Here is a 57671-nt window from a genome sequence, read left to right as displayed (position 1 = left end):
GCGGACCAGCGCGGTGATGCGCTGGTGGGCGGCCTTGGCGTCCTTGCTGACCGTGCCGGTGAACGGGTGCGGCTTGTACAGCACGCGGACCGGCGGGTCGGCCGTGACCAGCCGGTTCACGATGTTCTCGCCGGCGAGCACGATCGAGGTGTTGCCGGGGTTGCCGTCCCAGCCCTCCCAGGTGGGCGCGTACAGGACCGTGGGGATACGGCCGTCCGGGACGCCCTGCCAGGTCTGGATGGGGGCGAGCTGCGGGCGGCCGACCTCGACGATGTCCTCGTCGCGGACACCGACGTCGGCGATGGCGTAGCGGTCGCGGCCGGCGCGGCCGGCGGTCCACACCTCGTCGTAGACCTTGCTGAACGGGTTGACGCTGGCGAGCTTGTCGCTGTCGCCGTGGCCGATGAAGACGTGCTTCATGGTGGGCACGCGCAGCAGGTGGATGTTCTTGCCGACGTTGGCGGCGTAGAGCGCGACCCGCACCGTGGACAGGTCCAGGTTCATCAGGTGCACCCCTCCGGGCACGCAGATGACGGGGACCGTGGTGGGCGCCAGGTTGTTCAGGATGACCCGCTCACGCAGGATGATCAGCGGCTTGGAGTCCAGGTTCTCCATGGTGTCCAGCCACATGTTGACCTGGTAGGCGGAGTCCTTGGACCCGGAGAAGTACAGGACGGTCTCCGGCTGGTACTCGCCCAGCCAGTCGTCGACGGCGGCCAGCACCCGCTCGGCCTTCGGCGGGATCTTCCGGCCGCGCACGTACGGCACGAGCGCCAGGACGTACAGGGAGCCGAGGACGACCGTGATGCCGATGCCGACGAAGCCGATCAGGGCCGACTTGACCTGTGCGGCGACCAGGATGCCGACGACCGCCGCGAGGTCGAGGTGCAGCATCTTCTCGGCGGAGCGGTGCAGCAGGCCGCGCGGCGGGGCGTCCGGGATGCGGATCCGGGACTTCAGGTCGATGTTGCGCGTGGCGACCGGCATGCGGCGGCGGTTGCGGATCAGCTGGACCAGCGCGCCGTGCGGGGCCTGCAGACCGTAGAAGGCGATGAAGCAGGCGATCGCCCCGTAGTAGATCAGGTTGTCCGCGAGGGACAGCCGGGCCAGCAGCAGGACGAGCAGCAGCTGCCGGATCAGGAAGCGGATCGACAGGCCCGCCCGGACCTTGCCGAGGCGGTTGATCAGGTAGCTGCCCTTGCGGTGCAGATAGTGGTCCGCCAGGTACGTCACGGCGGCCGCTGCCGCGAAGGCGGGGACGCTCGGGACGAGCGCGGCCAGCATGAGAGCGGGGAAGCCCGCCACCATGAGGACCGCCGCGGCCAGCTCGGCCGCGCTGCCCACCCGGGCGACGCGAATAGCGGTGGATATCACGGAGAAACCTGCTCTTGGGAGGGGTGTGCCGGTCTTGTTCTGAAATGCGGCTGGTCTGTGAATATTCGCGAGACTGTATGGATTCAGGCCCCTGCGAACACCCCTGTCGACGAAACCGTGAACAGAAGGGCGCAGAGGCCTGAATTACTGGAGTCTATTTGGCGCCAATTATTACACGCCGTCCTGCCGGTCCAGCACCGAGGCCAGCGCCTGCTCGAAGCCGGACGCCCGGGCGGCGCCGGCCGTCGGGTCCTGCTGGCGGACGTCGATGACGTGGCCGGTCAGCTCGGACAGCAGCACGTCGAGCGAGGTGCGAGCCACCGCCTCGGAGGACAGCAGGGAACCCGCCGGCTCCTGACCGAAGGCCTTGGTGCGCATCGGGGTGGCGGTGCGCTCGGGGTTGATGCAGTTGACGCGGACGCCGTCGCCGGCCCACTCGTCGGACAGGGCCTGGGTGAGGTTCACCATCGCGGCCTTGGTCGAGGAGTACAGGCTGTACTCGGCGCGGCCGCGGGTGTAGCTGCTGGAGGTGTAGAGCAGCAGCTGGCCCTTGGTCTCGGACAGGTACTTGTACGACGAACGGGCGATCTGCACCGGGGCCAGGTAGTTGACCTTCAGCGCCTCCTCGATGGTGGCGTTGTCGGTCTCGGCGAGCTTGCCGATGCGCAGCACTCCGGCGGTGTTCACCACGTAGTCGATGCGGCCGGTCTCGGCGTACGCCTTGGACAGCGCGTCGTCGACCTCCTCCGGGTTCTCCACGTGGGTGCCGGTGGTGGAGCGGCCGAGCGCGTAGACCGTGGCGCCGTAGGACTCGGCGAGTTCGGCGATGTCCTTGCCGATGCCGTAGGAGCCGCCGAAGACGACGACCGTCTTGCCGGTCAGCAGCTCGCGGTAGGCCTCCTCGGAGACCTGCTCGGGCGCGGCCGTGGAGGCGAGCTGGAAGAGCTTGTCGGCGATGAAGACGTCGACGGGCTGCGTGACCTTCATGTTGTACTCGTCACCCGCGACGACGTGGATCGGCACGTCGGGCAGGTACTTGAGCACCACGGAGCAGTCGTCGGTGGCCTGGAAGTTGGGGTCGCCGGCGGCGACCTCGTAGGCCCGCTTGATCGTGGACAGCTTGAAGGCCTGCGGGGTCTGGCCGCGGCGCAGCCGGGAGCGGTCCGGGATCTCGGTGATGAACTCGCCGTCCTCGCCGTGCGTGCGCGTGACGATGATGGTGTCCGCGGACGGGATGGCGACGTCGACCGCCTGGTAGCGCTCCAGCGCGGTGACGCAGTCGTCGATGACGCGCTGCGACAGCAGGGGGCGCACGGCGTCGTGGAAGAGGACGTTGACGTCCTCGCCCTCGGCCAGGCCCTCGCCCAGGGCGGAGATGGCGCGCTCGGTGGTCTCGTTCCGCGTGGAGCCGCCCTCGATGATCTTCGAGACCTTCTTGAATCCGGCCTTCGCGACAATCTTCTCGACATCGGGCACATAGCCCGGCGCCATCAGCACGATGATGTCGTCGATGGACTCGGCGTTCTCGAAGGTGGTCAGGGTGTGCTCGATGACTGCCTTGCCGGCGATCTTCAGCAGCTGCTTGGGGATCGACAGACCCACCCGCTGACCGGTGCCACCGGCCAGGATCACTGCGGTGGTACGGGGCTTGGCTATGTGCTGGGACACAGGTGACCTACCTTGGGGCGACAGGGAACTTGGAAATGGTCCCACTTGTGGTTACCGCAGTGCAAGGTGAGCGACCTCCGCCGCATATGTGCGCGCAACCTGCCATTCACCTCCCACTCCTGGTGATTGGTGAGACGGTTCCGTGGACGTGCGCGAAATGCGCTGTGAGTAACTCCACAGAAGCGCAGCGGCGTCGGAGCCGCTGGGGGCGGCGGTGGACCGGGACCTTCACGAGGTGCTGGGACGACGTCCGGTGCACGGTACGCGCTTTGACGGCCCCCCGCGCACCACACCCGCCCCCGGAGGCGGCGCGGACCAGGGCCGCCGTGTGCGGATCTTCACGTACGGGGACACGGGGCTGCACGCGTTCTTCATGAACCGGATCGCGAATAGGGCGCGCCCGCGGCTCATTGCCGGGGAATTCCCGGTCAAGATTCCGCAGCAATTCGGTCTCGGCGAGAACAATACGCGTCAGGCCCGGGTCGGGCTTCTCACACGGCTCGCCCGTCGCGTACGGCGAAGAGCCCGGGACTCCGAGGAGTCCCGGGCTCACGGACGGGTCGTGGGCCGGGTCAGACGACCTCGACGCCCGGGCGGCCCGCTTCGACCCGCAGGCGGGCCAGTGTGCTCGGCGTCGCCGTCGGCTGCCGCACGGTGTCGACCACCCGCACCTGCGCGTCGATGCCGGCCCGGCGGATGTCGAAGAGGTGGTAGCCGCGGTGCGCGTCGAGCAGCTTCCAGTGCGGGTTGTCGGGCCGCCGCGGGTCCCACTCCTTGCGGAAGGCCGCCTGGTCCTGGTCGCCGTTGCTGGAGATGGAGGTGCCGACGAACTCGGCGCCGACGACCGCGGAGTCCGGGTCGGCGTAGTCCTCCTTGAGGTCGCTGATCATCGTCAGGTGCCGGTCGCCGGAGAGCACGACCGGGTTGCGGACCTGCTTGAACTCCTTGAGGAACCGGTTGCGTTCGGCCTGGTAGCCGTCCCAGGCGTCGTAGAACCAGAGCTTGCCCTCGCCGACCTTGAGGTCCGTCTCGGCCATCATGATCTGGGAGGCGATGAGGTTCCAGCGGGCGGGCGAGTCCTGGAGCCCGTTCAGCAGCCACTGCTTCTGCCGCGCGCCCAGCATGGTCAGCGACGGGTCCTGGGCGCCTTCCTGGCTGGTGGCCTGGTCGCTGCGGTACTGCCGGGTGTCCAGGACGTTGAGGCGGGCCAGGCGGCCGAACTCCAGGCGGCGGTACATCCGGATGTGCGGCCCGTTCGGCACGGCGGTGGCACGGACCGGCATGTGCTCGTAGAACGCCTGGTAGGCCGCGGTCAGCCGGGCCACGAACGCGTCGTGCGGCTGCTTGTCCGGGTCCTGCGGGATCTCGCCGGCGAAGTCGTTGTCCACCTCGTGGTCGTCGAAGCTCACCACGAAGGGCGCGTTCGCGTGCATCGCCGCGAGGTCCGGGTCGGTGCGGTACTGGGCGTACCGGTTGCGGTACTGGACGAGGCTGAACGGCTCGCCGGTGCCCTCGTGCCGCCGCAGGGCCGTCGCCGAGGGCGTGGACTCGTAGATGTAGTCGCCGACGAACACCACGACGTCCGGGTCCTGGTCGAGCATGTCGGCGTACGGCGTGAAGTAGCCGTGCTGCCAGTTCTGGCAGGAGGCCAGCGCCATGCGCAGGGAGCCGCCGGCGCTGTAGGGGTGGGGGGCGGTGCGGGTGCGGCCGGCGGGCGAGAGCTGCCCGCTGGTGCGAAAGCGGTACCAGTAGGTGCGGTCCGCGCGCAGCCCGCGTACGTCCACGTGAACGCTGTGCCCGTACTCGGGGCGGGCCTGGGCGGTGCCCCGGCGGACGAGCTTTCTGAACCGGTGGTCCTCCGCGACCTGCCACTCCACCGGCACCACGCGGTCGGGCATCCCACCGCCGTTCAGCGGGTCCGGGGCGAGCCGAGTCCACAGCACGACGCCGTCCGGCAGCGGGTCCCCGGAGGCGACGCCGAGGCTGAACACCCCGTCGGGCAGCGGCGTCTCGGCCGCACGGGCGGCGGCAGGGACCCACAGCTGGGCGGAGGCCGCGGCACCGAGCGCCGCGGCACCTGCGGTCAGAAAGCGGCGTCGGTCGGGGGATACTGCTCCGGTCATCGGCTGACTCCCTTACCTCGCTGGCCACATGGACACGGGGAAGCTTCACGCTCGCGGGCGGTCCGCCCGCTGAACGCCGGGGTTCACGTACATGACAACTAAGCAGACAAAGGGAGACCCGCCGCCAGCGCTGGAACAAGCCTTTACCGGGGCGGGTCTGACGAGTGATCAGTAAGCGAAACCGGTGCCGAGCCGGGCGCCTGAGGCGGTCGTACCGAGGAGCGTGTTGCCGAAGGCCGTGGTGCCGTTGGGGCTCACGACGGTCGTGGGGCCGGACCTGAAGTACCACACGGACCCGGCGTTGCCGTTCTCCCCCGGCGCGCCGGCGGCCAGGTCGGCCAGGCCGTCGCCGTTCGCGTCCGCGAGGTGCACGGCCTTGCCGAACGCGTCGGCCGTCTCGGCGGCGCCCGGCACGTCGGGCGTGTTCTGCGTGACCACCTGGGCTCCGCTGCCGGTGAGCCCGTCCGCGGTGCCGCGCAGGACGACGACCGCGCCCGCGTCGGACACCGCGCCCAGGTCCTCGCCGGGCAGGCCGGTCACCACGTCCGGGTGACCGTCGCCGGTGACGTCGGCGATCTGGACATCCGTCCCGAAGCCGTCGCCCTTCTCGGCGGAGCCGGGCACGCCGGGGCTGTCCTGGTTGAGGTGCCGGGCCGTGGTGCCGTCGGCGCCGCCCGGGCCGCCCGGGAGCCAAGTGACCCGGCCGCCCCTGACGGCGGGGTTGTCGAGGTCGCTGTCGTACCCGTCGACGGCCCGGCCGACCACGATGTCGTCGAAGCCGTCCCGGTCGATGTCCCCGACGTCGAGGTTCTCGCCGCCCTGGAGCCGGTGGCCGTCACCGCCCAGCACGGTGGTGTACGGGGAGAGCCCCTGCTCGCCGCCCGGCCAGTACACGACGCGGCGGGCGTCGAACTCGTCGCCGTCGTTCTCGGTGGCGGCGACGTCGGCGATGCCGTCGCCGTTGATGTCACCGGTGGCCAGATCCAGGACGCGGCTGTCGAACTCGTCCCGCACGAGCTGCCCGCCGCGCTCCGTGGCGCCGTCCCGGGAGAACGGGCCGTTCAGAACACGCAGGTTGAACTGGTTCTCCACGGTCACCAGGTCCCCGGCACCGTCGCCGTTCACATCGCCGACGGTCAGGCGCCCCTGGCCGCCGAGCCCGTCGTACGCCTTCCCGGTGGCCAGGACGGCACTGCCGGACAGGCCCTTCGGGCCGCCCCACAGGACCTCGACGAGCCCGGACTCGGCGCCGCCGTCGGCGGTGTCCTCGCGGCCCACGCCGATCACCAGGTCCGCGTACCCGTCGCGGTCGAGGTCGGCGGTGGTGAGCGCGCTGCCGAAGGCGTCGTCCGTCTCGGGGCTGCCGGGCACACCGGCCGTGCTCTGGCTGAGGACCTGCCGCGTCGTGACGTTCAGCCCGTTCGCGGAGCCGTAGACGACGGCGACGTAGCCGGCGCCCTTCTTGCCGCCGACGGTCGCGCTCGGGGCGGCCACCGCGAGGTCGGGATAGCCGTCGCCGTTGAAGTCGTCGTGGAGCTTCGCCGCGGGGGACTCGGCGGCGGACCGGGCGGCGGGCTCGGCGTGCGCGATCGCCGGGGTGGTGACGGCCGCGACGACGGCGACGGCCGCCGCGACCGTTCGGCCGAGCCTGCGCTTGCTCATGGACTGGGGCACGTGAACTCCGGTGATCCGCTGGGCAGTTGCCACGCGGAGCGGAACAAGATCCGCTCCGCGCCGCCCAGTACGACTCACCGCACGGTGACTTGGTTGCCCCGAAGTCCGTTGCGCGTTTGCTTTCCGTTAACCCGGGACGCCCAGAAGGCTCAGGACGCTCAGAACGGCTCGAAGTCGTCGAACTCCCGCTGCGCCTCGTCCCGCTCGGCCTGCCGGTCCCTGCGGCGCTGCGCGGCCGGCCGCGCCTCGTCCAGCCGGTGGTCCTCACCGCGCCGGCCGAGCATCTCGGCTCCGGCCATCACGGACGGCTCCCAGTCGAAGACCACGGCGTTCTCCTCCGGGCCGATGGCGACGCCGTCACCGCTGCGGGCCCCCGCCTTCATCAGCTCTTCCTCGACCCCGAGCCGGTTGAGCCGGTCCGCGAGGTAGCCGACCGCCTCGTCGTTGTTGAAGTCGGTCTGCCGCACCCACCGCTCGGGCTTCTCGCCGCGCACCCGGAACAGCCCGTCGGCCTCGCGCGTCACCGTGAAGCCGGTGTCGTCCACGGCCTTGGGCCGGATGACGATCCGCGTGGCCTCTTCCTTCGGCTTCGCGGCCCGCGCCTTCGCGACGAGGTCCGCGAGCGCGTACGACAGCTCCTTCAGACCCGTGTGCGCCACGGCCGACACCTCGAAGACGCGGTACCCGCGGGCCTCCAGGTCGGGTCGCACCATGTCGGCCAGGTCCTTGCCGTCCGGTACGTCGATCTTGTTCAGGACGACGATCCGCGGACGCTTGTCCAGACCGCCGTACTGCCGCAGCTCCTCCTCGATGACGTCGAGGTCGGAGACCGGGTCGCGGTCCGACTCCAGCGTGGCGGTGTCCAGGACGTGCACGAGCACGCTGCACCGCTCCACGTGGCGCAGGAACTCCAGTCCCAGGCCCTTGCCCTGGCTGGCGCCGGGGATCAGCCCGGGCACGTCGGCGATCGTGTAGACCGTCGAACCGGCCGTGACGACACCGAGGTTCGGCACCAGCGTGGTGAAGGGGTAGTCGGCGATCTTCGGCTTGGCGGCGCTCAGCACCGAGATCAGGGACGACTTGCCCGCGCTCGGGTAGCCGACGAGCGCCACGTCGGCGACCGTCTTCAGCTCCAGGACGACGTCCCGGACGTCTCCCGGCTCGCCGAGCAGCGCGAAGCCGGGCGCCTTGCGCCGCGCGGAGGCCAGCGCCGCGTTGCCGAGCCCGCCCCGGCCGCCCTGCGCGGCCACGAAGGACGTGCCGTGCCCGACCAGGTCCGCGAGGACGTTGCCCGCCTTGTCCAGCACGACCGTGCCGTCCGGCACCGGCAGGACCAGGTCCTGCCCGTCCTTGCCGAAGCGGTTGCCGCCCTCGCCGGGCTTGCCGTTGGTGGCCTTGCGGTGCGGGGAGTGGTGGTAGTCGAGCAGCGTGGTGACGGACTGGTCGACGGTGAGGATCACGTCCCCGCCGCGGCCGCCGTTGCCGCCGTCCGGGCCGCCCAGCGGCTTGAACTTCTCACGGTGGACGGAGGCACAGCCGTGGCCTCCGTTACCCGCGGCGACATGCAGCTCGACGCGGTCCACGAAGGTGGTCATGGTAGGTGCCTCCAGAAGTACGTACGCGATGTACTTGTTCAACGAAACGTGCTTGTTCAACGAGATGTACTTGTTCAACAAGCGAAAGGCGGACCCGCCTTCCCGCAACGGGAAGTGAGGTCCGCCTCGCGAGAGTGTCCGATCAGGCGACCGGAACGATGTTCACAACCTTGCGGCCACGGTGGGTGCCGAACTGCACCGAACCGGCCTGCAGCGCGAACAGCGTGTCGTCGCCGCCACGGCCGACGCCCGCACCCGGGTGGAAGTGGGTGCCGCGCTGACGGACCAGGATCTCACCAGCGTTGACGACCTGACCGCCGAAGCGCTTCACGCCGAGCCGCTGGGCATTGGAGTCGCGACCGTTCCGAGTGGACGATGCGCCCTTCTTGTGTGCCATTTCTCCTCAGTCCCTTACTTCGCAGCCGTGGGGATCTCGGTGACCTTGATCGCCGTGTACTGCTGGCGGTGGCCCTGGCGACGGCGGTAACCGGTCTTGTTCTTGTAGCGCAGAATGTCGATCTTCTGCCCCTTGTGGTGGTCCACGACCTCGGCCTGGACCTTGATGCCGGCCAGCACCCACGGGTCGCTGGTCACGGCGTCGCCGTCGACAACGAGCAGGGTCGAGAGCTCGACCGTGTCGCCAACCTTGGCAGTGGAAATCTTGTCAACCTCAACGATGTCGCCGACAGCAACCTTGTGCTGGCGACCACCGCTGCGCACGATGGCGTACACGCGGAACTCACTCTCTCGCTCGGGAAACGGCACCCCCGCAGGCCAGCCGCCCGGCAGAGCGGGCGGCCTCTCCTGGGCGCCCGGCGCCCGGAGGATGAGGTTTACGGGGATGTGACGCGTCAGTCGACACGCCGACGGTCAAGGTTACGGGGCCGCGGCCGAAGGGGTCAAACCGAGCCGGGCCCGCCCCCTGTGCGACCGGTCACGCCGGTCGCGTCCCCCGGGGCGTGCGCGTGGATCACGCACGCCCCGGGGGACGTCGGGCCGGTCAGGCCTCGTCGGTGGAGGCCGTGACGGAGGACCCGGAGGACTGCTCCGCCGCGACGGTCTTCTTCGACGTGGTCTTCTTGGCGGCGGTCTTGGTGGTCTTCGCCGCCTTCTTGGCCGTCGTCTTCTTGGCCGCGGTCTTCTTCGCCGCCGTCTTCTTGGTGGCGGCCTTCTTCGCCGTGGCCTTCTTGGCCGTCTTGCGGGCCGTCTTCTTGGCCGGGGCGGGTTCCTCGGCCGTCTCGCCGGTCTCGCCCGCCTCGGCGGCCGGGGCGGCGGTCTGCGCCGCTTCCTCCGCCGGGGCCGACGGGACGACCACGACGGCCGCCTCCTCGGACGCGGTGGGCGCGGTGGACTTGCGCACGGCCCGACGCCGCGGACGGGCCGGGGCGGCGGGCTCGGCGGGCGCCTCGGCGGCCTCGGCCTGCTCGGCGGGCGCCTCGGCGGCCTCGGCCTGCTCGGCCGGCGCCTCCTCGGGCTTCGCCTCGGACACCGCGGCCTGCGGCTCGGGCGCCGCGGGCGCGGTCTCGGGCACCGTCACCACGGCCGCTTCCGCGCCCGTCGGCGAACCGGCCGGCGCGGTGACCTTGCGCGTCACCCGGCGACGGCCGCGACCCTTGGGCGCCGCCTCCTCGGCGGCCGGGGCCGCGTCGTCGGCGGCGGTCCGGGCCGAGGCCTCGACGACCGGGTCCTCGACGGCCGCGGGCTCGGCCTGCGCCTCAGCGGCCGTCTCCGGCTGCACCGGGCGGGCGGCCTCCTGCGCGGCCGTGACGTCCTGAGCCGTGGGAACCTCGGCCTCGACCTGCCCGGCCTTGTCCTCGGACTGCCCGGTCTTGTCCTCGACCTGCCCAGCCTTGCCCTTGGCCTGCTCGGACCTGTCCTTGCGCTGCTCGGCAGCCTCACCGCGCGGCGAACCCGCGGGAGCCGACGCCCGCCGGCTCGCCCGGCGCCGCGTCCGCCCACGGGTGGCCGCGGCCTCCGCCTCGGCGGCGCTGCTGTACAGCTCCTCGTCCGGCTCGAAGGCCGGCTCGGGCAGCGCGATCGGCTCGGCGACCTCGGCACCGACCTCGGCCTCGGTCTCGGCCTCCTGCTCGGCGGTCTCGACGGCGGCCTCGTGGACGTGCGGCTGATCGGCGGCACCGGCACGCGCGCGCTTCTTGCGCTTGCCGCCGCCCCCGGTGGAGGTCGGCTGCTCCATGTGCACGATGACACCGCGGCCGTTGCAGTGGACGCAGGTCTCGGAGAAGGACTCCAGCAGCCCCTGGCCCACCCGCTTGCGGGTCATCTGCACGAGCCCCAGCGAGGTCACCTCGGCCACCTGGTGCTTCGTACGGTCCCGGCCCAGGCATTCGAGCAGGCGCCGCAGCACCAGGTCCCGGTTGGACTCCAGCACCATGTCGATGAAGTCGATGACGATGATGCCGCCGAGGTCGCGCAGCCGCAGCTGGCGCACGATCTCCTCGGCCGCCTCCAGGTTGTTCCTGGTGACGGTCTCCTCCAGGTTGCCGCCCTGGCCGGTGAACTTGCCGGTGTTGACGTCGACGACGACCATCGCCTCGGTCCGGTCGATCACCAGCGAACCACCGCTGGGCAGCCAGACCTTGCGGTCCAGCGCCTTGGCGAGCTGCTCGTCGATCCGGTACGTGGCGAAGACGTCGACCTCGGAGGTCCACCTCTGCAGCCGCTCGGCGAGGTCCGGCGCCACGTGGGAAACGTACCCGTGGATCGTCGACCACGCCTCGTCGCCGCTGACGACGACCTTGGAGAAGTCCTCGTTGAAGATGTCGCGCACGACCCGGACGGTCATGTCCGGCTCGCCGTACAGCAGCGTCGGCGCGTTGCCGTTCTTGGCCTTCTTCTGGATGTCCTCCCACTGCTGCTGCAGCCGCTCGACGTCCCGGCGCAGCTCGTCCTCGCTCGCGCCCTCGGCGGCGGTGCGCACGATGACGCCCGCGTCCTCGGGGACGATCTTCTTGAGGATCGTCTTCAGCCGGGCCCGCTCGGTGTCGGGCAGCTTGCGGCTGATGCCGGTCATGGAGCCCTCGGGCACGTACACGAGGTAGCGGCCCGGCAGGGAGACCTGGCTGGTCAGACGGGCGCCCTTGTGCCCGATGGGGTCCTTCGTCACCTGGACGAGCACGGACTGCCCGGACTTCAGGGCGGACTCGATGCGCCGCGGCCCGTTGGCCATGCCGAGCGCCTCGAAGTTGACCTCACCGGCGTACAGCACCGCGTTGCGGCCCTTGCCGATGTCGATGAAGGCGGCCTCCATCGACGGCAGCACGTTCTGCACCTTGCCGAGGTAGACGTTGCCGACGTACGAGACCGCCTGCTCCTTGTTGACGTAGTGCTCGACGAGCACGTTGTCCTCGAGGACGCCGATCTGCGTACGGTCGCCGTTCTGCCGGACGACCATCACGCGCTCGACGGCCTCGCGCCGGGCGAGGAACTCGGCCTCGGTGATGATCGGCACACGGCGGCGGCCCTGCTCGCGGCCCTCGCGGCGGCGCTGCTTCTTGGCCTCCAGCCGGGTCGAGCCCTTGATGGACTGCACCTCGTCGGAGGGCTCGGCCTTCGGGCGGGGCTCGCGGACCTTGACGACCGTGCGCTCCGGGTCGTCGTCGGAGGGCTCGGCGTCGGCGGCGGTGTCACCGGCGCGGCGACGGCGGCGGCGGCGACGGCGGCTGCTGCTGGAGCCACCTCCGCCTGCCGACTCGTCACGGTCGTCGGCCTCGTCGGCCTCCTCCCGGTCCTCCTCGGTCTGCTCGGCGGTGTCCTCGGCGTCCTGCGCGGCGGAGACCTGCTCGGACTCGGCGTCCGCGGACTCGCCGGCCTCGGCGTCGGAGTCGGCGGACTCGCCACGCCGACGGCGGCGGCCACCCCGGCGACGGCGGCGGCGCGAGCCGGTCCCCTCGGACTCGTCCTGGTCGTCGAAGTCGGCCTGGTCCTCGGCGGAGTCCTCGGCCTCCTCGTCCGTGTCGTCGACGGCGGTCACGGCGGCGGGGGCCTCGGCGGCCTGGGCCTCGGGCTCCTCGCCGGCACCCCGGCGCCGGCGCCTGCGGCGCGCCCCGGACGGCTGCTCCTCGCGGACGTCCTCGGCCGGGGCGAACTCCTCGGGCTCCTCGGCACCGGCCGCCTCGGCGGCGGCAGCGGCGGCGGCCCGCTCCGGCGTCTGGAACTGGGGTTCGGTGAACACGGGCGCCTGGAACAGCGCGACGGCGGGCCGCGCCGGACGCGCCGACGGCTCACTCTCACCGGCAGCCGCACCGGCGCCGCGCTGGGGGCGCTGCGCGGACTGAGCGGGCTGCGCGGGCTCGGCGAAACCACCGGCGGCCCTGCGGGCGACCCGCCGACGCCGACGCGGTGCGGCTTCCTCGGCGGCCTCGGTGGGCTCGGCGGCACCGGCCTTCTCGGCGGCCTGAGCGGCGGGGGCGGCTTCGGCGGGGGCCTCGGCGGCAGCGGCCTCGGCGGGAGCGGCCTCGGCGGGAGCCGGAGACGCGGGCGCGGCCTCGGTGGCGCCGGCCTCGGCCGGGGTCTCGGTCACAGGGGCCTTCGCCTCCTCGGCGGTCCCTTCGGGCGCGTCCACAGGCGTCCCGGCGGGCGCGGACACCCGGCGCGAGGCACGGCGGCGGGTCCGGCGGGGAGCCGCGTCCTCGGAGGCGGCGGCTTCGGTGCTTTCGGCGGCGGCAGGCTCGGCGCCGCTCGGCGCGGTCTGTCCCGTCTCCGCCTCGGCCGGAGCCGCGGCGGGCGAGGTCACCGTACGCGTCGCACGACGCCGGGTACGCCGTGGAGCGGCATCCTCGGACACCGCGGCGGGGGCCTCGGCCTGTTCCGCTGCCTCGGGGGCGGCCGGAGCGGCGGTGGGCACCACGGTCTCGGCGGCTTCCGCGGCGGCCGGGGCACCGGCGGGCGCGGAGGCCCGGCGCACCACACGGCGCCGCTTGCGGCCGGCGGGCTCGGCCTGCTCGGCCACGGCCTCGGCCGGCTTCTCGTCCCCGGCGCTCGCGGCGGCCTCGGCGGTCACCTCTGCGGTGGTCTCCTCCGCGGCGGCTTCCTCGGCCTCGTCGGTCTCGACGAGGCCGGTCGCGAGCTCATCGGGCTCGGCGGCCGGTATGGCCGGCGCGACGGTCTCCACCGGCGCGTCGGACGAGGCACCGGCGGGCGGACCGGCCGGGCGGGACGCGGCACGGCGCCGCCGGCGGGGCGGCAGGGTGTCGCTGGGGGTGTTCTGTTCGGAGCCCTGTGAGGACCCTGTGGGTTCGGTCGGTTCGAGCATGCGGGCTTTTCTCCCGTCAGGCTCCCGGGCGCCGCGCCTGGTCCGGCGATGCCGGTGACGTCCGCGGCTCGCGCTGTGCGCGTTCGCCGCCGTCCGGGGCGCGGGCGCCGCACGGGAGCTCTCTGTGTCCTGTCTCGCCGGTTCCGTACGCCGAATGCGTACGGCCTGGCGAAAGTCTTCTGGTCGGTGCGCTGCCCGACCCAGGTGGCTCCCGAGTCCGAGGGCGGCGCTACGACGTCCGTCCCTACGCGGGACCTTCCTTACGCCGGCGCCGTCGCGGCGGCAGTCGATTCGGCCGTTGAGTGGGCCGGAGCTGCCTCGCGGTCGGGCGCGAGCGGGTCGGTCACCGTGCCGGTCTCTTCATCGAACAGCCCCTGCGCCAGCCTGGTCACCGCTGCGGGGACCGGCGGCGCCAGGTCGGCCACGGCGCGGAGACCGGACAGGACGTCGTCGGGTCGTACGGCAGGCGTCACGTGCCGAACAACCAGCCGCAGTATCGCACAGGGGTGGTCGGTCGGCCTATCAGCCTGCGAACTCTGCGTTTCTGCGAGGTCGCGGCTCTCCAGGCTCACGACGGCGGAGCGGGCGTCGAACGTGCGGACGCCGTTCTTGGCGAGGCGCTGGACCTCGACCGTCTCGGCCGCGTTGAAGGCGTCCACCGCTCGGCGGGCCTCCTCCTGCGACACGCCGTCCAGCCGCAGCTCCCAGACGGAAGCGGTCAGCCGGTCGGCGAGGCCCGAGGTGCGGGCCTCGACCGCCTCGACGATGTCGAGCCCGGCGGGCAGCGACTCGTCGAGAAGGGTCCTGAGCTGCTCCGGGTCGCGCGGCGCGGTGAGCGCGATCTCGAGGTACTCCGCCTCACTGCCCGTGCCGGTGGGTGCGGCATTGGCGTACGACACCTTCGGGTGCGGTGTGAAGCCCGCCGAGTAGGCCATCGGCACCTCGGCACGGCGCAACGCACGCTCGAAGGCGCGCTGGAAGTCACGGTGGCTGGTGAACCGGAGGCGGCCGCGCTTGGTGTAGCGCAGTCGGATGCGCTGCACCGCGGGTGCGGGCGGCGGGCCTTCGGGCTGTCGCTTGCCCAGTGTCGTTCAGTCCTTCGTGAGAGCGGTCGTACTGCTACCAAGAGTACGTGCCTCGCGGCCCGAAGGTTCCCTCCGGTCGAGCGGCTGGGGTCGCCGGGGCTCTCCGAAGAGCATCCGCCGGACGTCGGCACGAGCCTGCCGTACGGTCTCCCGGGCGGCGGCCAGGGCCTGCCGGTTGGCCCGTCCCACACTGCGGGCGGCCTCGGCAGCGGGCCGCAGGACGGTGTCCCGCACGACGTGTCCGACAGGCGTGAGCACGCTGCGGTACACCCACCGCACCGGTTCGACGAAGATCCACCGGAAGAGGGTGCCGAGGAACCGCCCGACGGCGAGCGAGATGTGCCCGGCGATCCGCCAGGCGTGGCCGAGGGCGTCCAGGATCTCCCGTCCGACGACGGCCAGGACGCGTCCGACCGGTGTGAGGACCCAGCGCCAGAGGGCGAGGGCGGGCAGGACGAGCAGGATCCGGGCGATCCAGTACAGGGCGATGCCGACACCGGTGACGATCATGCGCACCAGCCACACAAGCCCCTCGCCGCACCAGAGGATCGCGCGTCCGACGGGCGCGAGCACCCACGTGTACAGCCACACGGCGGGGACGACGACGAGGTACCGCACGAGCCACGCCACGACCGTGTACACGCCGACGCCGATCGCGGCGAGTACGGCGCCGAGCCCCTTCAGGCCCCACATCACAGCGTGCCCGACGGGCGTGAGCAGATGCGCGTACACCCAGCCGAAGGCGGCCCCCACACCCCGCGCGACCCAGGCGATCGCGTGCCCCACCGGTGTCAGCACGTACCGGTACAGCCAGACCAGCGGCACGACGACGAGGACGTTCCCGAGCCACCCCAGGGCCTTGCCCACCGGGACGACGACGTACCGCCACAATCCCACGAACGGCCAGACGAACACGGCCCGACCGAGCCACAGCAGCGCCCGCCCGAGCGGCCGGAACAGCACGTCGTTCAGGAACCGCCCGGCGACGACGAGCGCGTCCCACGCCATCCGCACGGGGACGACCAGCACGAGCACGACGATCCGCACCGGGATCCGGATCGCGACGGCGAGGCACCCCCCGGGCACCTCCGGCTCCCGCCGGACCGGCGGTCCGGCCGGCGGCTTGCGCAGGTCGACCCGCGGCTCGGCACCCTCGCGCGACGGTTTCTCCAGATCCATACCGTGGTAGACGCCTCAGCGGCCCGTCCGGATCCAGCCACCGCAGAATCCCCGCCCCCTCCACAGCGGCTCCCCCAGCACATATTCCGAACTGGGGGAACCTGGCCGGGCCGGCCCCCCGGGGGAGCGTCACCGAACCGGCCTCTACAGCGGGTCCCCCGGGGGACCCGCCTCTCACCTCTCGGTCCGCCGCAGGTTCGGCGCGCTGCCGACGGGCCACGGCCGAGCCGGGGACAGCACTGAGCCCCCCTCCGCAGCGGAGGGGGGCTCAGCCGACGTCACCTCAGTGCGCGTGCCCGCTCGGCGCGGGCGCCGCGTTCTTGACGGTCAGGGGCAGGAGTTTCTTGCCCGTCGGGCCGATCTGGATGTGCGTGTCCATCTGCGGGCACACCCCGCAGTCGAAGCACGGCGTCCACCGGCAGTCCTCGACCTCGGTCTCGTCGAGGGCGTCCTGCCAGTCCTCCCAGAGCCAGTCCTTGTCCAGGCCCGAGTCGAGGTGGTCCCAGGGGAGGACCTCCTCGTAGGTGCGCTCGCGGGTGGTGTACCAGTCGACGTCCACGCCGAACGGCTCCAGCGCCTTGTCCGCGCAGGCCATCCAGCGGTCGTACGAGAAGTGCTCGCGCCAGCCGTCGAAGCGGCCGCCGTCGTCGTAGACCGCGCGGATGACCGCGCCGATGCGGCGGTCGCCCCGGGAGAGCAGGCCCTCGACGATGCCGGGCTTGCCGTCGTGGTAGCGGAAGCCGATGGAGCGGCCGTACTTCTTGTCGCCGCGGATCTTGTCGCGGAGCTTGGCCAGGCGGGCGTCGGTCTCCTCGGCGGAGAGCTGCGGTGCCCACTGGAAGGGCGTGTGCGGCTTGGGGACGAAGCCGCCGATCGAGACCGTGCAGCGGATGTCGTTGGACTTCGACACCTCGCGGCCCTTGGCGATGACCTTCGTCGCCATGTCGGCGATCTGCAGGACGTCGTCGTCGGTCTCGGTGGGCAGGCCGCACATGAAGTACAGCTTCACCTGGCGCCAGCCGTTGCCGTACGCCGTCGCGACCGTGCGGATCAGGTCCTCTTCCGAGACCATCTTGTTGATGACCTTGCGGATGCGCTCCGAGCCGCCCTCAGGGGCGAAGGTGAGGCCGGAGCGGCGGCCGTTGCGGGTCAGCTCGTTGGCCAGGTCGATGTTGAAGGCGTCCACGCGGGTCGACGGCAGCGACAGGCCGATCTTGTCGTCCTCGTAGCGGTCCGCGAGGCCCTTGGCGATGTCGCCGATCTCGCTGTGGTCCGCGGAGGACAGCGACAGCAGGCCGACCTCCTCGAAGCCGGTCGCCTTCAGGCCCTGCTCGACCATGTCGCCGATGCCCGTGATGGAGCGCTCGCGGACCGGGCGGGTGATCATGCCGGCCTGGCAGAAGCGGCAGCCGCGCGTGCAGCCGCGGAAGATCTCCACCGACATGCGCTCGTGGACCGTCTCGGCCAGCGGGACCAGCGGCTGCTTGGGGTACGGCCACTCGTCCAGGTCCATCACCGTGTGCTTGGACACGCGCCACGGCACACCGCTGCGGTTCGGTACGACTCGGGCGATACGGCCGTCCGGCAGGTACTCGACGTCGTAGAAGCCGGGGACGTACACCCCGCCCGTCTTCGCCAGGCGGAACAGCAGCTCCTCGCGGCCGCCGGGGCGGCCCTCGGCCTTCCAGGCGCGGACGATCGCGGTGATCTCCAGGACGGCCTGCTCGCCGTCGCCGATCACGGCGCAGTCGATGAAGTCCGCGATGGGCTCGGGGTTGAACGCGGCGTGGCCGCCGGCCAGGACGATCGGGTCGTCCGGGCCGCGGTCCTTGGCCTCCAGCGGGATGCCGGACAGGTCCAGGGCGGCCAGCATGTTCGTGTAGCCCAGCTCCGTGGAGAAGGACAGGCCGAGCACGTCGAACGCCTTCACCGGGCGGTGGCTGTCGACCGTGAACTGGGGGACGCCGTGCTCGCGCATCAGCTCCTCCAGGTCCGGCCACACGCTGTAGGTGCGCTCGGCGAGGACGCCCTGCTGTTCGTTCAGGACCTCGTAGAGGATCTGGACGCCCTGGTTGGGCAGGCCGACCTCGTAGGCGTCCGGGTACATGAGCGCCCAGCGGACATCGCAGGACTCCCAGTCCTTGACCGTGGAGTTGAGCTCTCCGCCGACGTACTGGATCGGCTTCTGCACATGCGGGAGCAGAGCTTCGAGCTGCGGGAACACAGACTCGGCGGCTTCGGCAGGCATCTCACGGAACCTTCGTGTGCTGGCAGGGGTGACCATCCAGACTAACGCGCCCGCGGCACCCCTCCGTACGCCCCGGGGATCACAGGGCCTTCGCCCTGCTGTTGATCCCGTCCCAGAACCCGGGCAGCTCGGCCTCCACGCGCACGGCCCGCTGCTCCTCGCGCTCATGGAGCAGGCCGTAGGTGAAGGCGCTCTCCCCCGCCGCGTGGGCGACGGCGGACAGCTCGCGCAGGGTCTGGCGGGCCATCACGCTGTCCTGGTGCTCGCCGAGGAGGTTCTGCAGCGACTTCATGGACTTGACCATGGTCTTGGCCGGCTTGCCGAGGGCGGGTCGGGCGGCCTCGGCGGCGTAGCGGGTGCGCTTGGCCTTCTTGCGGGCCTCGTGCAGCGCGACGTCCCGGTCGGTGCCGGGTTCCAGCTCCAGGGCCCGCTCGACCAGCCCGGTGACCTTGCGGAAGTCCTTCCGCACGGCCTTGGCGACCGTCTTGCCGGGCTTCTTGCCGGCCGCCTTGCGCAGCGGCGGGTGGGCGATCAGGGCGTCCAGGGTGTCGAGCAGGGCGAGGTAGCGGCGGGAGTCGAGGACGCCGATGAGCCGGCCGCGCGCCCCACCGTGCTCGGCGCTCGACCAGGTGCTCAGCCGCTGCTCGACCGGGCCTCGGACCAGCGCCGCGGGCACCTCGCCGAGGGCCGCCGTCAGCCGCCCGGTCAGCACCTCGCGGTCGCGGTCCAGGCCCAGCTCGCCGGCCAGCCATTTCAGCTCGTCGCCGACCGGGTCGGTGACGGTCCGGTCGAGAACCTCGCCGAACGACTTGAAGGTGCTGCGCAGCCTGCGGGTGGCCACGCGCATGCGGTGCACGGAGTCCTCGACGTCGCGGCGGACAGCCGGGTCGAGTTCGACGATCGCGTCCCGCTGTGCGCGCACGTAGGCGAGCACATGGTCGCCGGCGGTCACCGGGTCCCCCGCGGAGGCGGACGCGCGCCGCTTCCCGGGCGCGGTCTCCGCGAGGGCGCGGGCCAGCTTCGACGGCGACTTCGACGGCCGTACGCCCCCCTTGCGCAGCCGCTTCTCCACCTGGTCGAGGAAGGCCGGGTCACCCCCGTCGGCCAGTTCCACCTCGATCTCGGTCCACTGCGCCTCGCCGCCGTCGGCCGTGAGCCGCGCGGCGTGCACGGCGTCGACGCTGACCTCGGCGAGCAGCCGGCCGCCGGCGTCCACGAGGTGCCGTACGTCCCGGTCGGAGCGGAGCCGGACCAGGGGGAGCAGCTCGCTGTCGCGGACCCGGGAACGGACCAGCCCGGCGAGGTCGTCGGGCAGGGTGTCGGACAGCGGGGCGTGGATCTCGTCGCGGACGCCGGGGGCGACCGGGAACTTCAGGTGCCAGCCCGCGTCGGAGCCGCCGGTGCGGCGGCGCAGGGTGACGGACGACGCGGCGAGGCGTTCGTCGGCGGTGTCGTAGTAGGTGGCGTCGAGGTGGGCGACGCCCTTGTCGACGATGTCCGCCACCCCGGCGACACCGGTCAGGTCCGGAAGCCCGCTGTCCTTCGACTCGTACTTCCGCTCGATCTCACGCTTCGTGTCCGCCATGACCCGAATCTAGTCGGCCCGGCAGCGGGGCGGCAGGGGGCCGCCCCGCCCGATGTTCACGCCGACATCGGTCTCTGCACCCGGATCGACTGCAACAGACCGACCGCTATCCACACGGCGAACATCGACGAACCGCCGTACGACACGAACGGCAGCGGCAGGCCGGTGACCGGCATGATGCCGAGCGTCATGCCGATGTTCTCGAACGTCTGGAAGGCGAACCAGGCGACGATGCCGGCGGCCACGATCGTGCCGTACAGGTCGCTGGTCTCGCGGGCGATCCGGCAGGCCCGCCACAGCACGATGCCGAGCAGCAGGATGATCAGGCCGCCGCCGAGGAAGCCCAGCTCCTCCCCCGCCACCGTGAAGACGAAGTCCGTCTGCTGCTCGGGGACGAACTGCCCGGTGGTCTGCGAGCCGTGGAAGAGGCCGGAGCCGGTCAGCCCGCCGGAGCCGATGGCGATGCGGGCCTGGTTGGTGTTGTAGCCGACGCCGGCCGGGTCGAGCTCGGGGTTGGCGAAGGCGGCGAAGCGGGCGATCTGGTAGTCGTCGAGCACGCCGAGCTGCCAGACGGCGATCGCGCCGGCCGCGCCCGCGCCCAGCAGGCCGAACACCCACCGGTTGGTGGCGCCGGAGGCGAGCAGCACACCGAGCACGATGATGACCATGACCATGACCGACCCGAGGTCGGGCATGAGCATCACGATCAGCATGGGCACGGCGGCCAGGCCCAGCGCCTGCATGACCGTGCGGTGGTCGGGGTACTGCTTGTCGCCCGCGTCGACCCGGGCCGCCAGCAGCATCGCCATGCCCAGGATGATCGTGACCTTCACGAACTCCGAGGGCTGGAGGGAGAAGCCGCCCGGGAGCTTGATCCAGGAGTGGGCGCCGTTGATCGTCGAGCCGAGCGGCGTGAGCACCAGCAGGATCAGCAGCACCGACAGGCCGTACAGGATCGGCACGGCCGTGCGCAGGGCCCGGTGGCCGAGCCAGACCGTGCCGGCCATCAGGGCGAGGCCGATGCCGGTGTTCAGCAGGTGCCGGATGAGGAAGAAGTACGGGTCGCCCTGGTTCAGCTCCGTGCGGTTGCGGGTCGCCGAGTAGACCAGCAGCGTGCCGAGCAGCGACAGGGCCAGCGCCGACAGCAGGATCGGCCAGTCGAGTCGCCGCGTGACCGAGTCACGGGCGAGGAGCCGCATCCAGCCGGTGCGCTCGGGCCCGTACCCGGAGACCTGGAAGCTGTTCACACCGCCGGTCATGTCGGCAACCTCCGGCTTCCCCGCCGGCGCCTTCGGGTGTCACGGTTCTCCGGCGTCGGCGGGGCCGCCGTCGCCGGCTGGAGCGGGTCGGCCGGGGCGTTCGGGTCCTTCTTCTTGGCCTGCTGGTCCTTGGCCGGGTCCTTGGAGATCTTCGGGGAGGCGATGGTGCCGTCCGTCTTGACCTTCGGCAGGGCCTTCTCCGGGGTGGGCAGCAGCGCCTTCTTCGGGTCGATGTCGCCGTCCTCGGAGACGCCGTACAGCGCGTTGTAGATGTTGCGGACGGCGGGGCCCGAGGCGCCGGAGCCCGTGCCGCCCTGGGAGATCGTCATGACGATCGAGTAGTCCTTGGTGTACGTGGCGAACCAGGAGGTCGTCTGCTTGCCGTAGACCTCGGCCGTACCCGTCTTGGCGTGCATCGGGATCTTGTCCTGCGGCCAGCCGCCGAACCTCCAGGCGGCCGTACCGCGGGTGGCGACTCCCGCGAGGGCTTCGTCTATCTCGTTGCGCGTCTTCTGCGTCATGGGCAGCTTGCCGTGCGCCTGCGGCTTGATCGGCGTGACCGTCTTGCCGTCGGCGCTGATGACGGCCTTGCCGACCGAGGGGGTGTACATCGTGCCGCCGTTGGAGATGGCGGCGTAGATGGTGGCCATCTGGATGGGTGTGACGAGCGTGTCGCCCTGGCCGATGGAGTAGTTGACGGAGTCACCGGCGCGCATGCGGTTGCCTTCGAGGCAGTTCTCGTAGGCGATCTTCTCGGCGTAGCTGCCGTTGCGCTTGCCGGTGCGGCACCAGGCGTCCTTGTTGGCCTTCCAGTAGTCCAGCTTCCACTTGCGGTCCGGGACGCGGCCGGTGACCTCGTTGGGCAGGTCGATGCCGGTCTCCTTGCCGAGGCCGAACTGGTGGGCGGTCTTGTAGAACCAGTCGTTGGCGTTCTTCTTCGGCTTCGTGCCGCCGTCCTTCTTCCACTCCTCGTGGGAGAGCCGGTAGAAGACCGTGTCGCAGGAGACCTCCAGGGCGCGGCCGAGGCTGATCGGGCCGTATCCCTTGGACTCGAAGTTCTTGAAGACCTGGCCGCCGATGGAGTACGAGCTGGAGCACTGGTACGGGCCGTTGAAGGAGTAGCCCGCGTTGACCGCGGCGGCCGTCGGGATGACCTTGAAGATGGAGCCTGGCGCCGACTGGCCCTGGATCGCGCGGTTGAGCAGCGGGTAGTTGGACTTCTTGCCGGTGAGCCGCGCGTAGTCCTTGGCGGAGATGCCGCCCACCCAGGCGTTCGGGTCGTACGTCGGGTTGGAGGCCATGGCGACGACGCGGCCGGTCTTGGCCTCCATGACGACGACGGCGCCGGAGTCCGCCTTGTAGTTGGTGCCGGTGTTCCGGTCGTGCTGCTTGCGGGCCTCCTTCATGGCCTCGTTCAGCTGGTACTCGGCGATCCGCTGGACGCGGGCGTCGATGCTGGTGACGAGGTTGTCGCCGGGGTGGGCCGGGTCGGCCTCGGCCTGGCCGATGACGCGGCCGAGGTTGTCCACCTCGTAGCGGGTGACGCCGGCCTTGCCGCGCAGCTGCTTGTCGTACTGGCGCTCCAGGCCCGAGCGGCCGACCTGGTCGGAGCGCAGGTACGGCGAGTTGGTGTTCTGCGCCTGCTTGATCTCCTCGTCGGTGACCGGCGAGAGGTAGCCGAGGACCTGGGCGGTGTTGGCCTTGCCCGGGCTCGGGTAGCGGCGCACGGCCTCCGGCTCGGCGGTGATGCCGGGGAAGTCCTCGGCGCGCTCGCGGATCTGCAGGGCCTGCTTGGGCGTGGCCTCGTCGGTGATGGGGATGGGCTGGTAGGGCGAGCCGTTCCAGCAGGGCTGGGGCGTCTCGGCGTCGCACAGCCGGACCTTCTCCATGACCTCCTTGGGGGTCATGCCCAGGACTCCGGCGAGCTTGGTGAGGACGTCCTTGCCGTCGTCCGGCATCTTCAGCAGGTCGGTGCGGGACGCGGAGACGACCAGTCTGGTCTCGTTGTCGGCGAGGGCCACTCCGCGCGCGTCCAGGATCGAGCCGCGGACGGCCGGCTGGACGACCTGCTGGACGTGGTTCCCGGACGCCTCCTTGGCGTACGCGGCGCCCTCACGGATCTGGAGGTACCACAGGCGTCCGCCCAGGGTGAGGAACAGGGAGAGGACGAGGACCTGGATGACGACGAGCCGGATCTGGACCCGTGGGTTCCGGCCGGTCTCGGGAATGTTGGTCACTGCGGCTGCCTCCCCCTCTCAGTGCGCGTTCGGGTGGGTGATGAAGACGGATGATCGACGGGCGGTGACGAGTGGTGAACGGTCGGCCCACGCCCCGTCGTTCCGACCGGACCGCTCCGTTCGGGTGAACTTCGCCGCGTTCACAGCCGCTTGACCCCCTTGATGCGCCCGGCCCGCGCCATCCGGGCCCGGGCCGCCTTCACCCGCAGGCCGTTGCGCTGGGTGCCGATCCTCAGGCCGGTGCCGCCGGCGAGCCAGCCGGAGGAGATGTCCGTGGCCTTGGCGGCGGCCGACGTGGACTCCGCCAGCGGATCGTTCTCCGCGCGCCGGGCCAGGGCCATCACCCCCGGCACCACGAACGGGGCGAGCAGCAGGTCGTACAGGGCGGCCGTGAACAGCAGGCTGCCCAGGCCCACATGGCGGGCGGCGGTGTCGCCGACAAGGGCGCCGACACCGGCGTACAGCAGGGTCGAGCCGACCGCGGCGGCGACCACCACGACCATCGGGCCGGTGGCGGACTTCAGCTGGCCCGTCTCGGGCTTCACCAGGCCGGCGAGATAGCCGATGACGCACAGCACGAGGGCGTACCGCCCGGCGGCGTGGTCGGCGGGCGGGGCCAGGTCGGCGAGCAGGCCCGCGGCGAAGCCGACGAGGGCGCCGCCGACATGCCCGTACACCAGCGCGAGGCCGAGGACGGTCAGCAGCATCAGGTCGGGCACCGCGCCCGGCAGATGGAGGCGGGCGAGGACGCTCACCTGGATCACCAGGGCGACGACGACCAGGGCGGACGAGAGCAGGATCCGGTTGACGCGCATGGGTGACAGCTCCTACTGCTCTTGCTGGTTCTGGCCGTCTGCGGGCGCCTCGGCGGACGGCGTCACGGTCACCGTCACCGTCGGCCTCGGGGTGGGCTTGGGCTTGGGCGGGAGCACCGTGTCGCGGGGGTCCTTCTTCGGGGCCTCGACGACGACGCCGACGATGTCGAGCTTGGTGAAGCTCGCGTACGGCGTGACGTACAGCGTGCGGGTCAGGCCGCCGCCGGAGGGGTCGACGCGGGAGACCACGCCGACGGGCACGCCGGGCACGAACGGCCGGTCGGCCTGCGAGCCGAAGGTGACGAGGCGGTCGCCCTTCTTCACCTCGGCCTTGCCGTTGAGGAGTTCGACGCGCAGCGGGCGGTCGCCCTGCCCGGAGGCGAAGCCCAGTTCGTCGCTGGCCTCCATGCGCGTGCCGACCGTGAAGTCGGGGTCGCTGGCGAGCAGGACCGTCGCGGTGTTGGGCCCGACCGTGGTGACCCGGCCGACCAGCCCGTCGCCGTTCAGGACGGTCATGTCGCGCTTGATGCCGTCGTTGGCGCCGACGTCGATGGTGATGGTCCAGGAGAAGCCCTGCGCCGCTCCTATGGCGATGACCTCCGCGCCCTTGATGCCGTACTGGCCCTGCCCGGCGACCTTCAGCATCTTGTCGAGCTGCTTGAGGCGGCTGCGGGCGCGGTCGTCGCTGCCGAGCCGCGCCTTCAGGGCCGCGTTCTCCTCCTCCAGCGCGGCGAGCCGGTCGTGCCGTTCGCCGGAGTCACGGATGGCGGAGACCGCGTTGCCGACCGGGTCGACCGCGGCCGACACACCGCTCTCGATCGGGCCGAAGACCGTGGCCGCGGCCTGCCGGGCACCGTCGACGGGCGAATCCTCCCCACCGCGGATGTCCACCGTGATCAAAGCGAACGCGATGGCGATCAGCAGCACCAGGAGCAGCCGGCTCTCTCGTGTGTCCCTCACGTGCGGCGGCCGTGCCTTCCTCATCGGAATTCGGGAAGCCCCAGGGAAAACCGAGGGGCTGCTTTGTGGGAGCTTATGCAGCTGTATCAACGATCCGCCGTACGAGAGGAGATCGTCCCGTACGGCGGAATCGAAGAGTTACGTCATCTGCGCGGCTGGGCGTCCAGCACCTGCTGCAGCGCCTCGAACTCCTCGACGCACTTGCCGGACCCGAGCGCCACGCTGTCCAGGGGGTCCTCGGCGATGTGGATCGGCATCCCGGTCTCCCGGCGCAGCCGCTCGTCCAGGCCCCGCAGCAGCGCTCCGCCGCCGGTCAGAACGATTCCTCGGTCCATGATGTCGCCGGACAGCTCCGGCGGGCACTTGTCGAGGGTCGTCTTGACGGCGTCGACGATGGCGTTGACCGGCTCCTCGATCGCCTTGCGGACTTCGGCCGCGGAGATGACGACGGTCTTCGGCAGCCCGGAGACCAGGTCCCGGCCGCGGATTTCGGTGTGCTCGTCGGTGTCGAGGTCGTACGCCGAACCGATCGTGATCTTGATCTGCTCGGCCGTCCGCTCACCCAGCAGGAGCGAGTACTCCTTCTTGATGTGCTGGATGATCGCGTTGTCCAGTTCGTCGCCCGCCACCCGGATGGACTGGGCGGTGACGATGCCGCCGAGGGAGATGACCGCGACCTCCGTCGTGCCGCCGCCGATGTCGACCACCATGTTGCCCGTGGCCTCGTGGACCGGCAGGCCGGAGCCGATGGCCGCGGCCATGGGCTCCTCGATGATGTGCACCTGGCGGGCGCCGGCCTGGGACGACGCCTCGATGACGGCACGGCGCTCGACGCCCGTGATGCCCGAGGGCACACAGACGACGACCCGCGGACGAGCCAGATACCGCCGCTTGTGGATCTTCAGGATGAAGTAGCGGAGCATCCGCTCGGTGATCTCGAAGTCGGCGATCACGCCGTCCTTCAGCGGACGAACGGCAACGATGTTGCCGGGCGTGCGCCCGATCATCTTCTTCGCTTCGGCGCCGACCGCGAGGATGCCACCGGTGTTGGTGTTGATCGCGACGACGGACGGCTCGTTGAGTACGATCCCGCGACCCCTGACGTACACCAGCGTGTTGGCGGTCCCGAGGTCGACAGCCATGTCACGGCCGATGAACGACATTGAGTTCCCCATCAGGATTCGTCTGGCCTTCCCAGGAGCTTTTGAGGGCTTTTCAGGTAGGCAAAGGTGGGTGCTGTGACGTGAAGGCTTCCATCGTAGACGCGCCTTCGCGAACACTGCGGGAGGGTCTCCGCCATTGTCAGCAGATGCTGTGCGCGTTCGCTTGTGGAGACGGGCGTTCGGGGAGCATCGTTCCCTCGATCGCCACGCATATGCCGGAAAAGTCCGGGAGCCGTACTCCCGGACTTCGCCGGCCCTTCGCCCTTTACGCGCGACCCGGGAAGAAGATCTTCACCTCGCGCTCGGCGGACTCCTCGGAATCCGAGGCGTGGATCAGGTTCTCCCGGACGATCACGCCGTAGTCGCCGCGGATGGAGCCGGGCGCCGCGGCGATCGGGTCGGTCGGCCCGGCCAGCTGGCGCAGCCCCTCGATGACCCGCTCACCCTCGACGATCATCGCCACGACCGGCCCGGAGGCCATGAACTCCACCAGCGGCTCGTAGAAGGGCTTGCCCTTGTGCTCGCCGTAGTGCTGCTCCAGCGTGTCCTGGTCCAGGGTGCGCAGCTCCAGCGCGGTGATCGCCCAGCCCGCCTTGCGCTCGATGCGGCTGATGATCTCGCCGGTCAGGCCACGACGGACGGCGTCGGGCTTGAGGAGGACGAGGGTGCGCTGGCTCACGACGGGCTCCTTATGCGTCAAGGTTGTGCGGGTGGGACGAGATTACCCGGCGTGTCGGGCCGCCTGTTACGCAGCGTCAGGTGTGGAGGAGCCGGCCTGGGCCGCGAATCGCGCCTTCGCCTCGTCCACCTTCCGCCCGTAGTGCACCGACGCCCACCACAGGGCCGCGAAGACCACGCCCAGGAAGAACATCATGGGCACGGCGAAGCCCGACGCGATGAGCGCGATCTGCAGCGCCCAGCCGAGCACCACCCCGCCCGGGCGCGTCACCAGTCCGCACAGCACCAGGCACAGGAACATCGCGACACCGCTGACCGTCCACACGGTCGTCATGGACAGGTCCGGGTCCTTCATGGCGACCAGCCCGGCGAAGCCGATGATGAAGAACTCGCCGATCAGCGTCGAAGAACAGAGCGTACGCACGGGATCTCAGCCCTTCCCCAGGAGCAGTCGGGCCTCGCCGACGGTGATGACGGAACCGGTGACGAGCACGCCGCCGCCCGCGAACTCGCCCTCCTCCTCGGCCAGCGTGATCGCGGCCTCCAGCGCGTCGGGCAGCCGCGGCTCGACCTGGACGCGGTCCTCGCCGAACACCTCGACGGCGATGCCCGCCAGCTCGTCGGCGTCCATCGCGCGGTGGCTGGAGTTCTGCGTGACGACGACCTCGGCGAACACCGGCTCGAACGCCTCCAGCAGCCCCCGCACGTTCTTGTCGCCGCTCGCGCCGACGACACCGATGAGGCGGCTGAACTGGAACGCCTCCCCGATCGCCTCGGCCGCCGCCCGGGCACCCGCCGGGTTGTGGGCGGCGTCGAGCACGACGGTCGGCGACCGGCGCACGACCTCCAGCCGGCCCGGGGAGGCGACGGCGGCGAACGCCTTGCGGACCGTGTCCAGGTCCAGCGGGTCGGGGCGCTGCGCGCCGACGCCGAAGAACGCCTCGACGGCGGCGAGCGCCACGGCCGCGTTGTGCGCCTGGTGCGCGCCGTGCAGCGGCAGGTACACCTCGGTGTACTCGCCGCCGAGGCCGCGCAGCGTCAGCAGCTGCCCGCCGACGGCCACCTGCTGGTCCACGACGCCGAACTCCAGGCCCTCGCGGGCCACGGTCGCGTCCACCTCGACGGCCTTCTTCAGCAGCACCTGCGCCGCCTCGACCGGCTGCTGCGCCAGGATGACGGTGGCGTCCTGCTTGACGATGCCGGCCTTCTCCGTGGCGATCTCGGCGTGCGTGGTGCCGAGCCGGTCGGTGTGGTCGAGGTCGATGGGCGTGACGACGGCGACGTCACCGTCGATCACGTTCGTGGCGTCCCAGGAGCCGCCCATGCCGACCTCGACGACGGCGACGTCCACGGGGGCGTCGGCGAAGGCCGCGTACGCCATGCCGGTGAGCACCTCGAAGAAGGACAGCCGGTACTCCTGCGCGGCGTCGACCATCTCCACGTACGGCTTGATGTCCTGGTACGTCTCGATGAACCGCTCGGGCGAGATGGGGGCGCCGTCCAGGCTGATGCGCTCGGTGATCGACTGCACGTGCGGCGAGGTGTAGCGGCCGGTGCGCAGCTCGAAGGCGCCGAGCAGGGCCTCGATCATGCGGGCCGTGGAGGTCTTGCCGTTGGTGCCGGTGATGTGGATCGACGGGTACGACCGCTGCGGCTCCCCGAGCACGTCCATCAGCGCGGCGATGCGGCTGACGGAGGGCTCCAGCTTGGTCTCGCCCCAGCGGGTGGCGAGCTCCGCCTCGACCTCGCGCAGGGCCTTGTCCACCTCGGGGTCGGCGGGCCGGGTGGGGATGTCGGCCTCCGGGGGGCCGCCCTGGGTGCGCAGGGTTCGGCTGCCGGCTTCGATGACCGCGAGGTCGGGGTCGCGGGTGGTTTCCTCGGCGATGATCTCGTCGAAGGTGTTGAGGGGGTCGGGCTGGTCGTCGGCGTTGTGGTCTGGAGGGAGCTCGCTCACGGGGCCAGTCTACGGAGCGGGGGTGACAAAGGTCGGGGGTGGTTTGTGTCGTCGCGTGTGTGCGGGTTCGTCGTGGCTTGTCGCGCCCACGCGGCGGAGCCGCACATCGATACAGCCCCGCGCCCCTGAACCGCGTGAAGGCCCCGGCGCTGACAAGCACCGGGGCCTTCACGACCGTACGAACCTCTACGCCTGCGGCAGCCTCTCCAGCTGGGCCTGGATGCGGGCGATGTCCTCCTCCGCCTTGGTGAGGCGGGTGCGGATCTTGTCCACAACGTGGTCGGGGGCCTTCGACAGGAACGCCTCGTTGCCGAGCTTGGCGTTCGCCTGGGCCTTCTCCTTCTCGGCCGCGGCGAGGTCCTTCGCGAGGCGCTTGCGCTCGGCCGCCACGTCGATCGTGCCGGAGAGGTCGAGGGCGACCTCGGCACCGGCCACCGGGAGGGTCGCCGTCGCCGTGAAGCCGTCGCCCTCCGGCTGGAGACGGAGCAGCTGGCGGATGGCTGCCTCGTGGGGCGCGAACCGCGTGCCGTCCAGGGTCAGCCGGGCCGGGACCCGCTGGCCGGGCTGGAGGCCCTGGTCGGCGCGGAAGCGGCGGACCTCGGTGATGACCAACTGGAGCGACTCGATCTCGCGCTCGGCGTCGGCGTCGCGGAAGCCACTATCCTTCGGCCACTCGGCGATGACGACCGACTCACCGCCGGTCAGCGTCGTCCACAGCGTCTCCGTGACGAACGGGACCACCGGGTGCAGCAGCTTCAGCGTGACGTCGAGGACCTCGCCGAGGACGCGCTTGCTGACCTCGGCCGCCTCGCCGCCCGCCTGGAACGTCGTCTTGGACAGCTCGACGTACCAGTCGAAGACCTCGTCCCACGCGAAGTGGAACAGGGAGTCGGACAGCTTCGCGAACTGGTAGTCGTCGTAGTACGCGTCGACTTCGGCGACGACCGAGTTCAGGCGGGAGAGGATCCAGCGGTCCGTCGCGGACATCTTCGACGGGTCCGGCAGGGGGCCGTCGACCGTCGCGCCGTTCATCAGCGCGAAGCGCGTCGCGTTCCAGATCTTGTTGGCGAAGTTGCGGGAGCCCTGGACCCAGTCCTCGCCGATGGGGACGTCGACGCCGGGGTTGGCGCCGCGGGCGAGGGTGAAGCGCAGGGCGTCGCTGCCGTACTTGTCCATCCAGTCCAGCGGGTTGACCGCGTTCCCGAAGGACTTCGACATCTTCTTGCCGAACTGGTCGCGGACCATGCCGTGCAGGGCGATGGTGTGGAACGGCGGGGTGCCGTCCATCGCGTACAGGCCGAACATCATCATCCGGGCGACCCAGAAGAAGAGGATGTCGTAGCCCGTGACCAGGACGGAGTTCGGGTAGAACTTCGCGAGCGACTCGGTCTGCTCGGGCCAGCCCAGCGTGGAGAAGGGCCACAGGCCGGAGGAGAACCAGGTGTCGAGGACGTCGGTGTCCTGCCGCCAGCCCTCGCCGCTCGGCGGCTCCGCGTCGGGGCCGACGCAGACGACCTCGCCGTTCGGGCCGTACCAGACCGGGATGCGGTGGCCCCACCACAGCTGGCGCGAGATGCACCAGTCGTGGAGGTTGTCGACCCAGTCGAAGTAGCGCTTCTCCATCTCCTGCGGGTGGATCTTGACGCGCCCGTCGCGGACGGCGTCACCGGCCGCCTTGGCCAGCGGGCCGACCTTGACCCACCACTGCATGGACAGGCGCGGCTCGATGGTGGTCTTGCAGCGCGAGCAGTGGCCGACGGAGTGGACGTAGGGCCGCTTCTCGGCGACGATCCGCCCTTCGGCGCGCAGGGCCGCGACGATCGCCGACCGCGCTTCCAGCCGGTCCAGGCCCTGGAAGGGGCCGTGGGCGGTGATCACGGCGTGCTCGTCCATGATCGTCAGGGCCGGGAGGTCGTGGCGCTGGCCGATCTCGAAGTCGTTCGGGTCGTGCGCCGGGGTGACCTTGACGGCACCCGTGCCGAACTTCGGGTCGACGTGCTCGTCCGCGACGACGGGGATGGAGCGGTCGGTCAGCGGCAGCTTGACCAGCTTGCCGACCAGGTGCTTGTAGCGCTCGTCCTCGGGGTGGACAGCGACGGCGGTGTCACCGAGCATCGTCTCGGCGCGGGTGGTGGCGACGACGATGGTGTCGTCCCCGTCGCCGTACTTCATGGAGACGAGCTCGCCGTCGTCGTCCTGGTACTCGACCTCGATGTCGGAGATCGCCGTCAGGCACCGGGGGCACCAGTTGATGATGCGCTCGGCGCGGTAGATCAGCTCGTCGTCGTAGAGCCGCTTGAAGATGGTCTGGACGGCCTGCGAGAGGCCCTCGTCCATCGTGAAGCGCTCGCGCGACCAGGCGACGCCGTCGCCCAACCGCCGCATCTGGCCGCTGATCTGCCCGCCGGACTCGCCCTTCCACTGCCAGACCCGCTCGACGAAGGCCTCACGCCCCAGGTCGTGCCGGGACTTGCCCTCCTTCGCCAGCTCCCGCTCGACGACGTTCTGCGTGGCGATACCGGCGTGGTCCATGCCGGGCTGCCACAGCGTCTCGAAGCCCTGCATCCGCTTACGGCGGGTCAGGGCGTCGATGAGGGTGTGCTCGAAGGCGTGCCCGAGGTGCAGGCTGCCCGTGACGTTCGGCGGCGGGATGACGATGGTGTACGGCGGCTTGTCGCTCTTCTCGTCCGCCTCGAAGTAACCCCGCTCTACCCAGCGCTCGTACAGCGGCCCCTCCACGTCGGCCGGCGCGTACTGGGTCGGCAGGTCGGTGCTGGGCGCTGGTGGCTGCTGCTGAGCGTTCTCGGTCACGGGGGTCAGTTTAGAGGTGTCACGACCCCGTCCCGAAACGCGTTTGGTTTGTAACGGCGGGGGCCCCGCTGCCATGCACACGGCGGGTCTGCGCCAGGATGTCCGGAACACATAAGCATCTGGAGGGGAACCCAGAACATGAGTTACAACCAGCCGGGCCCGTACGGCGGGCAGCCCCAGCAGCCCGGACCGTACGGCCAGCCGGGTCCGTACGGCCAGCCGCCGCAGGCGCCCCAGCCCGGCTACGGCTACCCCCAGCAGGCCCCTCCGCCCCAGCCGGGTTACGGCGTCCCGCAGCAGCCCCCTCAGGGTGTCCCGCCGCAGCCGGGGCCCTACGGCCAGCAGCCCCCGTACGGCCAGCAGCCGCAGCCGCCCTACGGCCAGGCCCCTTACGGCATGCCGCCGCAGCCCCCGGCCCCGGGCGGCGGCAAGAAGAAGACCGGCATCATCATCGGCGCCGTGGCCCTCGTGGCGGCGATCGGTGTCGGCGCGTACTTCGTGATCGGCGGGGGTGGCGGCGCGGGCTCCCTGGAGGACGACGGGCCGCACAAGCTGGCCACGCCGGCGAAGGTGCTGAGCGAGTACAACCGCGTCACGAAGGACGGGGCGACCGCCGGCGACGAGTCCGCCAAGGAGTTGGAGAAGAGCGGCGTCAAGAACGGCAAGTCGGTGCTGGGCTCCTACTCCACCGTGGATCCCACCAAGTACGACCCCTCCGACCCGTCCTCGGCCGCCACGCTGGCGACGGCCAGGAGCGTGCAGTTCTTCGGCGTCTACGGTGAGGTCTCCGACCCGGAGGCGGCCCTGGACACCTTCTTCGCCAACTTCAAGAAGTCGGCCGAGGAGGACTCCTCCAGCAGCGGCGGCGGCAAGACCGAGCTGATCGGCGAGCCCGAGGAGGCCGACCTCGACGGCGCGGTCATGAAGTGCCAGGCGCTCAAGGGCCAGAACGTGATGACCAAGAAGGAGCAGACCAACTGGTTCTGCGCCTGGGCCGACTACAGCACGATCGCCGTTGTCTCCTCGGGTGACGCCACCAAGGAGACCACAAAGGACGCGGCTGTCGACATCACCACCAAGCTCCGCCCGGAGATCCGCGTCAAGGCCTGATCAGGCTCGACCGACAAGAGGAAGGGCCCCGGTCGGCGACCGGGGCCCTTCCTTCACGTCTGCCGTGTCACGCCGTCTTCTGCTCGCCCGGCCCGCGACCGCGCGCGTCCCGCGGGATCAGCGTCGGGTTGACGTTCGACTGGACGACGTCCGCCGTGATGACGACCCGGGCCACGTCCTTGCGGGACGGGACCTCGTACATCACGCCCTGGAGGACCTCCTCCATGATGGCCCTGAGGCCACGCGCGCCGGTCTGGCGGAGGATGGCCTGGTCGGCGATGGCCTCCAGCGCCTCGCGCTCGAAGTCCAGCTCCACGCCGTCGAGTTCGAAGAGGCGCTGGTACTGCTTGACGAGCGCGTTGCGCGGCTCGACGAGGATCTGCAGCAGGGCCTCGCGGTCCAGGTTGTGGACCGAGGTGATGACGGGGAGGCGGCCGATGAACTCGGGGATCATGCCGAACTTGACCAGGTCCTCCGGCATGACCTCCTGGAACTGGTCCTTGGACTCCATCTCGCGCTTGGAGCGGATCTGCGCGCCGAAGCCGATGCCCTTGGCGCCGGCCCGGGACTCGATGATCTTCTCCAGTCCGGCGAAGGCACCGCCCACGATGAACAGTACGTTCGTCGTGTCGATCTGGATGAACTCCTGGTGGGGGTGTTTGCGGCCGCCCTGCGGCGGCACCGAGGCCGTGGTGCCCTCCAGGATCTTCAGCAGGGCCTGCTGGACGCCCTCACCCGAGACGTCGCGCGTGATGGAGGGGTTTTCACTCTTCCTCGCGACCTTGTCGATCTCGTCGATGTAGATGATCCCGGTCTCGGCCTTCTTGACGTCGTAGTCGGCCGCCTGGATCAGCTTGAGCAGGATGTTCTCGACGTCCTCGCCGACGTAACCGGCCTCCGTCAGGGCCGTGGCGTCGGCGATCGCGAAGGGGACGTTCAGCATGCGCGCGAGGGTCTGCGCGAGGAGGGTCTTGCCGGAGCCCGTGGGGCCGAGCAGGAGGATGTTGGACTTCGCCAACTCGATGGCGTCGTCACGGCCGTTCGCCCCGCCGTTCTCACCGGCCTGGACGCGCTTGTAGTGGTTGTACACCGCTACGGACAGGGCTTTCTTGGCGGCCTCCTGGCCGACCACGTAGCCCTCGAGGAACTCGTAGATCTCGCGCGGCTTCGGGAGTTCCTCCCAGCGGACCTCGCTGGTCTCCGCCAGCTCTTCCTCGATGATCTCGTTGCAGAGATCGATGCACTCGTCGCAGATGTACACACCGGGCCCTGCGATGAGCTTCTTGACCTGCTTCTGGCTCTTGCCGCAGAACGAGCACTTGAGCAGATCGCCGCCGTCACCGATGCGTGCCACGGTGTGCTTCCCCTTCGCCTGGGAGACTCCTGGACGTCGACGTCCAGCGGACTCCTGGTGCTGCCTTATGTCCGACGGTACCTTGCCGGGCCCCCCGTTCGGGCCCCCCTTGGCGCGGTTCGCTTTGACGTGAACCGAGCCAAACCGTGCCAAGGGGCGGCAGACGATACAGCCTCTCGCCTCAGCGAAGGCTCGAGTTGTCCATCTTCCGGGTGGTGATGATCTGGTCGATCAGCCCGTAGTTCAGCGCGTCCTCGGCCGTGAGGATCTTGTCGCGCTCGATGTCCTCGCGGATCTTGTCGATCGCCTGGGTGGAGTGCTTGGCCAGCATCTCCTCCAGCTGCGTACGCATCCGGAGGATCTCGTTGGCGGCGATCTCCAGGTCGGACACCTGGCCGCGGCCGGTCTCGCTGTACGGCTGGTGGATCAGCACGCGCGCGTTCGGCAGGGCCATGCGCTTGCCCGGCGTGCCGGCGGCCAGCAGGACGGCGGCGGCGGAGGCCGCCTGGCCCATGCAGACCGTCTGGATGTCCGGCTTGACGTACTGCATCGTGTCGTAGATCGCCGTGAGCGCCGTGAAGGAGCCGCCGGGGCTGTTGATGTAGACCGAGATGTCCCGGTCGGGGTCCATCGACTCCAGGCACAGCAGCTGCGCCATGACGTCGTTGGCGGAGGCGTCGTCGATCTGGACGCCGAGGAAGATCACGCGCTCCTCGAAGAGCTTCGCGTACGGGTCGTACTCGCGAATGCCCTGGGAGGTGCGCTCGACGAAGCGCGGGATGACGTAGCGGGACTCGGCCTGCGGGCCGGTGTAGCGGCCCTGCGAGGCGCTCATGTCCTGCACGGCCTGCATACGGTCGTAGATCCCGCTGCCGGGGAATGCGTTCACGGTGTCTCCTGAAAGGGGCTGAGGCGGTCGGCTGGGGCTGCTGGGGCGTCCCGGGGCCCTCACGGGCCCGGGCGGGGTCCTACGGGGCTCGTGGAGCCTCCTGGGACCTCTCAGGCCCCGGTGCCGCCGCCGCCCGGCATACCGGCGGCCGTGGCGATCACGTCGTCGATGAGGCCGTACTCCTTGGCCTCGAAGGCGTCGAACCAGCGGTCGCGGTCCGAGTCGCGGGTGATCTGCTCGACCGTCTGGCCCGTGTGCTGGGCGGTGAGCTCGGCCATGCGCTTCTTGGTGTGCAGCAGCCGCTCAGCGTGGATCTTGATGTCCGAGGCCGAGCCGGCCAGGCCGGCGGAGGGCTGGTGGATCAGGATCTCGGCGTTCGGCAGCGCGAAGCGCTTGCCGGGGGTGCCCGCGCTGAGCAGGAACTGGCCCATCGAGGCCGCGAGGCCCATGGCGATCGTCACCACGTCGTTCTTGATGTACTGCATGGTGTCGTAGATCGCCATGCCGGCCGTGATCGAACCGCCGGGGCTGTTGATGTACAGGTAGATGTCCTTGTCGGGGTCCGAGGCAAGGAGCAGCAGCTGTGCGGTGATCTTGTTCGCGATGTCGTCGTCGACCGGCTGGCCGAGGAAGATGATCCGCTCGTTGAGCAGCCGGTTGTAGACCTGGTCGCCGAGGCCACCACCGATGGAAGGCTCGCCGGCGGCTGAAGGCATCAGATTCGTCACGTATCCACCTGCTCGTCTTACGACGGCGCCGGGCCGTCTCACGTGTTCCCTGCGGGGCGGGAGCCGTATCGGAGACTCCACTGCCCTGGTATTCATGGACCCTAACGCGCGGGTCCCTTCGGGGAATCCCGGAGATGGGGGTGTTCGCCGGGGGCGTAGCGCTGCGCGGCCGGGCCGGGGCTGGTTTCGGGCCGCAGGCGGCTGCGGGTGCGTGGGAGCTTGTCGCGCAGTTCCCCGCGCCCCTGAAGGGCGCTGCACCCAAGAGCGGCGAGAAGGCCCTGGGGCGTGCCCCAGGGCCTTCTCGCGAACTCACCGGTGCCGGGGCTCAGCCCTCGGTCTTCTCCTCGGCGGACTCGGCCGGGGTCTCCTCGGCGGAGGCCTCGGCGGACTCGGTCTCGTCCTCTTCGTCGTCGAGGTCGATGATCTCGCCGTTGGTGTCCTTGACCGTGGCCTTCTCGACCACGACGGCCAGGGCCTTGCCGCGGGCGACCTCGCCGACCAGGAGCGGAACCTGGCCGCCCTCGACGACCGCCTGGGCGAACTGGTCGGGGGACATGCCGGAGGAGGCCGCGCGGCGCATGAGGTGCTCGGTGAGCTCCTCCTGGTTGACGTTCAGCTTCTCCTGCTTGACCAGCTCGTCGAGGACGAACTGGGTCTTGATGCCCTTGACCGCGGCCTCACGGGTCTCGGTCTCGAACTCCTCCTCGCTCTTGCCCTGGATCTCCAGGTACTTCGCGAGGTCGAGGCCCATCTGGCCGAGCTGGTGGTGCTCCAGGTTGTGCTTGCGGGTGTTGATCTCGTCCTCGAGCAGCTTCTCGGGGACGGGCACCTCGACGAGCTCCAGCAGCTTCTCCAGGACGCGCTCCTGGGCCTGCGTGGCCTGGTCGTACTGCTTCATGTTCTCCAGGCGCTTGCGGCTGTCGGCGCGCAGCTCCTCGAGCGTGTCGAACTCGGAGGCGAGCTGCGCGAACTCGTCGTCCAGCTCGGGGAGTTCACGCTTGGCGACCTGGGTGACCTTGACGGTGACCTCGGCCTCCTTGCCGGCCGCCGAGCCGCCCTTGAGCTCGGAGGTGAAGGTGGCCTCGCCACCGGCCTCCAGACCCTTCACGGCGTCGTCGATGCCGTCCAGCAGCTCACCGGAGCCGATGGTGTAGGAGACGCCGTTGGCGACGCCGTCCTCGAGGACCTCGCCGTCGACCTTGGCCTCCAGGTCGATCGTCACGACGTCGCCGTCCTCGGCGGCGCGCTCGACCGGGGCGGTGGAGGCGAAGCGCTCGCGCAGCTCCTCGACGGCCTTGTCGACATCCTCGTCGGTGACCTCGACCGCGTCGACCTCGACCTCGATGCCGGAGTAGTCCGGGATCTCGATGGCGGGGCGGACGTCGACCTCGGCGGTGAAGTTCAGCGTCTCGCCGTCCTTCAGCTCCGTGATGTCGACCTCGGGCTGGCCCAGCGGGCTGAGCTCGGCCTCGTTGACCGCGTCGGTGTAGAACTTCGGAAGCGCGTCGTTGACGGCCTCCTCCAGCACGGCACCGCGGCCGAACCGCTGGTCGATGACCCGGGCCGGGACCTTGCCCTTGCGGAAGCCCTTCACCGTGACCTGCTGGTTGATCTTCTTGTACGCCGCGTCGAGGCTGTCCTTGAGCTCCTCGAAGGGCACCTCGACAGTGAGCCGAACCCGAGTCGGGTTCAGGGTCTCCACGGCGCTCTTCACGGTTCGGTCTCCTTGTGGCTGACTTCTTGGGTTCTGCCGGGGCCAGAGCGGCCCGGCGGATTTCGCCGCCCGGAGGACTTCAGACGATGAGACACACGGGCGTGCAGCTTGCATAGTAACGGCAGCGACTACACCGCCCAAAAGGCGATCACGCGAGTGACCGGGAGACGATCACGCGGCATGATCGGCTGGCTGGTCGGGGTGGCGGGATTTGAACCCACGGCCTTCCGCTCCCAAAGCGGACGCGCTACCAAGCTGCGCCACACCCCGTCTGGTGCGACACGTAGGGTACATGCCGACAGGCGGTGCGGCCGCCGCATTTCCACGGGGCCGGAACCGCGTCGGGCCGGGGGGCCGGAATGCGGTGTGCGACGGAGGGGGCCGACCCGCTACGATGCCTTCAGTGCCGCGGTCTTCCGACCTGCGGCGCGTGCTGTGCGGGCGTAGCTCAATGGTAGAGCCCTAGTCTTCCAAACTAGCTACGCGGGTTCGATTCCCGTCGCCCGCTCCATACGGCTCAGGGCCAGGCGGAGGATCATTCCTCCGCCTGGCCCTGATCGTTTTCCGGGGCGTGGCCGGTCCGGTGTGCCGGGTGGGTCGTTACGGTGATCGCATGACCCCGGATTTCCCCTCAGCGGCAGACATCGCGTCGATGCCCAGGACGGAGTTCGCCTTTCCCGGTCCCCTGCGCGACCGGCTCGTGGCCGCGATCCTCGATGGTTCCAAGACCTCCACGACGGGGCTCCTCGTCGACTACGAGCACGCGGGAGAACCGTTGCCGGAGGTCGGGCTGCGGTCGGTCGTCGTCGACTCGGACGATCGTCCGGTCGGGGTGATCGAGGTGACCGGCGTGCGCGTGCTGCCGCTGGCGCAGGTGGATCTCGATCATGTGCTGGACGAGGGGGAGGGGCATTCCGGCGTGGCCGAGTGGCGGGCAGGGCACGAGTGGTTCTGGCACGGCGAGGAGATGCGTGAGGCGCTGGGCGATCCCGGCTTCACCGTGGACGACACGACGCTCGTGGTTCTGGAGCGCTTCCGACTCGTCGCCGACCTCCGTCACAGGTCGCGGACGTCCACCGTGTAGACGGAGCGGATGCCGTAGGGGACGTACAGGGCGTCGCCGGCCAGGACGAGGGGGGCGCCGGTGGGGAAGAAGGCGCTGTCGATGCTGCCGCCGTCGTCACGGCCGGGCCGGGTGGCCTCGACCCTGCCGGTTCTGGCGTCCAGGGCGGCGAGGCGGCCGTTGGGGGACGACAGGTACAGGCGGGTGTCGGTGACCGTCGGTGTGCCCTGCCGTTCGACGGTGGAGTTGCTCTCCCACAGCAGGCGTCCGTTGCGCGGGGAGACCGCCCGCACGCTGCCGCTGGACTGGGTGAAGTACAGGGTGCCCTTCGCCAGGTGGGCCACGGCCGAGTCGGGCTGCGGCGCGGAGAGCCGGACGGTCGTGACGGCGCGGGTGGAGGTGTCGATCCGGGTCAGGTCGCGGTGCTCGCCGAGCTTCCCCGCGAGCACCAGGTGCCCTTGCTCCTCCCCCAGGAGGTTCAGGGCGCCCTTCGCACGGACCGTCCAGCGGGGTCTGCCGGTGGCCGGGTCGAGCTGGGCCACGCTGGTGCGGGCCTCGCTCGGCCGGTTCTCGTCGGTGACGCAGACGAGGTAGGGGCGGGCGGCCGCGCTGTCCAGGACGCAGGTCTGGGAGGGGCCGGGCAGCGGGCGCCGCCAGCGGACCTCGCCGTCGTCGGTGCCGATCAGGGCGTAGGAGTCGCCCTGGGCGCCGTGGACCGTGATGAGGCCCTCGGGGACGGCGGTGGCCGCGCCGTGGTCGCTGTTGGGCGCGAGGGCGCTGGGGCCCTCGCCGGTCACGGTCCGCCAGAGGACCTTTCCGGTGTCCGCGGCCAGGGCCTGGACCGTGTAGCGGGTGACGGGCTCGCCGGTGGGGAGGGTGCCCCGGTCGTCGGCGCCGTAGGCGTAGACGCGGCCGTCGCCGGTGCCGAGGATGGCGCCCTCGTCGGAGAAGTTGTCGCCGGGTGTGGGGTCGACGGGCAGGGTCCAGGTGTTGCGGCCGTCGGCGAGGGCGAAGCGGGCCGCCATGAGGTCGTCGCCGGCGCAGACCAGGGAGGCGTCGACGGCGGCGCAGTTCCGGAAGGTCGTGCCGGCGCCACCGGCGGCCTTGGCCTTGGCGGACCAGGGCCGCCAGCCGTCGGGGAGGTCGGCGGCCGGGGTTTCGTGGGCGGGCGGCTCGGGGTCCCAGGTGAGGGCGAGGGTGGTGGCCGCGAACACGGCGACGACGGCACCGAGGGCGGCCGCGGCCAGCAGGTAGCGGCGTCTGCGGCGGCTCGGGGCCTGGTCGGGCGCGGGCTCCGGGGCGGGCTCCGGGCCGGGGCGGGTCAGGCGGGCCAGGGTGTCGCCGGGCACGGCGGCCTTCGGCTCCGTGGGCCTGGGGTCGACGGATCCGGGCCCGGTGGTCCCGGGCCGGGGGCCTGCCTGGGCGAGGCCGTCGCGCAGCAGGGCCAGGAGTTCGTCCGGGGTGGCGCGCGACTTGGGGTGCTTCTTCAGGCAGACGGAGACGAGGGGCAGCAGTTCGTCGGGGACGCCGGACAGGTCGGGGTCGCCCTCGACGACGCGCAGGGCCGTCTCGTAGGGGCTCGGGCTGTCGAAGGGGCCGCGGCGGGTGGCGGCGTAGGTGAGGACCGAGCCGAGGGAGAAGATGTCGGCGGCCGGGCCGACGTCCTGCGGGGACGCGAACTGCTCCGGCGACATGAACGGCGGGGTGCCCATCACGCGGCCGGTCTGGGTGAGGGCGTCGGAGGCGGCGAACTCGGCGGCGCGGGAGATGCCGAAGTCGATGACGCGGGGGCCGTCCTCGGCGAGCATCACGTTGGCCGGCTTCAGGTCGCGGTGGACGACTCCGACGCGGTGGATGTCGCGCAGCGCCTCGGTGAGACCGGCGGCGAGTTCGCGCAGGCGGGGCAGCGGGAGCGGGCCGTGCTCGCGGACGTGGGTGCCGAGGTCCGCGCCCGGTATGTAGAGGGTGGCCATCCAGGGGCGCGGCGCGTCGGCGTCCGCGTCCACGACCGGGGCCGTGAAGGCGCCGCTGACCCGGCGGGCGGCGGCCACCTCGCGGCGGAAGCGGGTGCGGAACTCGTCGTCGTCGGCGTACTGGCCGTGCACCACCTTGACCGCGAGGCGCCGGCCGGAGGCGGAGCGGGCCAGGTAGACCACGCCCATGCCGCCGGAGCCGAGGCGGTCCTCGATGCGGTAGCCGCCCACCTCCGCGGGATCAGAGTCGCGCAGCGCCATCCCCGTACGTTCCCCCCGTCACGCACCGTCCTGTGGTCGGGGCGAGCGTATCCGCCCCTGCCGGGGCTCCCCGGGGTGGGGGCGCACCCTCCCGTCAGAAGCTGATGGAGTTGATGGTCTCCGCTATCGAGTTGAGGAAGCGGTTGATGGACGGGGCCATGCCGGTCGAGGCGAGGAAGAAGCCGAAGAGGATCGCCACGATCGCTGGGCCCGCCTTGATGGATCCGCCTCTCAGCAGCACCACAAGGATGATCGCCAACAGCAGCACCACAGACAGTGAAATGGCCACAACTGATCACACCCTCGGTCGGTCCGCTCTCCCGGCCCGGCGATGCGACCCCGCGCACCCCCGCCAGAACCATCGTGCCACCAACGCGGCCGGGCTATGCGGCCGGTGACGCATCGACCACACCGGTGTCGTCCGGCGGCCGCCTGCGCCGCGCGTGTGCGGGGCCCGACGGCGGGGACTCGTACGGCAATTCGACGGACCACCCGCACAGGGAATTCAGCCGAATCGTTTCCGTCTCCACACAACGCGTTCGCAGCTATTTCGAATTGTTGCCACAGACTCACCAACCACCCTGCGGACAGTGCCCGAAGACCAACGGAAGCGGACATTCCACTGGAGTCGCCTGCTGGTCTTATGCGTCGCTTAGTCCGGAAGTATCACGACAAGTAGGGGGCAGTGGAGGGGCCCAATCCGCTGGTGGGTGTGTGTCGGTCATCACGCCGACCGCGACGTCAACTACCTGAAATCCGGGGTACCCAGAGCGAATAGCCAGGAATCACGTCCGGCGTTTTACGAATAGCCGCAGGGAACGCTAGGGTGCCTCAGATGTTCCACGCTGCCTCGTCCCCCGTAAGCGCAGCGAGGTCCCGGATCGTCTCCCCGAGCTCCCGGTGGGAGGGTCTGTGACGAACTCGCTGCGACCGAACGGCGACCGCAAGGCGCCACTTCCCCCGGCCCGGTCATCGGCCGACGGAGTGCCGAGCCCTCGCTCGCCGCAAAGCCCGCAGAAGAAGCAGAACGGCAAGCAGCGCGACGCGTTCTTCGACAACGCGAAGTACCTCGCGATCGTGCTGGTGGCCATGGGCCACGCCTGGGAGCCGCTCAAGGGCGACAGCCGGATACTCGAGGCCGCGTACCAGGTCGTCTACGCGTTCCACATGCCGGCGTTCATCATCATCTCCGGCTACTTCTCGCGCAGTTTCGACATGCGGCCCGACCGGCTCAAGCGCCTGATCACCGGCGTCGCCGTGCCGTACATCGTCTTCGAGACGGCCTACCCGCTCTTCAAGCGGTGGATCGACAACGATCCGCACCAGGAGATCAGCCTCCTCGACCCCTGGTACCTGACCTGGTTCCTGTGCGCGCTGTTCGTCTGGCGGCTGACCACGCCCATCTGGAAGCTGGCGCGCTGGCCGCTGCCGCTCGCGCTCGGCATCGCCATGCTGGCGACCGTCAGCCCGTCGATCGGCGACGACCTCGACCTCCAGCGCGTCCTGCAGTTCCTGCCGTTCTTCGTGCTGGGCCTGTCGATGAAGCCGGAGCACTTCCACATGGTGCGCCGCCGTTCGGTGCGGATCGCGTCGGTGCCCGTCTTCGCGGCGGCGCTGGCCGTCAGCTGGTGGGCGGTGCCGCGCATGAACACCGCGTGGTTCTACCACCGCGACTCCGCGCAGGAGCTGGGCGCCCCGTGGTGGACCGGCCCGGTCATGGTGCTCGCGCTGTTCGGCTGCTCCCTGGTGCTGACCGCGTGCTTCTTCGCCTGGGTGCCGCGCCGCCACATGTGGTTCACCGCGCTCGGCGCCGGCACGCTCTACGGCTACCTGCTGCACGGCTTCCTGGTGAAGGCCGGCGACTACCAGGGCTGGTTCGAGGCGGCCTGGCTGCACCAGCCGGCCGGTGAGATCCTCGTGACCGTCCTCGCGGCGGCCGTCGTGACCGTGCTGTGCACCAAGCCGGTGCAGCGCGTGTTCCGCTTCGCGATGGAACCGAAGATGGAGTGGGCCTTCAAGCGGGACGCGGCCGAACTCGCCCGCGAGCGCCAGAGCGCCGAGCGGCGCGAGCGCGAGAAGGCGGCCGTGGGCTGACCCGCCCTTGCACGCACGTACGCAGGGCCCGCACTCGTCGAGTGCGGGCCCTGCGGCTGTCCTGAGGCGGCGGCTACTCGCCCTTCAGGTGCCTCATCAGGCGCTCGAAGTCCTGCCAGCCCGACAGGTCCGACGGGTCGCCCCGGAACGGGTAGTACAGGGCCGGGCGGGTCTTCGGGCCCAGTTCCCGCGGCGCCTCGGGCAGCGGTGTGCGGCGGGCCCGGTCGCCCGGCATCTGGCGGACCTCCTCGGCGCCCAGCACGAACGCGAAGGGCACGCCGGGGCCTTCGAAGCGGGCCGGGACGGACAGGTCGCGGCGGGCCCGGCGGATCTGGACCAGCATCGACTGGAGGTCGTGCCGGGTGGCGAGGCTCTCGGCGGCGGCGGCCACGGCGTCCGTCGGGATCCGCTCCCCCGGTCCGTAGCCGAAGGCCAGCGTCACGTCCTCCTCCACGCCGCCCTTCGTCCGGGTGACGCGCACCGTCGCCAGGCCCGGCCGCTCCGGCGTGCCGACGACCACCAGCCAGGTCGGCTCGGGCGCCCGCTCGTGGGCGACGTCGGTCAACTGCCGCAGCGACCAGGGCAGGTTGGCCGGCTCCTCGGTGCCCCAGCCCGCCGGCGGCTCCCCGGTGACGTCCCGCCAGACGGCTTCCACGGCACCGCCGAGGACGAGCCGGTCGTCGGCCGGGTGGACGGTGCGGAAGGAGATCGCGAGCTGGCGTTCGCCCGTGTCCTGGATGCCCTCCTGGAAGGAGGCGGCGACGGGGGTGCGCGGGTCGTCCGGGGTCGCGTGCGGGGACTCGACCGTCACGAACATGCCGTTGCTCCACTGGAGAACCGCGCCGGACAGGCCGTCGTAGTAGCCGTCCCGGTCGTCCTGCACCACCCAGCGGGAGGGCCAGCCCGGCAGGCTGCCCCGCACCGCCGGGGAGAGACGGGTCCCCGCGGGGGTGACGATCTGGAGTCCCAGGCCGGCGTTGGCGGCGGCGCGGAAGGCGTCCGACAACCAGGCCGTCATCGCGACCACGGGACGGTCCTGGATGACGACGGCGACCTTGTCGGTGAGCACGTCCACGGCCGGCTGGGCGGCGGCCGGCGCCGGCGCCACCGTCATGCCGTCCGTCTTGACCACGGCCATCGACCAGGCGGCCTGCGGCGGCCAGGCCGTGCCGCCGACCAGCGTGGCGATGCGGGCGGCGAACGTCCCGGCGAGTTCCTCGGCCTCCTGGACGCCGGTGGTGGCCCGGGCCTCGGTCCACCAGTACGGCACCTCCGGCTCCTGGGCGCCGAGCAGCCGCTCGGCCTCTCCCCTGACCTGCACGAGCAGCGGCGCTTCGACGGAGACGAGCGGGCGGCCCTGCTGGTCGCAGAGCTGCACCACGGCTCCTTCGCCCTCGGTGCCCGCCAGCAGGTCCGGCCCGCCGGAGAGCAGGCCGGCGAGCACGCTCAGCGGGTCGGGCATCTTCTTCGTGAGGGCGATGACATCCTTCGTCACGCGTTTACCTCGTCCCCTCGTAGACGGTCTGGATGAGCCGGCTCGGTTCGCCCCTGCGGACCAGCACGCCCCGGCCGGGCGGCTGCGGACCGGCGTACACGCCCGGGAAGAGCTGCCCCTCGCTGCGGTCGCCCGACATCACCAGCGCCGAGGCGCCGGACTCGCGCAGGCTCTGCAGCAGCGGCTCGTACAGGCCCCGGGAGGCGCCCGCGACGCGGCGGGTGAGGACGAAGTGCAGTCCGATGTCGACGGCCGAGGGGATGTACGGCACGAAGGGCGCGAGGGGCTGCTGACCCGCCGTGGTGAGGACGTCGTAGTCGTCGACGAGGATCACGATCCGCGGGCCGGAGAAGCTGCCCGGCTCCAGGTCGGCGCCGTCGGCGCTCTCGTCGGGCAGCCGCTTCTCCAGTTCGGAGGCGATGCCGGCGGCGAGGCCCGCGCACAGCTTGGTGTTGTAGGCGTAGCCGCCCCGGTACTCCTCCGGGATGACGCCGCGCAGGCCCCGGCGCGGGTCGAAGACGCCGAAGACGAGCTCCTTGTCGCCGTAGCGCTCGATCAGGCCGCGGGCGATCACCTTGAGCAGGTTGGTCTTGCCGCACTCGCTGTCGCCCATGATCAGCAGGTGCTGGTCGTGGTGGAACAGGTCGAGCGGGACGGGGGCCAGCCGCGTCTGGTCCAGGCCGACCGGGACGCGGCGCGGTTCGGTGGCCGGGCCGGGCAGCTGGTGCGCCTCCAGCACGTGCGGCAGCACGCGCACCGGCTGGGCGACCTCGCCGGTCCAGGTGGCGCGGATCTGCCGGGCGGTGGTCTCCAGGACCGCGCCGAGGTCGGCGGTGTCGGCGAGGCCGTCGGTGCGGGGCAGGGCGACCTGGGCGAAGAGCTTGCGGTCGGTGAGGACGCGGCCCTTCTCCTCGGGCGAGAGGGTCTCGCCGAGCTTGCGGTCGATGCTGGACTCGCTCGGGTCGTTCAGGCGCAGTTCGACGCGGGTGCCGAACTGGGACTGGGTGGCGATGCGCACGTCGTTCCAGCGCAGCATGCCGGCGACGACATGGATGCCGTAGCCGCTGCCCCGCTTGAGGATGTCGACGACCGGTTCGTCCAGGTCCTCGAAGTCGTCGCGGAGCGCGCCGAACCCGTCGATGAGCAGCACGATCTCGGTGCTGGCCAGCTCGGGCACCCGGCCCGCGGCGCGCAGGGTACGCAGTTGCTCCAGCGAGTCGATGCCGTGCACCCGGAACAGTTCCTCGCGCTGGTCGAGCATGGCGCGCACCGAGTCGATGGTACGGGCCGCGCGCTCCCGGTCGGCCCGGCCGGCGATGCCGCCGACGTGCGGCAGCCCCGACAGGGCCTGCAGGCCGCCGCCGACCAGGTCGAGGCCGTAGACGCCCACTTCCTGCGGGGTGTGGGTCAGCGCCAGGGAGAGGGCGAGGGTGCGCAGCAGGGTGGTCTTGCCGGACTGCGGGCCGCCGATGATCGCGGCGTGGCCGCCGGCGAGCGTCAGGTCCAGGTACCACTGGCCCTGCCACTGCTTCGTCGGGTCGTCGATCGTGCCCAGCGGCACCTGCAGCGGGCCGCGGCGCCCCGCGAGCTGCATGCCGCGCGGACCCACCTGCACGGGTCCGGCGACCTTGTCGAGCGGGACGGCGGCGGGCAGCGGGGGCAGCCAGATCTGGCGCACCGCGCGGGCCCCGGACCGCTCCAGCTGGTCGATCATCACGCCCATCTCGGTGGGGCCGGTCTCCCGGCGCCGCATCTGCGGCTCCTCGGGCCCCTCCGAGTCGCCCTGGCCGAGGGTGTTGTAGGCCTGGTACTCCAGGGCGAGCGGCCCGGTGTCCTCCTCCTCGTGCTGGACGGGGCCGCGGTAGGCGCCGGAGACGTAACTGGCCTTGAACCGCTCGTAGTGGCTGGTGTCGACCTTGAGGTAGCCGAAGCCGGGCAGCGGGGGCAGGTGGAAGGCGTCGGTGGTGTCCAGGACCGTGCGGGACTCGTCCGGGGAGAAGGTGCGCAGGCCCAGCCGGTACGACAGGTACGTCTCCAGGCCCTTGAGCTTGCCGGCCTCGATGCGCTGGCTGGACAGCAGCAGGTGCACGCCGATGGACCGGCCGATGCGGCCGATGGACAGGAACAGGTCGATGAAGTCCGGCTTGGCGGTGAGGAGTTCGCCGAACTCGTCGATGACGACGAACAGGTGCGGCAGCGGCTCCAGGTCGGGGCGCTTCTCGGCGCGCAGCGCGGCGTAGTGACCGATGTCGGCGACGTTGCCCGCGTCCTTGAGCACCTGCTGGCGGCGCTTGACCTCGCCGGCGAGGGAGGCGTGGACGCGCTCGACGAGGCCGGCCTGGTTCTCCAGGTTGGTGATGACACCGGCGACGTGCGGCAGGTGCGCGAACGGGGCGAAGGTGGCGCCGCCCTTGTAGTCGACGAGGACCATGGCCAGGTCCTCCGGCGGGTGCGTGGCGACCAGGGCGAGGACGAGGGTGCGCAGCAGCTCCGACTTGCCGGAGCCGGTGGCGCCGACGCACAGGCCGTGCGGGCCCATGCCCAGCTCGGAGGACTCCTTCAGGTCGAGGAGCACGGGCTCCTTGGCGTCGCTGACGCCGATCGGCACGCGCAGGAAGGCGCGTTCGCCGCGCGGCGCCCACAGCCGGTGCAGGTCGAGTTCGGCCACGTCGTCGATGCCGAGCAGCTGGGCGAAGTCGACCGGGCCGGTGAGCGGGGCGTCGACCATCGACTCCGCGGACAGCCGCAGCGGGGCGAGCATCCGGGCGAGGCCCTCGGCGAAGGGGACGCCGATCTCGTCGACGGTGCCGTGGGCGCTGATCGGCTCCTTCTCGCGCAGGTCCTCGATGACGACGCGATCGCCGTCGACGGTGATGCGCACGCCCACGCTGCCGGGCTCCTGCACGCGCTGGTCGAGCAGGTGCAGCACGGTGACGCTCATGTCCCGCAGGCCCACGGCGTCGTCGGGGCGCGGCAGGTCCACCGCGTCGGCGCCGTGCGCGTCGGCGAGGACGAGCAGCCGGGAGGTCATGGCGAGGGCGTCCTTGCCGGACAGGCCGCGGCGGACCTCGGCCGCGTAGGAGGCGCGGCGGCGCAGCTCGCCGCCGATCTGCCGGGCCAGCTGGGGCAGGGACGGCGCGATGCGGCGGGCGGCGACGGGGCCGTCGAACTGCTCGGTGTCGAGCAGGTGCGGCAGCCACTTGGCCCACTCCCAGTCGCCGATCCGGTCGCCGGGCACGGCCAGCGCCATGGCCACGTCGTCGGGGGCGTGGGTGGCGGCGGCCTGCGCGATCAGGGCGCGGGCGACGCGGAGGGTGTCCTCACGCTGCCCGATGACGGTGATGTTGCCGACGCGGTCGAGCGGGACGGTGAGCGGGAGTTCGGTGCCGTTGGCGAAGCGCGCGACCAGGGCGGAGGCCTCGTTCAGCATGAACTCGTCGGGCGGGGTGAGCACGGAGGATCCCGGCGGGGCCACCTTCAGGTCGCGCACCGGCATCTCGCCGGTGCCGACGCGGACCCGCAGGAAGTCGGCGTCGAGCCGGCGCCGCTCCCACAGCCGGGCGGGGTCGCGCACGATGTCGTACAGCGCGTCCGGCGGCGGGTTGAGCACCTGGGTGCTCTCGCGCCGCTCCCGCTCCTCCTTCGACAGCTCCTCCCGCAGGTCCTCCAGATAGGAGAGGTAGGCCTCGCGCTGGGTGCGGCGGGTGCGCTGGGCCTTGCCGCGCTGGGTGAAGAGCATGACGAGCGAGCCGATGACGGTGACGAGGAGGATGATCGCGCCCAGCCCCGCGAACTGGCTGTTGCGCACGACCGTCATCATCACGACGGAGGACATCACGCCCGCGACGGGCAGCAGCGAGGTCGCGATCGAGCCCGTCTTGCCGTCGGGCAGGTTGGGCGGCGCCTCGATGGTGCGCGGTTCGGGGGCGGCCGGGGGCCTCGTGGTCCGGGCCGGCCGGTGGATCAGTCGGGTGCTCATCGTGGTTGACCTGTCCTGTCGGTCCTGGGTTCCCTTCGTGTGCGGGAGGGGTCAGCGGCGCTTGTGGGAGAGCTGGAAGGCCTCCGCCGCCAGGCGGGTGGCGGCCTCCCTGGTGTCCCGCGCGAGCAGCTCGGTGCGGATCGTGCCGCCGGCCGCCAGATGCCGGTCGTAGGGCAGGACCCGCACGCTCGCCCCCGTCGCCTTCAGCTGCTCGGCCGCCTTCTCCAGGTCGATGCCGGTGTGCGGCACGGTCTCGGTGAGCACGACGACGGTGGAGGTGGTGATGTCCCGGGGCAGTCCGCGCATCCACTGAAGGACCGCGTGTGTGCTGGCGATGCCCTCCAGCGTCGCGGGGACCGTGAGGATCCGGGCCTGGGCGGCGGACAGGGCGGTGCGGGCGACCTCGGCGGGCAGCGTCTCGCAGTCGGCGACGGTCACGCCGAAGTAGCGGCGCATCGCCACCATGATCCGCTCGTAGCCCTTGGTGTCGAGCATGGCCCCGACCTGCCCCTGGCTGCCCGGCAGCAGCCAGGCGTTCTCGGGCAGTTGGACGAGGTAGCCGGTGATGTCGAGGAGCGTCATCTGCGGTTCGACGACGTCGGCGAGATCGCCGGTGGTCCAGCGCAGGCTCTCCGCGCCGAGCCGCAGCGGCAGCGACCCGAGCGCCGGGTCGGCCTCGACGGCCAGGACCGGGTCCTGGCGGTAGTGGGCGTAGGTGGCGGTCAGCAGCGCGGCGACCGTGGTCTTGCCCGAGCCGCCGCGGATCGAGGTCACCGCTATCTGGCGGCCGGTGGTGACCGGCTGCTGGAGGATCTCGGCGGTCGCGGTGGTCTCCGCCACCTCACGGGCCGCGGAGGAGGAGACGGTACGGCGTACGGCCCTCAGGGCGCGCGCGGCGAACGGCTCGCCCCGCCGGGGTCCCCGGCCCGCCCCGGCGAGCTTCTGGTCCAGGACCGGGCGGGTGTCGGGGGTGGAACGGGAGGCGCGGGCGCGGGGCGCGGGGGCCGGCTGCGCGTACTGCTGGGGCTGGGGCTGCTCCTGCGGGGCGGCCTGTGCCTGCTGCTCGGCGTAGGCCTGCTGCTGGGCGTGCTGGTGCTGCTGCTGTTCGGCGTAGGCCTGCAGCTCGGCGTGCTGGTGCTGTTGCGCGTGCTGTTGCTGCTCCGCGTACGCCTGTTGCTCGGCGTACGCCTGCTGCCGGGCGTAGGCCTGCTGTTCCGCGTACGCCTGCTGTTCGGCGTACGCCTGCTGATCCGCGTAGGCCTGCTGTTCCGCGTAGGCCTGCTGGGCGTAGGCCGCGTCCGGGTACGGCTGCTGTCCCTGCGCGGGATAGGCCTGCTGCTGCGCGGCGGCGTACTGCTCGGCGTACGCCTGCTGGTGCGTCTGCTGCTGCGCGTGCTGCTGCTCGGCGGGCGTGGGCTGCTGGTACTGCTGCGGGTAGCCGTAGGCCGGTGCCGGCCCCTGTCCCTGCCCGGGTCCTTGTGCCTGTCCCTGGGCGTGCTGACCGGCCGCGCCCTGCTGGGCGGCGTGCGCCTGCTGCGCCTCCGGCCCCTGTCCCTGCTGGGGGGTCGCCTGCTGAGCCGCCGACTGCTGTGCCGCCGCCTGCTGCCGGTCCCGCTGCTGGGACGTCTGCTGCGGCTGCTGGGGCGTGCCGCCCCGCAGATCGCGCAGCACGTCGTTCTGCCAGTTGTCCCCGCTCGGCATGTCGCCCTTCTCTCCTGCCACGTCCCGCCGTGTCGTTCACCGGGAGCGACAGGGTGGGCGTCTGGTCTTCGAAGCCTCAGAACTTGTTGAGCAGCTGCCCGTAGATGCCGAACGCCCCGATGGCGAGCGGGAAGAGCCCGATCACGCCGAGGGACTCGATCAGGTCGGCGAACCTGCGCAGCCGCACCCGGATGTGGTCGGGCGGCTCGATGCCCAGGACCAGCAGCGGCAGCAGTGCCGCGGCCCCCAGCAGTACCAGCGCGCCGGCTCCCCCAGCGTGGTCCAGCCACAGCACCGCGAGGCGCACGACGAGCAGCGCGGCCGCCGCGAACAGCGCCACGACCTCGGCGACCAGGGGGAAGGCCCGGGCCCGGGAGAGCAGGACGACGGCCACGAGCGAGGCGAGGCCCACCGTCCAGACGGTCGGCTCCTTCGCGGTGGTCAGCATCCAGCCGCCGAGGGCGGCGGACGCCGCGGTGACGATGGTGGCGAGGGCGAGCCCGCGGTGGGTGGCGGCGAGGGCGTTGGCGACCTGGTGGCGGCTCACGGACGTCCCCGTGGAGCGCTTGTCGTCCAGGGCGGTGAGCCCCGAGGCCATCAGCGCGAACCGGGGCAGCAGCCCGAGCAGGATGATGGAGAACACGGCCATCACGGCGCCGATCCGGTCCGCCCGGTCCTGGAGGAGGGCGACGGCCTCCCACACCAGGGCGACCACGACGATCGCCCCGGCCCCGATCAGCCCGCCCTTGCCGAGCGGCGAGCAGTAGGCCAGCAGCACGAGCGTGACCACCAGCGCGGCGGCGATACCGGCCAGCCGGGCCGTCCCGCCCCAGTCGTAGGCGTCGGCCGCGGTCCAGGCGGTCAGCAGGCCGAGCCCGCCGGCGGCGAGCAGCAGCGCGGTGGCCAGGCCCTGGTTGCCCTGGCCGATCCGGGCGATGGCCGCGCCGGCGATCAGGAACAGGGCGGTGACGACCGCGAGCCCGGTGGTGACGGACTCCAGGGAGAACTCGTGCCGGGCCAGGACGGCCGCGGCCACGGCGAACACCACGGTGGCCACGCCGGCGCTGACGCGGCGGGCGGCCGGGCGCCAGCGCCAGGTCCTCAGGTCGAGGTCGTCCGCGACCTGGTCGGTGACGTCGTGCACGACCGGCGCCGGCGGCGCGGCGTGCGCCCGGACGAGGCGGAGCACGGCGCCGTCGGGCACCTCGGCCGACGCCAGCGTCGCGTCATGGGGCAGCGCCGATCCGTCGGAGGTGATCAGCTGCCGGGTGGTCGGCCGGGTGGCCGCCCGGTCGTCCAGCAACTGGAGTATGTCCGGAAGCAATTGGCCGATCGGCGTGTCCGACGGCAGGACCAGGTCGGCTCGTCGTCGCTCGCCGATCAGGGTGACCCGGCTCAGCTGGGTCCGAGACATCGTTGCTGCGCTCACCACTCACCGGAACCTATCATCGCGTTTTTTCGGCCACGGCCGCGCTGCGATCCGCTCGCGCCGGCCGTGCACGCCCCGTTCACTGTTTCTCCGCACCCTTGCCACCGGCGCCGCTCGCGGAGGCGCTCGGCGTCGGGTTGTACAGCTGCTCCTGCTGCTGTTGCTGCTTCTTCTCCTCGGCCTTCTGCTTCGCCAGCGTGGCCTGGAGGAAGGACCAGCCGATGCAGCCGGCGCACAGCACGGCGGCGATCGCGATGCCCGCGAACATCTTGCCGAACCGCTCGTCCGCCGTCCGTCGCGCGCGCTGCGTGCCGAACAGCAGCGCGTCGCGCATCCGGCGCCGGCGCACCGCCACCGACTCCAGCAGCTGGCTGTCGTAGTCCCGTGCCATTCAGTCGTCCTGTGCCTTGTTGATGCGTGGTCAGTCGTCCGGGGCCAGGCCCAGGCGCTTCCGCATGACGGCGTACTTCCTGGTGAGCCGCCGGGCGGTGTGCTCGTCGAGTGCGGCGAGGCGGTGGGGGTCGGCGTTGTGCGCGAGGTCGGCCGCCTTGACCAGCCGGGCGCCGGGGGTGTCCAGGATCCGGCGGGCGTACGCCTCCGGCTCCTCGTCCGGCCGCTTGGTCATGGCCCGTACGACGTCCTTGGTGTGCTGCGTGAGGGCGGCCGCGTCGAGCCACTCCTCGCTGAGGACGCCGTCCTCCAGCGCGTCGTGCAGCCAGGCGGCGGCCACCAGTTCGTCGCTCCCGCCCCGGGCGCGCACGCCTGCGGCGACGGCCGACAGATGCTCGGCGTACGGCCGCCCGGCCTTGTCCGTCTGCCCGGCGTGCGCGGTGCGGGCGACGGCCTCGACCTCGGCGAGACTCATCTCCTGCGGCCCTTGCGGCATGCGATCCCCCCTAGCTTCGCTTCCGCAACATAAGACACGAACGCGCCACGCGCACAACCGGGGTGCGGCTGCCCGCACGCGTCTTCACACACCGCCCGACAGCCCTGTCACGATCATGAAGAGCACCCACAGGACGGGGATGAGCGCGATGTACGCCCGCGGCCGTCGCCGCACGGGTACGCCCGGGTCGTAGCGCGGACCGAGCGTGCCCGGCCCCGGCGCGGGGAGCCGCTTCACCCTGCGGACGGCCAGGACGTTGCGGACCAGCGTCAACGGCGCGAAGAGGAAGAGGGACAGGGGGCTCCACCAGCCCCAGGCGAGCGTGTGGGTGGTCAGCGCGCGGTACACGGCCAGCCCGCAGGTCATGCACATCGGACCGTCCGTCCTGCGGAATCCCATGACGACGAGGAGGCCCCGGTGCGCGCGGAACGCGACGTCCGCGGCGGGAGAACCTCCGCAGAACCTGCACATGGGGAGGGACGGGTCCGGGGGTTCCGGGAGGTCCGCATGCGGGAGGCGGGGGACGGGTCCGCGGTCGGACGGTGCGCCGGCCGGGGCAGGGGACTGCGCGGCCCGCTGGGTGACCGGCTGCGTGGCGGACTGCGCGGTCGGCTGCCTGGCGCGCTGCACGTCCGGCTCAGCGGCGTGCTGCGCGGCGTGAGGATCGGTGTACCAGGCGCGGAGGGAGTCGGCGACGGCGTCCAGGAGGCCGGTCTTGAGGGCGTTGTCGATGGTCCCGTCGCAGAACTTCTCGCCGCGCACCACGGCGGTGGCGGCCCGTACGGCGTCGGCGGGCCGCAGCGCGCCCTCCGGGGGGAGCGTGGGCATGGGGTTGTCCATCCACCGGTGCTCGGGCGTGACGGCACCGACGCGCTGGAGGGCGTCGACAGCCCGGAACACGCCCTCGCTGTACTTCGGGAACGGCACGTGGATGGCACCGCTCGGCGACTTCTGCCCGCCGCCCCACTCCACCTCCCGGTCGTCGTCCGTGAGCGCGTCGAAGGCGTCGGCGAGTTCCCGCCACGCTTCGGCATCGTCGCGGTCGAGCTGGGCGAGGAGGCGCTGGTCGTCGGCCGGGGTGACGACGCGGGCGAGTTCCTCGACGGCGTCAGCACCGGCGGCCTCGGTGACGGGGCCGACTCCGGGTTCATGGCTGAGCAGGTGCAGCACGCCGAGGGGCGTGAGCCCACGCTCGCGAGCCTCCCGCACCCGGCCGTACCACTGCGTCCCCGCGTCGTAGGCACTGCTGCTGCTCGCCCGCCGGTTGACCCACTCGACGTCGTCGCCGTCCGCGGCTGCCCAGGCGTATCCGATCACCTCGCCGTCGGGGGCGGTGACGGTGATGTAGTGGACGGGGTTGGTCATGCTGTTGTCTCGTGACTTCTCATTCGGAGGCGGGTCAGCCGACTGTCGGTTGGTCACCTGCGGCGAGGGCCTTGACGGTGGCGGCGTTCGGGGCGACGGCGAGGGAGTCGGGCAGTACCCGTCCCCGGTTTCCCTCCGGGGCGGACAGCATCTCCGAGAGAGCCGCCGAAGGGGACAGGCCCCGTTCCTTGGCTTCCTGCAGCCTGGCGTGCCAGTGACCGCCATCGGCGAGAGCCCGGGCGCCGGCGGCTTGGCTGGGTGCCCATGCAGCGGCGTCGTCCTCGTCACCGGCCCACACGTAACCGAGCACTGCACCGCTCACCTTGTCGGCCACGGTGACATACCGCACCGGCTTGTCGGTGTGGCTCCGGTAGCGCGGCGGACCCGACACGAAATTGAAGTGCATGTCCTCGGCGAAGCGCGGGTTGATCGGGCGTTCACTGCTCATGAGTCCACGTTTCTCCGTGCTCTCTGCCGCCAGTTCCTTGAGTGCCTGCAGATTCGGAGCCTGCCTGACGGATTCGGGAACGATGTGGCTGGGGTCCTCTGGACCGTAGGCGCGCGTCATCTTCGCCAGCGCGGCTGAGGGAGTGAGGCCCTGTTCCTTGGCTTCGTGGAACTCGGTGGCCCACAGGGCACCCATATTGAAGGCCTCGTCGCCGCCGGCCCGGCGATACTGCCATCCGGCCGCATCGTCCTCGTCGCTCGCCCACACATACCCGAGGACCACACCGCTCCGGTCCACCACAGGTGCGTACTGCACCGGCTTGTCGGTGGTGCCGGCATAGCGTGGCGGGCTGTCGACTTCTTCCCATCGCAGTGGTTCGGTGATCCGCGGCGGCACATGCAGTGGGTCGAGTTCAGTCACCGGAGGCCTGCTCCTTGAGAGCGGCAAGCGTAGGCGCTTCGCAGAGGGATCCCGGCACCGCGTGACTCTGCCGACCGTCGTTCGCGCCGCGTGCCAGCTCGGCGAGGAGGACCGTGGGAGCGAGCTGCCGGGCCTTGCCCGCCCGCAGAGCCCGCACCCACCTGCCGCCGGCGTTGACCGCGTTGGCCGACAGCCCCGGCGGCACGACCCAGCCGGCCGCGTCGTCCTCGTCGTTCGCCCACACGTAGCCGATGACAGTGCCTGTGCTGTCGGTGACGCTCAAGTGCACGACAGGCCCTTCGGTGGTGATGCCGTAAGTCACCGGGCCTGCGACCTGCCTGAATCGCAGATCTTCCGCGAAGCGCGAGTTGATCGGCTCTCCTCTACTCACCCTGCGCCAAGGCCTCGACGGCAGCGGCGTTCGGAGCGTCAGTGAGGGAACCCGGGAGGCCACGGCCCTTACCGGCGGGCTCCGGGTCGGCCAGCAACTCAGCGAGGGCCTGGGACGGACGCAGCCCGCGCTCCTTGGCACTGCGCAGCCGACGGATCCAGAAGCCACCCTCGTTCACCGCACGAGGGCCGCCGGCCTGCCGCGGTTCCCATGCGGCGGCGTCGTCCTCGTCACCGGCCCACACGTAACCGAGGACTGCACCGTTCTCCTTGTCGACCACAGTGAAATACCGCACCGGCTTGTCGGTGTGATTCCGGTAGCGCGGCGGACCCGACACCAGATTGAGGTGCATGTCCTCGGCGAAGCGCGGGTTGACCGGACGTTCACTGCTCATCGTGTCCACATTTCTCTCGCTCGGGGTGATCGGTCACGAGGCTACGGCTTGGGCCTCGGCAGAATCTCCCCGTATACGTGCCACTTGCCCATCGCGTCCTGGAAGACGCGCGTCACCTTGTACTCGGAGCCCTTGGCAAGGAGCAACTCGCGTTCCCCCGGATGCTTGGAGAGGTGATCGATCCAGAGGGCGGGGGTGCCCTTTGGCACTCGCCAGTGCATCCACACAGGCAGGGAGTCGAACGGGGGCGGCGGCGTCTTTCCGAGTGCCGTGGAGGTGAACGCCTTGTCGTCGAACACGCCGCCCTCCATCTCAAGGGGTGACTTCAGCGGCTGGCCGTCGATCCTGATGTGGTCGACCCCTGTGCCGCGCACGACCATGACGTCCTCGGGGACAGGACGAGCGCCCATGACATTGTCCATCTCGTCGATGACGTGCTTGAGCGAGTCGTCCAGTTCGTTCCCGAAGCGCAAATGCTTGTTGATCAGCGTGTACTCGTTGCCACTGTACGTCCGCAGCGCCTCCCACGACTCGGGGGGCAGGTCGTCCAGGAACTTGTTCCAGTAGGCATTGCCGTACGCCAGCCCCGCCTCGTTGCTGACGCTGGGCGCGGGGTTCGTGCCGCGAGCGAGTTCGGCCGTGGCCGCCGCGTGCTTCTCAGCGTCGGTGGCCAGGTTGTCGAAGTCGTCCGCCGACATGTGCGGCTTGTATTCGAACGGCTGATCGGCACCACTGCCCGGCACATCCGCGCCCTGATGTCCCGGAACGTCGGTGCCGTGATGCACAGCGGCATCCGCGGCACCGTGGATGCCGGCGTGGTCACCGGCATGCGCCGCGTCGTCCGCGTGCCCGGCGCCGTGCGAGGCGTCGTCCCCGTGCCCCGCGCCGTGCGAGGCGTCGTCGGCGTGACCGGCGCCGGGAATCTCGTGGCCCGGGCCGTGGCCGCCCGTGCCGGGGACGTCGTGGCCGCCCGGGTGGGGCGTGGTCGGGACGTCGTTCGCCGGGCTTGTGGTCTGGTGGTACCACGGCGTCGGGGAGCCGGGGTGAGCACCACTGCCGGGGACGTCGGGGCCGCCCGTGTGCGGGGCCGGCGGGACGTTGTGCGCCGGGTTGGCGCCCGTGGTCTGGCTGTACCACGGGGTCCCCGCACCAGGGTGGCCGCCCGTGTGCGGTGTGGCGGTCGGCGTCGTGTCGTACGCCGAGGGCGGAGGCGCCTGGTCGTACGCCGACGGGGCCGGTGCGTGATCGTACGTGCCCGGCGACGGCGCGTGGCCGTACGGGGACGCGGACGGAGCATGGCCGTACGGAGAGCCGGTCGTCGGCGTGTGGTCGTACGGTGCGCCGCCCGTCGGGGCGTGGTCGTACGCCGACGGAGCGGGTGTCGGGTCGAAGGCGCCGCCCGGGGTGTGGATCGGGGCCGTGGGGGGCGTGGTGTAGTGCCCCGGGGTGGCCGCGTTGTCCACCGTGTGCGCGGTTCCGTCGACGCTCTGGGCCACCCCTGCGTACGACGGTGTCTGGGCGCCCTGCGTCGTCCAGTGGGCCGGAAGCGTCGGGGTGGTGCCGTGCGGGACCGTCGGAGTGGTGCCGTGGGGAACCGTCGGAGTCGTGCCCTGGGGAACCGGTGTCGTGTCGATCGTGCCGTTGGGCGAGACGAGGTTGCCGTTCGGGGCCAGCTGGTGGCCGTCGGGGAGGTGGACCGAGCCGTCGGGGAGCGTGGGGATGTCGATGTTGCCGACGCCCTTGAGGCCCTTGGTGATGTCGCCGATCTTCGACAAACCGGCGCCCGCGCCCTTGGCGATGTAGGTCATCGGGTCGATCACCCGGCCCGCCTTGCCCGCCACCGACAACGCCTTCGCCACCGCGCCCGCCTTGCCCGCACCCGAGGCGGCCGCACCCGCGCCGCCGGTGAAGACCGTCGTCAGCACGTTGAAGGTGACCGCACCCGCGGCGCGGGCGGGGTTCTTGCCCCACTGGTCCCACGCCACCAGCGCCTTGCCGGTCTCCTTCATCGCCGTGCGCGAATCACGCAGCCAGGACGGCATGTCCTTGTCCGACGCCGTCCAGAACCACGCCTGCGCCCCGGGAATCGCCGTGATCACCAGGCCGGTCGCCAGCTGCGCCAGGCCCTTCCACGCCTGGCCCATCGCCTCCCAGCCGCCGAAGCCGACCAGCGTGCCCAGACCCTTGATCGTGCCCCAGATACCGTCGACGATCAGCCCGTCCCACACGAACGACTTCACCCAGTGGCCGACCTCGTACCACTTGTGCTTCTCCTCCACCGGGTCACCCCAGGGGAG

At 71.1% G+C, this 57671-nt stretch carries 41 protein-coding genes and 2 tRNA genes (1 of these 43 running past the window's edge); 4 read left to right on the top strand and 39 right to left on the bottom strand.

Features of this window, described 5'->3' with window-relative positions; translation table 11 throughout:
* From ABZ386_RS00215 to ABZ386_RS00115, 21 genes are all read right to left on the bottom strand, one after another.
* Positions 1-1344, bottom strand: partial view of a hypothetical protein gene (locus tag ABZ386_RS00215; RefSeq protein WP_358963652.1) — the 5' portion only. Its footprint begins 735 nt before the window's first position; 1344 of the gene's 2079 nt are visible here — the first part of the coding sequence; its start codon is at positions 1342-1344; its stop codon lies beyond the left edge, outside the window.
* A gap of 201 nt (positions 1345-1545) precedes the next feature.
* Positions 1546-3042 carry a bifunctional cytidylyltransferase/SDR family oxidoreductase gene (locus ABZ386_RS00210; protein ID WP_351346145.1) on the bottom strand — a complete coding sequence of 499 codons (1497 nt, stop codon included), beginning with the start codon at positions 3040-3042 and terminating at the stop codon, positions 1546-1548.
* A gap of 572 nt (positions 3043-3614) precedes the next feature.
* The gene (locus tag ABZ386_RS00205; protein ID WP_358840337.1) at positions 3615-5165 is read right to left on the bottom strand and encodes an alkaline phosphatase D family protein; all 1551 of its coding nucleotides are present in this window, start codon (positions 5163-5165) and stop codon (positions 3615-3617) included.
* A 168-nt stretch (positions 5166-5333) separates the two neighbouring features.
* Positions 5334-6839, bottom strand: a complete 1506-nt coding sequence (locus ABZ386_RS00200; protein WP_358962688.1) for an FG-GAP-like repeat-containing protein — start codon at positions 6837-6839, stop codon at positions 5334-5336.
* A gap of 158 nt (positions 6840-6997) precedes the next feature.
* Positions 6998-8434 (bottom strand): GTPase ObgE, encoded by a 1437-nt coding sequence (gene obgE / locus ABZ386_RS00195; protein WP_114252450.1) that lies wholly within the window; start codon positions 8432-8434, stop codon positions 6998-7000.
* A gap of 142 nt (positions 8435-8576) precedes the next feature.
* Positions 8577-8831: a 50S ribosomal protein L27 gene (gene rpmA / locus ABZ386_RS00190; RefSeq protein WP_010041940.1), complete on the bottom strand. Its 255-nt coding sequence runs from the start codon at positions 8829-8831 to the stop codon at positions 8577-8579.
* Between the two features lie 14 nt (positions 8832-8845).
* Positions 8846-9166, bottom strand: a complete 321-nt coding sequence (gene rplU, locus ABZ386_RS00185; RefSeq protein WP_003990208.1) for a 50S ribosomal protein L21 — start codon at positions 9164-9166, stop codon at positions 8846-8848.
* A gap of 268 nt (positions 9167-9434) precedes the next feature.
* Positions 9435-13706 carry an Rne/Rng family ribonuclease gene (locus ABZ386_RS00180; protein ID WP_358962685.1) on the bottom strand — a complete coding sequence of 1424 codons (4272 nt, stop codon included), beginning with the start codon at positions 13704-13706 and terminating at the stop codon, positions 9435-9437.
* A 260-nt stretch (positions 13707-13966) separates the two neighbouring features.
* Positions 13967-14749: a TIGR03936 family radical SAM-associated protein gene (locus ABZ386_RS00175; RefSeq protein ID WP_351346132.1), complete on the bottom strand. Its 783-nt coding sequence runs from the start codon at positions 14747-14749 to the stop codon at positions 13967-13969.
* A 48-nt stretch (positions 14750-14797) separates the two neighbouring features.
* Positions 14798-15970 carry a hypothetical protein gene (locus tag ABZ386_RS00170; RefSeq protein ID WP_358962682.1) on the bottom strand — a complete coding sequence of 391 codons (1173 nt, stop codon included), beginning with the start codon at positions 15968-15970 and terminating at the stop codon, positions 14798-14800.
* A gap of 283 nt (positions 15971-16253) precedes the next feature.
* Positions 16254-18218 carry a TIGR03960 family B12-binding radical SAM protein gene (locus ABZ386_RS00165; RefSeq protein WP_351346126.1) on the bottom strand — a complete coding sequence of 655 codons (1965 nt, stop codon included), beginning with the start codon at positions 18216-18218 and terminating at the stop codon, positions 16254-16256.
* Positions 18219-18297: 79 nt separating this feature from the next.
* Positions 18298-19803 (bottom strand): CYTH and CHAD domain-containing protein, encoded by a 1506-nt coding sequence (locus ABZ386_RS00160; RefSeq protein ID WP_358962679.1) that lies wholly within the window; start codon positions 19801-19803, stop codon positions 18298-18300.
* 56 nt (positions 19804-19859) lie between these two features.
* Entirely contained in the window at positions 19860-21062 is a 1203-nt protein-coding gene (gene rodA / locus ABZ386_RS00155; RefSeq protein WP_351346120.1) for a rod shape-determining protein RodA, read from the bottom strand.
* Complete coding sequence (gene mrdA, locus ABZ386_RS00150; RefSeq protein WP_358962676.1) at positions 21059-23299, bottom strand: penicillin-binding protein 2; 2241 nt, start codon at positions 23297-23299, stop codon at positions 21059-21061. The genes rodA and mrdA overlap by 4 nt, the downstream gene beginning before the upstream one ends.
* A gap of 140 nt (positions 23300-23439) precedes the next feature.
* Positions 23440-24114 carry a rod shape-determining protein MreD gene (mreD, locus tag ABZ386_RS00145; RefSeq protein ID WP_355717228.1) on the bottom strand — a complete coding sequence of 225 codons (675 nt, stop codon included), beginning with the start codon at positions 24112-24114 and terminating at the stop codon, positions 23440-23442.
* Positions 24115-24126: 12 nt separating this feature from the next.
* On the bottom strand, positions 24127-25074 hold the full coding sequence (mreC, locus tag ABZ386_RS00140) for a rod shape-determining protein MreC (RefSeq protein ID WP_114252468.1): 948 nt from the start codon (positions 25072-25074) through the stop codon (positions 24127-24129).
* A gap of 143 nt (positions 25075-25217) precedes the next feature.
* Positions 25218-26237, bottom strand: coding sequence for a rod shape-determining protein (locus ABZ386_RS00135; RefSeq protein WP_006133575.1), 1020 nt, complete (start codon positions 26235-26237; stop codon positions 25218-25220).
* A 265-nt stretch (positions 26238-26502) separates the two neighbouring features.
* Positions 26503-26916 (bottom strand): nucleoside-diphosphate kinase, encoded by a 414-nt coding sequence (gene ndk / locus ABZ386_RS00130; protein ID WP_114252470.1) that lies wholly within the window; start codon positions 26914-26916, stop codon positions 26503-26505.
* Positions 26917-26982: 66 nt separating this feature from the next.
* Positions 26983-27339 carry a DUF4233 domain-containing protein gene (locus ABZ386_RS00125; protein WP_351346105.1) on the bottom strand — a complete coding sequence of 119 codons (357 nt, stop codon included), beginning with the start codon at positions 27337-27339 and terminating at the stop codon, positions 26983-26985.
* A 6-nt stretch (positions 27340-27345) separates the two neighbouring features.
* On the bottom strand, positions 27346-28869 hold the full coding sequence (locus ABZ386_RS00120; RefSeq protein WP_358962673.1) for a folylpolyglutamate synthase/dihydrofolate synthase family protein: 1524 nt from the start codon (positions 28867-28869) through the stop codon (positions 27346-27348).
* Between the two features lie 186 nt (positions 28870-29055).
* Complete coding sequence (locus tag ABZ386_RS00115; RefSeq protein WP_358962670.1) at positions 29056-31680, bottom strand: valine--tRNA ligase; 2625 nt, start codon at positions 31678-31680, stop codon at positions 29056-29058.
* Between the two features lie 138 nt (positions 31681-31818).
* Between ABZ386_RS00115 and ABZ386_RS00110 the strand changes: the two genes are divergently transcribed.
* Positions 31819-32790 carry a hypothetical protein gene (locus ABZ386_RS00110; RefSeq protein WP_358962667.1) on the top strand — a complete coding sequence of 324 codons (972 nt, stop codon included), beginning with the start codon at positions 31819-31821 and terminating at the stop codon, positions 32788-32790.
* Positions 32791-32857: 67 nt separating this feature from the next.
* Here ABZ386_RS00110 and clpX read toward each other — a convergent pair whose 3' ends face one another.
* The 5 genes from clpX to ABZ386_RS00085 all read right to left on the bottom strand — a co-directional run bounded on the left by clpX (position 32858) and on the right by ABZ386_RS00085 (position 37745).
* Positions 32858-34144, bottom strand: a complete 1287-nt coding sequence (clpX, locus tag ABZ386_RS00105) for an ATP-dependent Clp protease ATP-binding subunit ClpX (RefSeq protein WP_010041898.1) — start codon at positions 34142-34144, stop codon at positions 32858-32860.
* Positions 34145-34325: 181 nt separating this feature from the next.
* Positions 34326-35033 (bottom strand): ATP-dependent Clp protease proteolytic subunit, encoded by a 708-nt coding sequence (locus ABZ386_RS00100; protein ID WP_351346093.1) that lies wholly within the window; start codon positions 35031-35033, stop codon positions 34326-34328.
* 110 nt (positions 35034-35143) lie between these two features.
* A complete protein-coding gene (locus ABZ386_RS00095) occupies positions 35144-35749 on the bottom strand; it encodes an ATP-dependent Clp protease proteolytic subunit (RefSeq protein ID WP_031114129.1) in 606 nt (201 codons plus the stop codon).
* Between the two features lie 337 nt (positions 35750-36086).
* Entirely contained in the window at positions 36087-37475 is a 1389-nt protein-coding gene (gene tig / locus ABZ386_RS00090) for a trigger factor (RefSeq protein WP_351346090.1), read from the bottom strand.
* A gap of 193 nt (positions 37476-37668) precedes the next feature.
* Positions 37669-37745 (bottom strand) — tRNA-Pro (locus ABZ386_RS00085).
* Positions 37746-37912: 167 nt separating this feature from the next.
* On the opposite strand from ABZ386_RS00085, the gene ABZ386_RS00080 reads away from it, so the two are divergent.
* A tRNA-Gly gene (locus ABZ386_RS00080) sits at positions 37913-37986 on the top strand.
* Between the two features lie 102 nt (positions 37987-38088).
* The gene (locus ABZ386_RS00075) at positions 38089-38559 is read left to right on the top strand and encodes an ASCH domain-containing protein (protein ID WP_356669223.1); all 471 of its coding nucleotides are present in this window, start codon (positions 38089-38091) and stop codon (positions 38557-38559) included.
* Here the strand turns inward: ABZ386_RS00075 and ABZ386_RS00070 are convergent.
* Entirely contained in the window at positions 38532-40772 is a 2241-nt protein-coding gene (locus tag ABZ386_RS00070) for a PQQ-binding-like beta-propeller repeat protein (RefSeq protein WP_351346084.1), read from the bottom strand. The two genes, ABZ386_RS00075 and ABZ386_RS00070, sit on opposite strands and share 28 nt — an antisense overlap.
* A gap of 94 nt (positions 40773-40866) precedes the next feature.
* On the bottom strand, positions 40867-41061 hold the full coding sequence (locus ABZ386_RS00065; protein ID WP_010041885.1) for a hypothetical protein: 195 nt from the start codon (positions 41059-41061) through the stop codon (positions 40867-40869).
* 623 nt (positions 41062-41684) lie between these two features.
* Between ABZ386_RS00065 and ABZ386_RS00060 the strand changes: the two genes are divergently transcribed.
* On the top strand, positions 41685-42866 hold the full coding sequence (locus tag ABZ386_RS00060; RefSeq protein ID WP_356499354.1) for an acyltransferase family protein: 1182 nt from the start codon (positions 41685-41687) through the stop codon (positions 42864-42866).
* A gap of 73 nt (positions 42867-42939) precedes the next feature.
* Here ABZ386_RS00060 and ABZ386_RS00055 read toward each other — a convergent pair whose 3' ends face one another.
* From ABZ386_RS00055 to ABZ386_RS00005, 11 genes are all read right to left on the bottom strand, one after another.
* Positions 42940-44361 (bottom strand): DUF6177 family protein, encoded by a 1422-nt coding sequence (locus ABZ386_RS00055; RefSeq protein WP_358962662.1) that lies wholly within the window; start codon positions 44359-44361, stop codon positions 42940-42942.
* 4 nt (positions 44362-44365) lie between these two features.
* Complete coding sequence (gene eccCa / locus ABZ386_RS00050; protein WP_358962659.1) at positions 44366-48340, bottom strand: type VII secretion protein EccCa; 3975 nt, start codon at positions 48338-48340, stop codon at positions 44366-44368.
* A gap of 51 nt (positions 48341-48391) precedes the next feature.
* A complete protein-coding gene (locus tag ABZ386_RS00045; protein WP_358962656.1) occupies positions 48392-50062 on the bottom strand; it encodes a MinD/ParA family protein in 1671 nt (556 codons plus the stop codon).
* Positions 50063-50117: 55 nt separating this feature from the next.
* Positions 50118-51455: a type VII secretion integral membrane protein EccD gene (eccD, locus tag ABZ386_RS00040; RefSeq protein WP_351346069.1), complete on the bottom strand. Its 1338-nt coding sequence runs from the start codon at positions 51453-51455 to the stop codon at positions 50118-50120.
* Positions 51456-51549: 94 nt separating this feature from the next.
* On the bottom strand, positions 51550-51861 hold the full coding sequence (locus ABZ386_RS00035) for a hypothetical protein (protein ID WP_351346066.1): 312 nt from the start codon (positions 51859-51861) through the stop codon (positions 51550-51552).
* 30 nt (positions 51862-51891) lie between these two features.
* Positions 51892-52356 carry an HD domain-containing protein gene (locus ABZ386_RS00030; RefSeq protein WP_114252497.1) on the bottom strand — a complete coding sequence of 155 codons (465 nt, stop codon included), beginning with the start codon at positions 52354-52356 and terminating at the stop codon, positions 51892-51894.
* Positions 52357-52440: 84 nt separating this feature from the next.
* A complete protein-coding gene (locus ABZ386_RS00025; protein ID WP_351346060.1) occupies positions 52441-53721 on the bottom strand; it encodes a DUF6508 domain-containing protein in 1281 nt (426 codons plus the stop codon).
* A 34-nt stretch (positions 53722-53755) separates the two neighbouring features.
* Complete coding sequence (locus ABZ386_RS00020; protein ID WP_358962653.1) at positions 53756-54589, bottom strand: hypothetical protein; 834 nt, start codon at positions 54587-54589, stop codon at positions 53756-53758.
* Positions 54582-54911, bottom strand: a complete 330-nt coding sequence (locus tag ABZ386_RS00015; RefSeq protein WP_351346054.1) for a hypothetical protein — start codon at positions 54909-54911, stop codon at positions 54582-54584. The genes ABZ386_RS00020 and ABZ386_RS00015 overlap by 8 nt, the downstream gene beginning before the upstream one ends.
* A 61-nt stretch (positions 54912-54972) precedes the next feature.
* Complete coding sequence (locus tag ABZ386_RS00010; RefSeq protein WP_198678155.1) at positions 54973-55374, bottom strand: hypothetical protein; 402 nt, start codon at positions 55372-55374, stop codon at positions 54973-54975.
* 41 nt (positions 55375-55415) lie between these two features.
* Positions 55416-57671, bottom strand: a 2256-nt coding sequence (locus ABZ386_RS00005) for an ADP-ribosyltransferase (protein ID WP_358962650.1), incomplete at its 5' end; no start/stop codon positions are given.

It is taken from the genome of Streptomyces sp. NPDC006140 (genome assembly GCF_040628815.1).
Classification (GTDB): Bacteria; Actinomycetota; Actinomycetes; order Streptomycetales; family Streptomycetaceae; genus Streptomyces.
The sequence above is the reverse complement of the archived record's forward strand: the minus strand, read 5'-3'. Positions and strand labels throughout refer to the sequence as shown.

Bases quoted from the DNA above. Each gene is read 5' to 3' on its own strand.
- ABZ386_RS00010 (WP_198678155.1), bottom strand. From the start codon at position 55,374: ATGAGCAGTGAACGTCCGGTCAACCCGCGCTTCGCCGAGGACATGCAC.
- mreD (WP_355717228.1), bottom strand. From the start codon at position 24,114: ATGCGCGTCAACCGGATCCTGCTCTCGTCCGCCCTGGTCGTCGTCGCC.
- ABZ386_RS00135 (WP_006133575.1), bottom strand. From the start codon at position 26,237: ATGTCGTTCATCGGCCGTGACATGGCTGTCGACCTCGGGACCGCCAAC.
- rpmA (WP_010041940.1), bottom strand. From the start codon at position 8,831: ATGGCACACAAGAAGGGCGCATCGTCCACTCGGAACGGTCGCGACTCC.
- eccCa (WP_358962659.1), bottom strand. From the start codon at position 48,340: ATGAGCACCCGACTGATCCACCGGCCGGCCCGGACCACGAGGCCCCCG.
- obgE (WP_114252450.1), bottom strand. From the start codon at position 8,434: ATGACCACCTTCGTGGACCGCGTCGAGCTGCATGTCGCCGCGGGTAAC.
- rodA (WP_351346120.1), bottom strand. From the start codon at position 21,062: ATGACCGGCGGTGTGAACAGCTTCCAGGTCTCCGGGTACGGGCCCGAG.
- ABZ386_RS00030 (WP_114252497.1), bottom strand. From the start codon at position 52,356: ATGCCGCAAGGGCCGCAGGAGATGAGTCTCGCCGAGGTCGAGGCCGTC.
- ABZ386_RS00035 (WP_351346066.1), bottom strand. From the start codon at position 51,861: ATGGCACGGGACTACGACAGCCAGCTGCTGGAGTCGGTGGCGGTGCGC.
- ABZ386_RS00180 (WP_358962685.1), bottom strand. From the start codon at position 13,706: ATGCTCGAACCGACCGAACCCACAGGGTCCTCACAGGGCTCCGAACAG.
- ABZ386_RS00170 (WP_358962682.1), bottom strand. From the start codon at position 15,970: ATGGATCTGGAGAAACCGTCGCGCGAGGGTGCCGAGCCGCGGGTCGAC.
- ABZ386_RS00110 (WP_358962667.1), top strand. From the start codon at position 31,819: ATGAGTTACAACCAGCCGGGCCCGTACGGCGGGCAGCCCCAGCAGCCC.
- ABZ386_RS00160 (WP_358962679.1), bottom strand. From the start codon at position 19,803: ATGGCGGACACGAAGCGTGAGATCGAGCGGAAGTACGAGTCGAAGGAC.
- ABZ386_RS00075 (WP_356669223.1), top strand. From the start codon at position 38,089: ATGACCCCGGATTTCCCCTCAGCGGCAGACATCGCGTCGATGCCCAGG.
- ABZ386_RS00025 (WP_351346060.1), bottom strand. From the start codon at position 53,721: ATGACCAACCCCGTCCACTACATCACCGTCACCGCCCCCGACGGCGAG.
- ABZ386_RS00095 (WP_031114129.1), bottom strand. From the start codon at position 35,749: ATGCCTTCAGCCGCCGGCGAGCCTTCCATCGGTGGTGGCCTCGGCGAC.
- ABZ386_RS00070 (WP_351346084.1), bottom strand. From the start codon at position 40,772: ATGGCGCTGCGCGACTCTGATCCCGCGGAGGTGGGCGGCTACCGCATC.
- eccD (WP_351346069.1), bottom strand. From the start codon at position 51,455: ATGTCTCGGACCCAGCTGAGCCGGGTCACCCTGATCGGCGAGCGACGA.
- ABZ386_RS00205 (WP_358840337.1), bottom strand. From the start codon at position 5,165: ATGACCGGAGCAGTATCCCCCGACCGACGCCGCTTTCTGACCGCAGGT.
- ABZ386_RS00165 (WP_351346126.1), bottom strand. From the start codon at position 18,218: ATGCCTGCCGAAGCCGCCGAGTCTGTGTTCCCGCAGCTCGAAGCTCTG.